Raw genomic sequence first — 57,671 nt, 5'->3', positions numbered from 1 at the left:
GCAACTGAAGATTCGCGTGCTCAATATCTCCAAGACTGACCTGCACAAGACCCTGAAGAAATTCAAGGGCACCGCGTGGGACCAGAGCCCGATCTTCAAGAAGATGTACGAGGAAGAATACGGCCAGTTCGGCGGCGAACCTTACGGTTGCCTCGTGGGCGATTACTACTTCGACCAGTCGCCGCCGGATGTCGAGTTGCTGGGCGAGCTGTCGAAAGTCTGCGCCGCCATGCACTCGCCGTTCATCGCAGCCGCATCGCCGACCGTGATGGGCATGGGCTCGTGGCAGGAACTGTCGAACCCGCGCGATCTGACCAAAATCTTCACCACCCCGGAATACGCGGGCTGGCGCTCGCTGCGCGAATCGGAAGACTCGCGCTACATCGGCCTGACCATGCCGCGCTTCCTCGCCCGTCTGCCGTATGGCGCCAAGACCGATCCGGTGGAGGCCTTCGCCTTCGAAGAAAGCACCGACGGTGCCGACAGCTCCAAGTACACATGGGCCAACGCCGCTTATGCAATGGCGGTGAACATCAACCGCTCGTTCAAACACTTCGGCTGGTGCTCGCGCATTCGTGGCGTGGAGTCTGGCGGTGAAGTGGAAAACCTGCCGGCGCACACCTTTCCGACCGACGATGGTGGCGTGGACATGAAGTGCCCGACCGAAATCGCCATTTCGGACCGCCGTGAAGCGGAACTGGCGAAGAACGGTTTCATGCCGCTGTTGCACAAGAAAAACACCGACTTCGCCGCGTTCATCGGCGCCCAGTCGCTGCAGAAACCGGCCGAGTACGACGACCCGGACGCCACCGCCAACGCCAACCTGGCTGCGCGCCTGCCGTACCTGTTCGCCACCTGCCGTTTCGCCCATTACTTGAAGTGCATCGTGCGCGACAAGATCGGCTCCTTCAAAGAGAAGGACGAAATGCAGCGTTGGTTGCAGGACTGGATCCTCAACTACGTCGACGGTGACCCGGCGCACTCCACCGAAACCACCAAGGCCCAGCACCCATTGGCTGCGGCCGAAGTGATCGTCGAGGACGTGGAAGGCAACCCGGGGTACTACAACTCCAGGTTCTACCTGCGCCCGCACTATCAGCTCGAAGGTCTGACCGTGTCGCTGCGCCTGGTATCCAAGCTGCCTTCGGCCAAGGGCGCGTAAAAACCTGCAGAGGCACGCTTGTGTGGGAGCCGGGCTTGCCCGCGATGGCATCAATGCGGTCCGGCTGAAAACCGCAGTGCCTGCATCGCGGGCAAGCCCGGCTCCCACAGGTTCTGTGCCTTGACTGGCATTTGGGACAGGCCCGAGAAGCGTGATTCTGCAGGAGCTTTGAACAGATTTCGCAAGGTCGGCGTTAACCAAACAATGTGGTAGAGACCACACAGGGAGAGAACATGGCTGTTGATATTTTCATCAAGATCGGCGACATCAAGGGCGAGTCCATGGACAAGGCCCACAAGGACGAAATCGACGTCTTGAACTGGAGCTGGGGCATGTCTCAGTCCGGCAATATGCACGTGGGCAGCGGCGGCGGCGCCGGCAAGGTGAACATCCAGGACCTGTCGCTGACCAAGTACGTCGACAAAGCCTCACCGAACCTGATGATGCACTGCGCCAGCGGCAAGCACATCGACAAGGTCAAGCTGACCGTGCGCAAGGCCGGCGGCGAAAGCCAGGTCGAGTACATGATCATCAATCTGGAAGAAGTGCTGGTCACGTCCCTGAGCAGCGGCGGCTCGGGTAGCGATGATCGCCTGACCGAAAACCTGACCCTGAACTTCGCCAAGGTGCTGGTGGACTACCAGCCGCAAAAAGCCGATGGCACCAAGGAAGGCGGGCCGGTCAAATTCGGCTGGAACATCCGCCAGAACGTCAAGGTGTAACGAACATGCCCCCGCCGTTATACGTCGGGGGCATTTTGGTGCTTGCTCGAATCCAATCCTTTCCCATCCGGTGTCTGAGTCATGGCCAAACCTTCGTTTATTAATTTGTGGAAAGCGTATTCCGATCTCCTGATTAAGTACCCTGACGCAAAGCCCTGTGAAGGGCCTTGGGCAAACCAGTGTGCTATTCGCATGAGCATGACGCTCAACGCAGAGCTGACAATCAAGGTCAACAAATCCACCTATACCGAACCCAAATGTGCACATGAGCACGCCAGGGGTGCCGAGTCGCTGGCGAACTGGTTGTGGAAACATCCTCTGGGACGACCACTGATTCTCGGTGGAAGTGCCGACGAACGCCGCAAGCTTCAAGACAAGACCGGACTCATCTTCTTCAAGGATTGTTTCCAGCAGACAGGAGAGTCATCGGACAATCGCACCGGCGATCATATCGACCTGTGGAATCGCGGCCTGACCATCGGCCGGTACAGCGACCCTGCATACCGCTCCAAAGCCATCTGGTTCTGGGAGCTGACATGATCAGATCCAGCCGAAACCTGGCGGCCCTGTGCTGCGTATTATCGAGCCTGTGGGCGTGCGCCGGCCAACAGGCTACCCCTGCTTCCGAGGATCAGGTCGTCACTCTGGGCGAACAACGACTGACGCTGGGGAACGATCAGCAGCAATGCGTGTTGCGTAAACCGGATCAGAGCGTGCTACCCCTCGAGATGCCATGGCCTTGCCAATTTGCTGTCGACCGACAGGGAAAACCTCACGTCGAATCCTTCAATAACGTACCAATCGTGATCGTGCTGCATGTGAGCGTTGATCCTGCGAACAGTCGTGAATGCCGGTCCGAGTACCGCGCCGTACGCCAAGTCAAAGGCCAGCTCGAACCTTCGGTGGTCGCGCGCAGTGCCAGTTGCCTGCGCGGTGCAGGGGATCAGAAAGATTACACGGGTCTTTTCATTTGGTAGCCGACCTCACATGCGATCGTCCACGACTCTGCGCATCGCTCAAGAAAGATTGGGCTTTGAAGGTTGAAATGATTAAAAGAACCCTGTTGATACTACTCTCGGGCGGCCTGCTGAGCCTCAATGCCTGGGCCGAACAGCAACCATCCGCTGCACCCGGCAATCAGGTAATTGTCGCCGGACAAACACTGACCCTGGAAAGACACGATCAGCAATGCGCCTTGCGCAAACAGGACCAAAGCCTCTTGAAACTGGACATGCCGTGGCCTTGTTTTCTGAGTGTCGATCGAAAAGGTCAGCCACGGGTCGAAACCTTCAAAAACGCCCAAATCATTATCGTGGAGCACTCCACACCCGAGCCGCCTCCAAGTCGTGATTGTGACGCTCGGTATCAGGCCATCCGCCAAATCAAAGGCCAGCCAATGGAAGTGTCGAAAGTCGCCCATAGTGCTGGCTGTATGACCGGCGTCATGGACCAGAAAAATTTTGTGGCGCATTTCTCGTGGTAACCGAAATCGCCACCCGCGATCGCCTGCAACCGTCCCTGCTGGACCGGTTGACCGACGACGACCCGAGCAACCTCAAGGAAAGCGCCGACAAGCGCGTGCTCTCCCTGACCCAACTGAAAGCCTCGGTGCTGCGTGACTTGGCGTGGCTGCTCAACACCACTTCGTTGCTCAGCGCCGATGCGACGTTGCACACCCCGGCCGGCACGTCAGTGGTCAACTTCGGGCTGCCAGCCTTGGCCGGCAACAGTGCGTCGAACGTCGATATCGCGGCGCTTGAAGCGCTGATCCACCAGGCCATCGCCACGTTCGAACCGCGGATTCTGCGTAATACTTTGCGCGTGCGGGCCCGGGCATCCGCCGAGATGAACCACAACGCCCTGAGTTTCGAGATCGAAGGCGATCTTTGGGCGCAGCCAGTGCCGCTGCGCCTGATGCTGCAAACCGATCTGGACCTGGAATCCGGCCATGTGCGAGTGGTCAACGCCGAACAGCGGAGACGCCCATGAATCCGCGCCTGCTGGAACTGTACAACCAGGAGTTGCATCACGTGCGCGAAAGCGCGGCGGAGTTCGCTCAGGAATACCCGAAAATCGCCAGTCGGCTGACGTTGTCCGGCATGGACTGCGCCGACCCGTACGTCGAGCGCTTGCTGGAAGGGTTTGCTTATCTGACGGCGCGAGTACAGCTCAAGCTCGATGCCGAATACCCGACCTTCACCCACAACCTGTTGGAAATCGCTTACCCCCATTACCTGGCGCCGACACCGTCGATGACCGTGGTGCAATTGCAGGCCGACCCCGATGAAGGCTCGCTGAGCAGCGGCTTCCCGCTTCCCCGGGACACGGTCCTGCGCACCGCCCTGGGCCGCGAAACCCAAACCTGCTGCGAGTACCGCACCGCCCACGCGGTGACGTTGTGGCCGTTGCAGGTCAGCCAGGCCGAGTACTTCGGCAACCCGTCCGCCATGCTCGGGCGCTTGGCCGCCAGCGAACCCAAGGCCAAGGCCGGTCTGCGCCTGACCCTGCGCACCGGCGCCGAACTACCGTTCAACAGTCTGGCCCTGGACAACCTGCCGCTGTACCTCAACGGCGCAGACGAGCAGCCCTTCCGCCTCTACGAACAGCTACTGGGCAACGTCTGCGCCGTGTTCGCCCGTCAGCCTGGCGGTGATTGGGTGGAACGCCTGCCGCAGGATGCACTGCGCTCCCAGGGATTCGACGATACCGACGCCGCGCTGCCAGTGGTCTCGCGGGCCTTCCAGGGCTATCGCCTGTTGCAGGAATATTTCGCCCTGCCCCAGCGCTTTCTGTTTGTCGACTTCACCCAGTTGAGCCGGGCGGTCAAACGCTGCGACGGCCAGGAACTGGAGTTGATCGTGCTGTTCGACCGTCACGATCCAAGCCTGGAAGGCAGCGTCGGAGCCGCGCAGTTCCTGCCGTTCTGCACCCCGGCAATCAACTTGTTTCCCAAACGCCTGGATCGCATTCACTTGTCGGAACGGGTCAATGAACACCATGTGATCGCCGACCGCACCCGGCCGATGGATTTCGAGATTCATTCCCTGACTACCCTCACCGGCCACGGCACCGGGTCGGAGCAGCCTTTTTTGCCGTTCTATGCGGTACGCGATCCGTCTCGTTACGGCCGCGATCAGGCCTGGTACACGGTGCGACGCGAACCCCGCGTGCTGTCCAGCGGCCAGCGGCGCAACGGCCCGCGCTCGACTTACATCGGCAGCGAAACCTTCGTCAGCCTGGTGGACAGCCAGCAGGCGCCTTATCGCCACGACCTGCGCCAACTGGGCGTAACAGCGTTGTGCACCAACCGCGACCTGCCGCTGTTCATGAGCGTGGGCAACAGCAAGACCGACTTCACCCTGGCCGACAGCGCACCGGTAGCGGCGGTGCGCTGCGTAGCAGGCCCGAGTCGCCCACGCGCCAGCCATGCCCATGACGCCAAGGCGTGGCGGTTGATCAGCCAGCTTTCGCTGAATTACTTGTCCCTCAGCGAACAAGGCCAAGGCGCCGCTGCCCTGCGCGAACTGCTGCGCCTGTACGGCGACAGCAACGATGCGGCGTTGCAATTGCAGATCGAAGGCCTGCGCGAAGTCAGCAGCAAGGCCTGCACCCGACGCTTGCCAATGCCCGGTCCGATCGTGTTTGGTCGTGGCCTGGAGATCACCCTGGAATTCGATGAAAACGCGTTTCGCGGCACTGGAGTCTTCTTGCTCGGTGCAGTGTTCGAGCGCTTCCTGGCACGCTACGTGTCGATCAACAGTTTTACCGAGACGGTGATCCGTACCACCGAACGCGGCGAGATCATGCGATGGAAAGCCAAGCCCGGACGCCGTCCGACCCTGTGAGTACCCTGGACGCGATGCACCAGGAGCCCTGGGAATACGACTTCTTCCAGGCGTTGCGGCGCATCGAGTGCGAATCGCCTGACCTGCCGCGCCTGGGCCATTCGTTGCGCCTGGCCGATGATCCGCTGCGCCTTGGGCAACAGGCCGATTGCACCTTCGCCCCGGCGACCCTGGCGTCAGTACAGCCGGGCGTCGACGGTGCGCCGGCGCGCCTGGAGCAGTTCTTTTTCGGCCTCGGCGGCCCCAACGGCCCATTGCCGCTGCACATCACCGAATATGTGCGCGAACGCCAGCGCAACAACGCCGACAGCACCAGTAAACGCTTCCTGGATGTGTTCCATCACCGTCTGCTGAGCCTGTTTTACCGGGCCTGGGCCGAAGCGCGGCCGACGGTCAGCCATGACCGCCCGGACGATGACTACTGGTCGGCACGCTTGGCGGCACTGAGCGGCCGGGGCATGCCGAGCCTGCTCAAACAAGGGCTGATCCCCGACACGGCGAAGTTGCATTACAGCGGTCATCTGTCGGCACAAACCCGCTACCCGGATGGTTTGAAGGCCATTCTCAGCGAGTACTTCGGCCTGCCGGTGGAGATCGAAGAGTACGTCGGCCAATGGCTGGAGCTGCCGGAACGCAGCCGCGTGGGCGCCAGCGCCCATCAATTGGGCGTGGATTTTTGCCTGGGCCGTTACGTCTGGGATCGCCAGCACAAATTCCGCATTCGCCTGGGGCCACTAAAGCTGGATGACTACATGAGCATGCTGCCCGGTAGCCAACCCTTCAATGAGCTGGTGGCCTGGGTGGCCGAATATTTGGGCCATGAACTGGACTGGGATCTGAACCTGATTCTGAAACAGCCCGAAGTACCGGCGTTGCAACTCAATCGCCAGTTCCGCCTGGGTTTCAATACCTGGCTGGGCCAACCCGAAAAAGATGCCAAGGATTTAATACTGGCCCGGCACTACGCCGAGCAGGCCAACACCTCACAGATCTCAAGGAGCCATGAGCATGGGTGAAATCAGTCGCGCCGCGTTATTCGGCAAACTCAACAGCGTGGCCTACAAAGCCATCGAAGCCGCCACCGTGTTCTGCAAGTTGCGCGGTAACCCTTATGTGGAGCTGGCCCACTGGTTTCATCAGTTGCTGCAACTGCAGGACTCAGACCTGCACCGCATCATCCGTCAGTTCAATATCGAACCGGCGCGCCTGGCCCGTGACTTGACCGAAGCCCTGGACCGTTTGCCACGTGGCTCGACTTCAATTACTGACTTGTCCTCCCATGTGGAAGAAGCCGTGGAGCGTGGCTGGGTCTACGGCAGCCTGATGTTCGGCGAAAGCCAGGTGCGTACCGGTTACCTGGTGCTGGGCATCCTCAAGACGCCGAGCCTGCGCCATGGACTACTGGGGCTGTCGGCAGAGTTTGACAAGATCAAGGTCGAGGCCCTGAGCGAGCGTTTTGACGAATACGTCGGTGACTCGCCGGAAAATGCGCTCAGCGCCAGCGACGGTTTCAACGCCGGCAGCGTGCCCGGTGAAGCCAGCGGCGCCATGGCCCCAAGCGCCATGGGCAAGCAGGAAGCGCTCAAGCGTTTTACCGTCGACCTCACCGAGCAGGCCCGCAGCGGCAAGCTTGATCCGATTGTCGGGCGTGACGAAGAAATCCGCCAACTGGTGGACATCCTCATGCGCCGTCGGCAGAACAATCCAATTCTGACCGGTGAAGCCGGTGTCGGTAAAACCGCCGTGGTCGAAGGTTTTGCCCTGCGCATCGTCGCCGGTGACGTGCCGCCAGCGCTCAAGGACGTGGAATTGCGCAGCCTCGACGTCGGCCTGTTGCAGGCCGGCGCGAGCATGAAAGGTGAATTCGAACAGCGCCTGCGCCAGGTCATCGAAGACGTCCAGGCCTCGCCAAAACCGATCATTCTGTTTATCGACGAAGCCCACACGCTGGTAGGTGCCGGTGGCGCCGCCGGCACCGGGGACGCGGCCAACCTGCTCAAACCGGCCCTGGCCCGGGGCACCCTGCGCACCGTGGCCGCCACGACCTGGGCCGAGTACAAGAAGCATATCGAGAAAGACCCGGCCCTGACCCGCCGCTTCCAGGTGGTGCAAGTCGCCGAGCCGTCCGAAGACAAGGCGCTGTTGATGATGCGCGGCGTGGCCTCGACCATGGAAAAACACCATAAGGTGCAGATCCTTGACGAAGCCCTGGAAGCCTCGGTCAAGCTGTCCCATCGCTACATCCCTGCGCGCCAATTGCCGGACAAATCCGTGAGCCTGCTGGACACCGCTTGCGCCCGGGTCGCCATCAGCCTGCACGCCGTGCCGGCCGAAGTGGACGACAGCCGTCGTCGCATCGAGGCGCTGGAAACCGAACTGCAAATCATCGCCCGCGAGCACGCCATCGGCATCGTCATCGGCGCCCGCCAGAGCAACAGCGAAAACCTGCTGGCCGCCGAGCGCGAACGCCTGACCGAACTCGAAAGCCGCTGGGCCGAAGAGAAAACCCTGGTGGACGAACTGCTCGCCACCCGCGCCACCCTGCGCGAAAGCGTCGGTGTGGTCGACCGCGACGTTGGCAGTGACGAAAGCCACGCCCTGTGCGAGAAACTGGTGGACCTGCAACAGCGTCTCAGTGCTCTGCAAGGGGAAACCCCGCTGATTCTGCCGACGGTCGATTACCAGGCCGTGGCCTCGGTGGTCGCCGACTGGACGGGTATTCCGGTGGGCCGCATGGCCCGTAACGAACTGGAAACCGTGCTCAACCTCGACCAGCACCTGAAGAAACGCATCATCGGCCAGGACCACGCCTTGCAGATGATCGCCAAGCGCATCCAGACCTCCCGCGCCGGCCTCGACAACCCGAGCAAGCCGATTGGCGTGTTCATGCTCGCGGGCACCTCCGGCGTGGGCAAGACCGAAACGGCCCTGGCCCTGGCCGAAGCCATGTACGGCGGTGAGCAGAACGTCATCACCATCAACATGAGCGAATTCCAGGAAGCTCACACCGTATCCACCCTCAAGGGCGCGCCACCGGGCTATATCGGCTATGGCGAAGGCGGCGTGCTGACCGAAGCCGTGCGGCGCAAACCCTACAGCGTGGTGCTGCTGGACGAGGTGGAAAAAGCCCACCCGGACGTGCATGAGATCTTCTTCCAGGTCTTTGATAAAGGCGTGATGGAGGACGGCGAAGGCAGGGTGATCGACTTCAAGAACACCTTGATTCTGCTGACCACCAACGCTGGCACCGAGTTGATTGCCCGGGTCTGCAAAGACCCACAAAACGTGCCCGAGCCCGAAGAGATCGCCAAGGCCTTGCGCCAGCCGCTGCTGGAGATTTTCCCGCCGGCATTGCTGGGCCGCCTGGTGACCATTCCGTACTACCCGCTCAGCGACGAGATGCTCAAGGCCATTACCCGCCTGCAGCTCAACCGTATCAAAAAGCGCGTGGAGAACACCCATAAAGTGGCCTTCGATTACGACGACGCGGTGATCGACCTGATCGTCTCCCGCTGCACCGAAACCGAAAGCGGTGGGCGAATGATCGACACCATTCTGACCAACAGCCTGCTGCCGGACATGAGCCGTGAATTCCTCACCCGCATGCTCGAAGGCAAAGCGCTGGCAGGCGTGCGGATCAGCGCCCGGGATAACGAATTGCACTACGACTTCAGCGACGCGGCCTAAGGCTAAACCGCCTTTGTAGGAGCTGCCGAAGGCTGCGATCTTTTGATCTGGCTCTTCGGCTTGAGACTCAAGTGGTATCGAGAAAAGATCGCAGCCTCGCTCCGCTCGGCAGCTCCTACGGGAAATGAGGCGGCAACAAGGGATAACTGATGCTATTCAAGCAACTCTCACGCCTGGCAAAAATCACCAGCCCCCTTGGGCCGGATGTGCTGTTGCTCAAGGACATGGGCGGCGGCGAAGAGCTGGGGCGGCTATTCAACTATGAGCTGCAATTGCACTCGCTGGACAAGCTCCCTCGCCACGGGCTCATCATTTTTCTTAAGTGAACAGCATTGCAGCCTCACCTGCCCTTTCGACGATCAGATGGCGGTGCCGCGGTTCGTTCCCGGCTGGACAATCAACAACTCATCCAGCTCGCGCTTTCTGCAATGTGCCACGAACGGCAGCGCGGCATCCGGGTCACGCCTGAACAGCTCAAAGGTCGCACGGTCGATTTCATAGTATTCCTCGTAGTCGACCATGCCGTTGCTGACCGGTATAGATACGTAAAATCGGCCCGAGTCTTGCTCGAAGCCCACGGAGAACATGTGTTCGCGACTTACCAAAACATCTTGAAATTTCACAGTCATCTCTAAAACGCTAATACCGTTCAACCGAAGTCGTTTAGTGAAATGCTTCCGACATCGATTACCGCCAGCGATCCATAACTCATCAGATATTGGCAGGCACGTAGTCCGGTCCTCCAAGCTTGTCCCTGACGTTCAGGGCGGTACGCATCAACGGCTCCCATAAACCGTTCTCGCTGTTCCAACTGCCACCAGCCCAACGTGTATCCAGGATAAGCGCTGCCTTATTGATCTCAAGCTGCCTTCGAAGGGCCAAGGCCACGGACCCCATGTCGATTTCGAACAGCTCGGCATAGAGCCCCTCGGGCTCCTCGCGCTTTTGGCTCAGGCAAAAAAGGTAATACCAAACCCAGCCCGCTGCGGCATAGATCGCCCGATTACGATCGGGGTAGGTCGCGAGAATCTTGAGAAAAGCCGCCACGAAGCGTGCGGGGAAGTTGGCGTCGCGGGTCTGCTGCCAGTAACGCAACACCAGCAAATCGAAGGCCACGAAGATATTTTGCGGTTCCTCGTAGTCGTTTTTGGCTTCTTGAAAGTAGAACGGCTCGCCTACGAGGAATTTATCCAATTCGTCATAGGCCAGGGCAAGCAGCAATACATTGTCTAGATTGGTACTCATTGAAAACTCTCCCCTTGTTGCCATGACTCAGGCGTCCGTAAGAAGGTATTGGCCGGGCTGCGTCCACGAGACTCTCAAATACTTACCGCTCAGCAAACCCATGTCCCGAAAGTATTCAAAGACTTCAGACGGACACCATTCCTTACCCGCCGAAAAGGCCACTCTCAGTAAACGTAGAGCATCCAATACCTTGGCCTTCTGCGTGCCGTCCGGGACATCCAAAAAATAAACATCATTCTCTGCCGTCTTCGAAAACCCGATAGCATGCAAAGCGGCGTCCAGCGTGCGATCAATAATTCGAACGCGAATTGAGTCAGCGTCTGCTTTTTCCACGTACGCCCTTAGCGCTTCACCAGGCTCAAAAATATTGATGCTCTGGTCCTGCCATGTATCGGGGACTTCAAGATCAGCTTCTTGAATGCGGTAAGAGGTCACAGTAATCGCCTTCCATGGACGTGAGGTGACGCGCGGAGGAGCAGATATTCAGGTAATGCTTGGTAACAATCAAGAACCTGGTTCCTCTCCCTCAACTAACGAACTACATTATGGCTTCAGCGCCACCGCCCCTGGCGGTCGCGCGCCTCTGTACGAGCTGCCGAAGGCTGCGATCTCTTGATATTTAAAGTCAAAAGGCTGCAATCTTCGGCAGCGTCAAAAGGATTGCGGCAGCGATAAGGACGACCATGTTATTCAACCAAGCCTCACGCCTGGCAAAGATCACCAGCCCTCTGGGACCTGAAGTGCTGTTGCTCAAGGACATGGGCGGCGGCGAAGAGTTGGGGCGGCTGTTCAACTATGAGTTGCAGCTGCACTCGCTGGACAATGCCATCGACCTCAACCAGTTGCTCGGCAAACCCATGTGCCTGAGCCTGCAACTGGACGACGGTGGTGAGCGCTATTTCCATGGCATCGTTGCCCGTTGCAGCCAGAACGTCGACCAGGGCCAGTTCGCCAGCTACCAGGCCACGCTACGTCCCTGGCTATGGCTGCTGACCCGCACCTCCGATTGCCGGATTTTCCAGAACCTGACCATCCCGCAAATCATCAAACAGGTGTTTCGCGACCTGGGTTTTTCCGACTTCGAAGATGCCCTGAGCCGGCCCTATCGCGAGTGGGAATACTGCGTGCAGTATCGCGAAACCAGCTTCGATTTCGTCAGCCGCCTGATGGAACAGGAAGGGATCTACTACTTCTTCCGCCATGAACAGGGTCGTCACGTGCTGGTGTTGGCCGATGCCTACGGCGCCCACACTAGCGTGGCCGGCTACGCGTCGGTGCCCTACTACCCCAAGAATGAACAGCAGCGCGAACGCGATCACATCCACGATTGGCACCTGGCCCAGGAAGTCCAGCCGGGTTCGCTGGAACTCAACGACTATGACTTCCAGCGCCCCAGCGCGCGAATTGACGTGCGCTCGGCCATGCCTCGTCCGCACACCGCCGGCGATTATCCGCTGTACGACTATCCCGGCACCTATGTGCAAAGCGCAGACGGCGAACATTACGCCCGCACCCGCATCGAAGCCTTGCAGACCCTGCACGAACAGGTCGAGTTCGCCGGCAACGCCCGGGGCTTGGGGTCAGGACATTTGTTCAGCCTCACGGGCTTCAGCCGCCAGGACCAGAACCGCGAATACCTGATCGCCGGCGCCCGTTACTACGTCTCCCAGGAAAGCGGGGAAACCGGCGGCGCTGGCGCTTCGGCGCAGTTCGAAAGCAGCCTGACCTGCATCGACGCGCAACAAAGCTACCGCCCGCTGCCCAACACCCATCGGCCTATCGTCAAAGGCCCGCAGACCGCACTGGTGGTTGGCCCCAAGGGCGAGGAAATCTGGACCGACCAGTTTGGCCGGGTGAAGGTGCATTTCTATTGGGACCGCCACGACCAGTCCAACGAAAACAGTTCGTGCTGGATTCGCGTGTCGCAATCCTGGGCCGGTAAAAACTGGGGCTCGATGCAGATCCCACGAATCGGCCAGGAAGTGATCGTCAGTTTCCTCGAAGGCGACCCGGACCGGCCGATCATCACCGGCCGCGTCTACAACGCGGAACAAACCGTGCCCTACGACTTGCCGGAAAACGCCACCCAGAGCGGCATGAAAAGCCGTTCAAGCAAGGGCGGCTCACCGGCGAATTTCAACGAAATCCGCATGGAAGACAAAAAAGGCGCCGAGCAGCTGTACATCCATGCCGAGCGCAATCAGGACATCGTGGTCGAGGTGGATGAAAGCCACTCGGTGGGCCACGACCGCAACAAGAGCATCGGGCATAACGAGACGGTGACCATCGGTCATACGCGTCTGCGTGCGGTCAAGGATGAAGACATCCTGCTGGTTGGCCGCAAGAAAACGGACAGCATCGGCACCAGTTACGTTATAGAAGTGGGAGAGAACCTGCGCCTGGTATGCGGCAAAAGTATTCTGGAGCTCAACGCCAGCGGTCAAATCAACCTCAGCGGTGTACAAATCGATTTTTATGCCAAGGGTGACGCCCAGTTCAATACAGGCGGGGTACTGCACCTTAATAATGGCGGCGAAGCTGGCGCTACACCTGATGGCCAAGGCATCAAAGCCAATATCAAGGCTGGCGTGGACGCGATGTTTCCCCAGCCCAAAGGCAATTCATAAAGAGATCTCGGCTCCATGACCTATCGCATCAACGAACTCCAATTCAACCTGCCTACAGGTGAACTGCAAGACGCGACAATCAACATCTTGAAGTTTCCCGAACTAGGAACTTCATTAATCGTCAGTCGCAGCCTTCTCGCTGATGGCGAGACCTTGCAAAGCAATCTCGACAGCCAGCTCAAGCGACTCGAACAACAGGTTCAGGAGCTGCGCTATCAACCTGGTCAGCCAGTGCGTTTGGGGGCAGCTCAAGAAATCGAAGGCATCGAGCTGCGCAGCCAGTTTCACAAAGGCAACGAAAAGGTATTCCAGTACCAATTGGCGCTTGTGCTGCCCGGCACTCGCAAGTTACTTGCCCTCAGTTACGTAAAGGCCCAAAAGCTGGGAGATGCCGAAGCTGCACACTGGGCGACTATCAAGAACTCGTTACAGTTCGATGTCGTCACGTAGATGAGTACTTGTTATGTCTGATGCACTCTGGGCTGCTCGCCTTGGCGATGCGCTGACGCATACGTCGATGATGGCCGACATCCTCGGCGGAGTACTCGAAGTAGCAGCAAACGTAGCAATCACCGCACTGGCGACGGCTGCGGTGGCCGCAGCAGCAGGTATTACCCTCGCCACCGCCGGTATCGGTGGCTGCATCCTCTGTGCGGTGGTCGGGCTAGTTGTCGGCATGGCGATGAGCAAGACCGGGGCAGACAAAGGGCTGAGCAAAATGTGCGAAGACCTTGCCAATGCAATTTTCCCACCGACGATCCAGGCCAACATCGCTGTCGGCTCACCCAACACTTTAATCAATTCGATCCCCGCAGCACGAGCAGCCGGCATAGCACCAGCCAAACTCGAAGCCTCAGGCACGCTAGAACTTGAGCCCCCTCCAGAAGATGCTAGCGCGCCAGAACCAGGATTTCTGGATATAGCCGAGGGGTTCTTTTCACAGCTGTGGCGACCGACCGTCGCTAGCCCCGCACCGGGCGTCGTGCCGCGCATGACGGACTTTATTGCTTGCACCCGTCACCCTCCGATGCCGCCCCAACTACTGGCCGAAGGTTCGGAAAAAGTAACCATCAACGGTCAGCCTGCGGTACGCAGTGGTGACCGTAGTATGTGTGACGCAACAGTGGTTTCTTCCGGACTGATTTCACCCAACGTGACCATCGGAGGTGGCACGGTAGTTGTTCAGGAAATTCGAAGTGGCAAGACACCAGGGGTTGGCCTGGCAATCGAAGCATTGATGTTGCTCAAGGGTGCCAAGGGCAAGACATTGAGCAATCTGCCGTGCCTGCTGCTTGGTGCCGTAGGTTCTTATGCTGTAAGCCAGGCTATGGGAGCGGCCGCCAATGCTGCTGTCGGTTCACCCAACCCTGTTCATGCAGCTTTGGGTGCCAAGGTCCTAGGCGCAGATAATGAGCTGGACTTCGTGTTGCCAGGGCATCTGCCTATCGGTTGGCAACGCTTCTACAACAGCCGCGACGACCGCCGAGATGGGCTGTTCGGTGCGGGCTGGAGTGTCCCGTATGAAATCAGCGTGCAAGTACAGCCCCACCCCGATGGGGGTGAACAGCTGATTTACACCGATGAGCAAGGACGACGCATAGAAATCGGTTCATTGCCGCCGGGTAGCGCAATGTTTAGCTCCGGTGAGGGGCTGGGCTTTCGTCGTCATCGCAACGGCCAATTGTTGATCGACAGCGAGGACGGACTGTATCGGCTGTTTGATCCCACACCAGGGACACCTTCGCTGTTGCGCCTGAGCCAATTGGGCGACCGCAATGACAATCGCATCTATCTTGACTATGACGAAACCGGGCGCATCAGCCGACTGCGTGACACCTTCGATCTGGTTCGGGTCGAACTGATCTACGACAAGCAATGGCCCCGACGGGTCCGCCAGATCGAAAGGCTATACGCAGATCAACGAAGGGAAGTGCTGACGAGCTACACCTATGATCCACAGGGTGATCTGGCAGAAGCCCAGGATGCAGGCGGCCAAGTCCAGAGACGCTTTGTCTATGACGAAAACCGTCGGATGGTGGAGCACCAGTTGCCTACTGGACTACGTTGTTTTTACCAATGGGCTTTGCTGGAGGATACCGAGTGGCGGGTCGTCAGGCACTGGACCGACGAGGGTGACGAATACCAATTCCACTACGATCTTCAGGCTGGTATCACAACGATCACCGACAGCCTGCAAAGAACCAGCACGCGTAAATGGAACCGGCAGCACCAGATCACTGAATACACCGATAACCTGGGTCTGACCTGGCAATTCGAGTGGAATGACGAGCGTCAGTTACTCAACGCGACCGACCCTGCAGGCGGCCGGTATGAGTACAGTTACGATGAATCTGGCAATCTCACCGAGACCCTCGACCCTGCAGGTCGCCGGGAATCGATAGCGTGGCTGGAACATTGGGCGCTCCCGCTGACGCAAGTCGACAAGGGTGGCAACTGCTGGCAATTCCTTTATGACTCGCGTGGCAATTGCATCAAGGAAACTGACCCGCTGGGACATGCCACCCAATATCGCTATGACGCCCATGGTCAGGCCGTGGAAATCATTGACGCTATCGGAAAGTCCAAGAAGCTACGCTGGAACACCTTGGGCCAACTCGTAGAACATATTGATTGCTCCAACCAGCCAACCCGTTTCAGCTACGACAATCGCGGATACCTGCAAACCACCACGAATGCACTGGGCGAGCATACTCACTATCGGTATGACATCCGTGGGCGCTTGATCGAGCGACAGCTGCCGGACGGTCGCACAGAACATTTCCAGCGTGATGCCATTGGTCAACTGATCGGTTACAAGGATCCCGCAGGACACCTGATCAGCTATCAACATAATCGTCGGGGACAAGTCAGCCAACGCCGCGACGCGCATGGCCGTGCTGTGCAATTCAGTTATGACCGTTTCGGACGCCTGCAGGCGCTAATCAACGAGAACAACGAACGCTATCGGTTCGAGTGGGATGCGGGCAACCGCTTGAGCGCACAGTACAACCTCGACGGAAGTGCGCACCGCTATATCTATGATTCACTCAGTCAGGTTGCTCTCGCCGAGACAACTCCAGCACCTTCGAACGACCCACTGTCCCAAGAGTCTGTGGGCTCCATCGTGCATCGCATGGAACGAGACCCCGTCGGGCGCTTGCTGAGAAAGATAACGGAGGATGGAAGAACCGAATACGCCTACGATGCGGCGGGAAAAATAGCCGGGATCGTTTTCATCGACCATCAGGGAAATGAACAAAAACTCGCCTTTGCCTACGATGCTATGGGGCATTTAATCGAAGAGCATTGTTCTGGCGCGAGCCTGCATCACCGCTACGATGAACTTGGCAATCTGATTCAAACGTTGCTACCTGATGGTCGATGGGTCAATCGGCTGTATTACGGTAGCGGCCACCTGCACCAGCTCAATTTGGATGGGCAGGTGATCAGCGATTTCGAGCGAGATCGCCTGCACCGAGAAGTACTGCGTACACAAGGTCAAATCACGACTCGCAGCGAATATGGTCAAAACGGCCGCTTGCGCACACGCACCCACAGGCCGACAGGCCAGCCATCACAACTGCCTGCTTCTGCTCAACAGCACTTCGATTACGATGCCAGTGACAACCTGATCGAGCGTATTGAACAGCAGCCAGCTGGCCAGTTGCGCCAATTACTGCATTACGACGCCAGCGGCCGAATTGTAGCGAGCCAGAACGGTACGCAGGGCCAGAGCGAAACATTCGCCTATGACGCCGCTGCAAACCTGCTCGACGGTCCACCGTCGGGTTCGGGCTTGGTAAAGCACAACAAACTACTGACTTACCAGGACAAACGTTATCGATACGACGCCTTTGGACGTTTGATCGAGAAACGCAGTGTCAGCCGGGGAACCCAACACTTCAGATACGACGCAGAAAGTCGGTTGATTGAGGTACGCAATCGCCAAGGCACCGCTGAAACAGTAGTGACAATGGCCTACGATCCGCTCGGGCGTCGCGTAGAAAAGACCGAATGCAGTGGCGATGGGCATCTGCTGGGAAAAACCCGGTTCAGTTGGGATGCCCTGCAGTTATTGCAAGAGCACCGAAACGAACTGACCAGCCTGTACTTGTACGTCGACAACAGCTACGAACCGTTGGCCAGAGTTGATGGTACCGGCCCCCAACAAAAATTTCGCTATTACCACAACGACCTTAATGGCCTGCCCGAACGGCTTGTGGAAGCAGACGGCCAGCCGATCTGGCAGGCACGTTATCGGACATGGGGCGACACGTTCGAAGAAATACGCGAAGCGCATTACATCGAAGAACAGAATCTGCGTTACCAAGGGCAATATCTGGATCGCGAAACAGGACTGCATTACAACACATTCCGTTTTTACGATCCGCAAATCGGACGGTTCATCACGCCAGACCCCTTGGGTTTAGTAGGAGGAATCAACCTCTATTGCTATGCTCCCAACCCGTTCACCTGGATGGACCCCCTGGGTCTGGCCACTGATGCTGGAACGACCACCTTTTACCATGCCGGTGATATTCAAGGTCCTATTGACCCCTCAAAGGGTAGAGGAGGCCTGGACTTTGACCCGGCAGGTAAAGGAGGTTTCTATGTAACGACTGACAAGGCACAGGCTGTGGAGTGGGCAGCGATGAGGGACCATCCGACTATTACACAATTCGATGTTCCCAACTCGGAACTGGCCAAATTGAACATCAAGACATTCGACTCCCCCAATGGCGAATGGGGAGAGTTCGTTACCAAGGGACGTCAAGGCACACTCGATCACAGCCATGATGCGGTCAGTGGCCCCATGCTCAGGAACTCAACACCGGTTAAATTCAAGGGAGCGACGCCCAAACCGAAGGGGAGTCAGTTTGCCATTTATTCGAAAAAAGCAGCCGCACTCTTCGACCGATTCAAAATTAAAGGTTGTTCATGATGCACAGAGATAATTTTGTCGATGGGATGGTTTTCCAAGATGATGATGACCCGGCTGAAACGGTTATTTTCAACATGCGTAGTTGGGTCGAAGTCATCCGAGGAATTATTGTCCACTATGCCAACAGGACCGAAGCGGAAGCCGATTCGCAGATGGCTGCTGCGCCTGTAATAAACACGCCTGTCACTAACTACATGGCTGTCATTTCAAGGAGCCACGAACTGGAGTACCACTGGGCCATGTTGATAGCCTATGGAGAACAATATTGGTCCACCCAAGGAATCAGCCCAGAACCTCCCGAAGACTATCTTGAGTGGGAAACCAATTACCGGACCAAACATAAGCTGGCACAAGAAAGCTTTGTATTCAGTGAGTAGTGAGCGCACGGGCCTTGAAGGTGGAACAACTGGAAGACGATTACCCTGGCGATGCCGAATGGCAAGTGCTTGTGCGGTTATACGAAGAGGACTATCTCAACGACAACGCCCGCACCCTGGCGAAACGACTGGATGGCAACCTCGATATGGCGGTCATTCTCTACGGTAAAAGAGGGCTCAAGGAAGGGTTGTGGTGGGTAGAACAGCAGGTGCCAGCCTTGGATAACATACGGCCAGCCGATTGCCTCAAGGATCCGAAGCTGATCAAACGCCTGAGGACTGCGCTAATGCGCATGCCGTAACGACAAGGATAGAAGTGCAATGGAAGGCATCGAATTGCGTCACAAGCGCAACGATTACACAGCCGTCAGACGCTTATGCCGGATGAACATCCCGCATGTCTGACGCGCTCTGGGCCGCCCGGTTGGGCGATGCACTCAACCACACCTCGATGATGGCTGACATCCTCGGCGGCGTGCTCGAGGTGGCAGCCAACATCGCGATTACCGCGCTGGCCACCGCCGCCGTGGTGGCAGCCACGGGCATTACCGTCGTCACCGGCGGGTTGGGTTGCATCGTGCTCGGCTTGGTGGTGGGCACGATCGTCGGCCTCGCCATGAGCAAGACCGGGGCCGACAAGGGCTTAAGCAACTGGTGCGAGAAGATCAGCAACGCGCTGTTTCCGCCCACGGTGCAGGCCAACATCCTCACCGGCTCCACCAACACCCTCACCAACAACATCCCTGCTGCCCGAGCCGCCGGGGCGATCCCGTCCCATGTCGCGCCGGCCGGTACCGAGCTGGAAATACCCGAGCCGGAAGCCGAGCCCAGCTATCTGGACATGGCCGAAAGCTTCTTCTCGCAGATGTGGCGCCCCACCGTTGCCACCCCGGCACCCGGCGCGGTGCCCAAGCCGCTGGACCTGCTCGTCTGCATGAAGCATCCGCCGATGCCGCCGCAGTTCATGGCCGAGGGCTCGGACAAGGTCACCATCAACGGCCAGCCCGCCGTGCGCAGCGGCGATCGCAGCACCTGCGATGCCAAGGTCGTATCGTCCGGGCTGATTTCCTCCAACGTGACCATTGGCGGCGGCTCGGTGGTGGTGCGCGAAATCCGTAGCGGCAAGACTCCGGGCGTGGGGCTGGCGGTCACGGCGCTGCTGATGCTCAAGGGCGGCAAGGGGAAATTCTTCAGCAAATTGCCGTGCATGCTGGTCGGTGGCGCGACGTCGATGGCCGTCAGCAGCGCGATGGGGGCGATGGCCAACGCCGCCATGGGCTCGTCGAACCCGGTGCATGCCGCCACCGGGGCCAAGGTGCTGGGGGGCGATGAAGAGCTGGATTTCGTGTTGCCGGGCATCTTGCCGATCGATTGGCAGCGCGTCTACAACAGCCGCGACGAGCGTCGCGACGGGCTGTTCGGGGCGGGTTGGAGTGTGTCCTACGAGGTGCGGGTTGAAATCCTGCCTCACCCCGAGGGCGGTAAAACGCTGGTCTACACCGATGAACAGGGTCGGCGCATCGACATGGGTTCGATCCCCTTGGGCGGTGCGGTGTTCAGTGCAGGTGAAGGGCTGAGTGTTCGGCGGCATGTTAATGGGCAGTTGTTGATTGAAAGCGATGACGGGCTGTACCGGCTGTTTGACGTCACACCCGGCAACCCGTCTTTGTTGCGTCTGAATCAGCTCGGTGATCGCAATGACAACCGCATCTATCTCGACTATGACGACGTCGGACGCCTTGTAAAACTGCGCGACACCTTTGACTTGGTTCAGGTGGAATTGACCTACCTTCAGACACGGGTCAGTCAGGTGGAACGGGTCTACCCGGACCAACACCGCGAAGTGCTCGTCAGCTATGGCTATGACACGGTGGGCAACCTGACAGAAGTGCGCGATACAGCAGGTCAGGTACAGCGACGTTTCGTTTACGACAGTGAGCGGCGGATGACTGAGCACCAGTTGCCCACAGGCCTTCGCTGTTTTTATCAGTGGGCTTGCATCGACGAAAAGGAATGGCGCGTGGTCCGGCACTGGACCGATGAGGGCGACGCCTACCAGTTCGACTATGACCTCGACGCCGGTGTCACGCGCATCACCGATGGCTTGCAGCGCGTCAGCACACGGCGCTGGAACAGCCAGCACCAGATCACCGAATACACCGACAACCTCGGCCACACCTGGCAGTTCGAGTGGAACGACGAGCGCCAGTTGCTCAGCGCCACCGACCCGCAGGGCGGGCACTACGCCTACAGCTACGACGACGCCGGCAACCTGATCGGCGAAACCGACCCGCTGGGCCGCAGTGACTCAACCTTGTGGCTGGAGCTCTGGGCTTTGCCGCTGGTGGACACCGACGCCGCCGGCAACAGCTGGCGGTACCGCTACGATCAGCACGGCAATTGCATCGCCGAGACCGATCCGCTGGGCCACGTTACCCGATACCGCTACGACACCCACGGCCAGGTCGTCGAGATCATCGACGCCACCGGCAAAAGCAAAAAGCTGCGCTGGAACCCGTTCGGCCAATTGATGGAACACATTGATTGCTCGGGTTATCCGGCGCGCTTCAACTACGACAACCGCGGCTACCTGCAAACCATCACCGACGCCCTCGGCGAGCGCACCCAATTCAGCTACGACGCCCAAGGGCGGTTGCTCAGCAGCCAATTGCCGGACGGCCGTACCGAGCACTATCAGCGCGACGTCAGCGGCCAGTTGACCGGTTATACCGACCCGGCCGGGCACACCACGCTCTACCAACACAACCGTCGCGGCCAGGTGCGTCAGCGTACCGACGCCCATGGCCGGCAGGTGCAGTTCGGGTACGACAGTTATGGGCGGCTGAAAACTCTGACCAATGAGAATGGCGAAAGTTATCGGTTTGCCTGGGATGCCGGCGATCGGCTGACCGAACAACAAGACCTCGACGGCAGCGCCAAGCGCTACGCCTATGACCTGCTGGATAACGTCGCGGCGGTAACGGCTGTTCCGGCGCCTTACGGCAACGGCTTGGCCATCGTGCCCGAGACACCCCTGGCCCCCATCGTTCATCGACTGGAACGCGACGCTGTCGGCCGGCTGATCGCCAAAGTCACCGACGATGGCCGCACCGAATACAGCTACGACCCGCTAGACCAACTCACCGCCGTCACCTTCACCGACCTGCAGGGCAACGCCCAGGCCCTGAGCTTCGCCTACGATGCCACCGGCCAGTTGCTCGCCGAAAACAGCGCCGCCGGCAGCCTGCACCATCACTACGACGAACTCGGCAACCTGATCCAGACCCAACTGCCCGACGGCCGCTGGCTCAATCGCCTGTACTACGGCAGCGGCCACCTGCACCAGATCAACCTCGACGGCCAAGTCATCAGCGACTTCGAACGCGACCGCCTGCACCGCGAAGTGCTGCGCACCCAAGGCCAGATCAGCACCCGCAGCGAATACGACCGCAGCGGCCGCCTGCGCGCACGGCAACGCCGTCACAGTAGCCAACCCTCGCTGTTGCCGGCGGCGGTGCAAAAACACTTCGAGTACGACCCCGCCGACAACCTGATCGGCAAACTCGACCAGCAACCCGCCGCACAACAGCGCCAGCTACTGCACTACGACGCCACCGGCCGCATCATCGCCAGCCAGGACAGCCTGCACGGCCAGCGCGAGACCTTCACCTACGACTCCGCCGCCAACCTGCTGGACGGCCCAGCCCCCGGCGCCGGATTGGTGGTGCACAACAAGCTGCTGACCTACCAGGACAAGCGCTACCGCTACGACGCCTTCGGCCGGATGATCGAAAAACGCAGCGCCAAGCGCGGCGTGCAACACTTCGCCTACGACGCCGAAAGCCGCTTGATCGAGGTGCGCAACGACAACGGCAGCGTGGTCAACATGGCCTACGACCCGCTGGGCCGGCGCATCGAAAAAACCGAACACGATACCAACGGCTATCCGCTCGGTGAAACCCGCTTCACCTGGGACGGCCTGCGTCTGTTGCAGGAGCATCGCCATCAACAGACCAGCCTTTACCTCTACGAAGACGAAAGTTACGAACCCCTGGCCCGCGTCGACGGTACCGGCCCGCTGCAAAAAATCCGCTATTACCACAACGACCTCAACGGCCTGCCGGAACAGCTCACCGAAGCGGACGGCCACAACGTCTGGCAGGCGACTTATCGGGTGTGGGGCAACACGTTAGAAGAGGTGCGCGAGCCGTACTACATTGAAGAGCAGAACCTGCGGTTTCAGGGGCAGTACCTGGACCGGGAGACGGGGCTGCATTTCAATACGTTCAGGTTTTATGATCCGGATGTGGGGCGGTTTACGACGCCGGATCCTATTGGGTTGGCGGGAGGGATCAATCTCTACGCCTATGCGCCGAATCCCGCAGGCTATGCCGACCCTTTAGGCCTAAGCTGTACTTCGCCAAAAGGCTTTGCCAGAAAAAATACAATAACCAGAAGATGGATTGGAAAATTATCAGGAAAAAAACCTGCTGACGTCGACGGGTATCTAGCAGCCCGAGGCTGGACAAAATCCTATCCTCAAGCTGGCAGACCTGATGCAATTCAACATGTTCAGTATGTGCGCACCACAAAATCCGGAGCCACCTATAAACTTGACTACCATCCAGGGGGCAGTTCCACCCAGAAGAACATTCACGGAAACGATTATTGGAAAGTGTACAAGGCCAATAAATCTGGAGAAGATGTTGTATTCGGCAGAATTGGACATGGCGACTTCAAAAATTACGACCTAATAAAAGACTCTCCAGTTTATGTTAATGGCACGCTCATGAATGGTGGAACTTAAATATGATTGATTTTACAGCAGACATCAAATCCAAGCACTCCGTAGCAAACATTCTATTAGGGGACAACATCTCCAGCTATATCGATGAATTATATAAGAATCATAGCATCAAGATAAAAAACTATACCTTGCCAGACAGCGAAACGAGAGTGGCCTATATAGTAAATGACACCATCACTATAGCAACCCTTTCTGACGGAACAATATTCTCAATTGGCTGCAATGTACATTACCAAGGACTTTACAGAGGAGTACTTTCTACAGGAATGTCTTTTGGCCAAATAAAAAAACTTACCAAACGTCAACGCATTTTTAATGGCTCAATAATTCTCGATGATGACTTCGGGTTTTCCTATGTGTTACCAGCTCCTTATGACGAGATAGCCGACAGCATTGAAGACATACCTCTAGATTTAATTCTAAGTGAAATATATATTTCTGACTTCTCCTCTTGGCTTAGTAGTCCGAGCTAACCGAGCCAACATGAAAAATAACTATCAACTGGAAAAACTTAAAAAATTTGAATTAGGCCCGTATGAAAGCAGAGAAACCATCTATTCACTGATGTTACAGTCAACACTTTCAGGCGGTTTCATTCAGGTACTCGACTCACTTAGAGATCTGGAGCCTCACATGACTTCAGATTACTATTATGTGGCACACAAACTGGTTGCTTACAAAGGCAAAAAAATAATTTTCAAGGGAGAACTGTGTAAAGCAGAAAGAAACGATCTCTTGAGTTTTCTTGACGATGCCGTGACTTCAGGCGATCTGCGCGAGTTATTAATCACTCCAGTTCAGGCACACCCAAACAGAAAAATAATATACATTTCAGAAGATGCGATTTATTTGTATGCGGCAGGATAATGCTAAGTGCCAGAATAAAAGTTTTCAGGCATTGCCGGAGCATGGACTTTCCCGAAAAGCCACATTGCACAAGGGTTTCAGCCTGACGGAGCCCAAAAGATGGGCTATGCCGAAGCCGCGCACTGCGCAATTATCAAGGCGGTAAAGGGGGTCTGGTTCCGAATACAAAAGGTGAGAAAGCGGTCTGGGTAAATCATGACAGCATGTGGAAAACCTTAAAAAATGGACATATTCAATCTACTTTCATACAAGCTTGAAAATTTCCTGAACATCCGGCCGTGCCCAACGAAGCTGGGCGCTGTTTTTTACGAAGAAGACGAGCCCTCGCTGCTGTCTGTCGTCGCCAGAAAACGCAACGGTTCGACCTTCTACGTGAGCCGCTGGCACGATTTGTTTTCCATAAGCGCCTTCGAAAAATCCATGTCAACAAATGGTTTCACGGAGTCGGACTGCTATGCCCTTCTCTTGGTCCTGTCCCGCTTTGGCTATCTGCTTGAAATCGACAACCGTCAACGTTCAAACAAAGACTATTTTATTTTCTTCTACCTGATTCAACTGATCAGCTTGAAGAACAGTCCTATCGACGCGGATACACAGCTCAGGAACTACATGCTCAGGTTCCTGCTTTTCGAATTGAGTATTGACGACGAAGCGTATCGACGGTTCAGCATCAAGGATAATCAGCTGATAATGGCTACTGACTCTCTGGGGCCTGTAGCTTTTCTGGATGTTATCGACTTGGTTTACAAAGCGATCAAATTTGATAGCAGGAAAGAACATGAATTGCTAAGCACGTTGAAAAACTATCAAACAAGCATAGTCACATTATTGACCGAACCCGACGACAAAAATTACCGTTTCAGGCTTAATGATCGTCACAGCGAACTCATGTATCCCGATGTATTTTTGCACGCCTACGTAAAAAACAAGAAGCAGATATTTAATGCTTTGATTGATACGGTCAACCCTCTTCAATCAACGGAAAATCTGTTTGTCTCCAATATTATCTTGATGAATTACTCCTTTCATATTCTGAAAGGTAAGCCTCGCGAAATTCTAAAACTGAAAAAGTACGTAAGTGATGAGACGCTGTTCAGCAAGCTGCTAGAAGCGATAATCACTCGTCGAATGGCAATCAATAAATCATTATTCGACAAGATATCCATAGGCCAGGATCTATCCTTGATAAAAGACAATCCAGCCTCGTTCTACAATATCTTGTACAGCTTATAGAAGCCCTCACAGACGGCACCCTAAAACGTGCAGTAAAGCTCATTTGCAGCGAATGAATACGAGCAATAAGAACCTTGCCGAGCCCAAATAGCTGGATTTTTTGAAGATGGAACAACTGGAAGACGATTACCCCGGCGATGCCGATTGGCAGGATTTCGTGGATTTATATAACAAAGTCTATCTCGACGACGACGCCCGCACTTTGGCGAAACGACTGGATGGCAACCTCGATATGGCGGTCATTCTCTATGGTAAAAGAGGGCTCAAGGAAGGATTGTGGTGGATCGAACAGCAAGTGCCCGCCCTGGATAACATACGGCCAGCCGATTGCCTCAAAGATCCGAAGCTGATCAAACGACTGAGGACTGCGCTGATGCGCATGCCGTAACCGACTCTATCAACACCAGGTACGCCAGCGCACCGACGCCCATGGCCGGAGTTCGGGTATGACAGCTACGGGCTGCTGCAAGCGCTGATCAACGAAAACGGCGAAAGTTATCGGTTTGCCTGGGATGCGGGCGATCGACTGACCGAACAACAGGATCTGGGTGGCAGCGCCAAGCGCTACACCTATGACCTGCTGGATAACGTCGCGGCGGTAACGGCTGTTCCGGCGCCTTATGGCAACGGCTTGGCCATCGTCCCCGAGACGCCCCTGGCCCCCATCGTTCATCGACTGGAACGCGACGCTGTCGGCCGGCTGATCGCCAGAATCACCGACGATGGCCGCACCAACTACACCCATGACCCACTGGACCAGCTCACCGCCGTCACCTTCAGCGACCTGCAGGGCAACACACAAACCCTGAGCTTTGCCTACGACGCCCTCGGCCAGTTGCTCGAAGAACAAAGCGCAGCCGGCAGCCTGCACCACCACTACGACGAACTCGGCAACCTGATCCAGACCCAACTGCCCGACGGCCGCTGGATCAATCGTCTGTACTACGGCAGCGGCCACCTGCACCAGATCAACCTCAACGGCCAGGTCATCAGCGACTTCGAACGTGATCGCCTGCACCGCGAAGTGCTGCGCACCCAAGGCCAGATCAGCACCCGCAGCGAATACGATCGCAGCGGACGTTTACGTTCACGCCAACGCCGACACAGCAGCCAGCCATCACTGATGCCGGCCGCCGTGCAGAAACATTTCGAGTACGACCCCGCCGACAACCTGATCGGCAAACTCGACCAGCAACCCGCCGCGCAACACCGCCAACTGCTGCACTACGACGCCACTGGCCGCATCATCGCCAGCCAGGACAACCTGCACGGCCAGCGCGAAATCTTCGCCTACGACGCCGCCGCCAACCTGCTGGACGGCCCGCAACCCGGCGCCGGGCTGGTGGTGCACAACAAACTGCTGACCTACCAGGACAAGCGTTACCGCTATGACGCGTTTGGCCGGATGATCGAAAAACGCAGCGCTAAACGGGGACTGCAGCGCTTCGGTTATGACGCCGAGAGCCGGTTGATTGAAGTGCGCAACGAAAACGGCAGCGTGCTCAGGATGACCTACGACCCGCTGGGCCGGCGCATCGAAAAAACCGAGCACGACACCAACGGCTACCCACTCGGCGAAACCCGCTTCACCTGGGACGGCCTGCGCCTGTTGCAGGAGCATCGCCATCAACAGACCAGCCTCTACCTCTACGAAGACGAAGGTTATGAACCCCTGGCCCGCGTCGACGGCACCGGCCCGCTGCAAAAAATCCGCTACTACCACAACGACCTCAATGGCCTGCCGGAACAACTCACCGAGGCGGACGGCCACAACGTCTGGCAGGCGACTTATCGGGTGTGGGGCAACACGTTAGAAGAGGTGCGCGAGCCGTATTACATCGAAGAGCAGAACCTGCGGTTTCAGGGGCAGTACCTGGACCGGGAGACGGGGCTGCATTTCAATACGTTCAGGTTTTATGATCCGGATGTGGGGCGGTTTACGACGCCGGATCCGATTGGATTGGCGGGGGGATTGAATTTTTATCAATATGGACCGAATCCTTCATCTTGGATTGACCCTGCTGGTCTGAGCACTTGCAGTAGCGGAAAAGGCTATAAATTCTCATTTGGATCCCTCCGACACATACTAAGAAGGCACTCGCCACACGTTGGGCCGCCTAAGCAACTCCCTTACTCTGCGATGAAACCAAGCAGACAAAAGGGTTCTTTGTTTCCAGCAGGATGGAGTAATAGAGATATTGCCAAGGCTACCAAAGAAGTTGCCAACAACCCATCAAACCAAGTAATTTCCAATAGAGAAGGGTTCTCAGGAAAAGTATTTGAGGGTACGTCAACACAAAGTGGAGCAACTCAAAAAATCCGCGTAATTACTGACCATGCAGACCCACACATAGGCGGAACAGGACCAGGGGTCATAACATCCAGCATCCCTATCAAATAGTTGAGGCCATTATGAAATACAAAACATGCGAAAATTGCTATGCAAATTACGACCCTCAACTTAATAGATGCCCTGATTGCAACACCTCACAAGGACGGCTCGACGACGGAATAATTGTTTTTAACGAAGCCACCCGAAAAGAAATATCAAACCTCGGCGGAATAACCTGGGACATAATATCTATCGACTCTAAACAGCATATTTTGCCCTGCGAGTGGGGGGTAATTTACTTTCACAGTGAAACTGGTAGACACTGGAGTTACCTATGCGGAATTGTTGACAAAGTTACTGTCAGCCAAAACATAGAAGTAGTCCATGGAAATATTAAAGATTATCTGGAACTCACTAGCGGAAAACTTATAAAAAGAGAGTCAGGCTCATAAACATGATGCCCCCCACGAATCCGATGATGCCAATGGCCGCATCATCGCCAGCCAGGACAGCCTGCACGGCCAGCGCGAAACCTTCGCCTACGACGCCGCCGCCAACCTGCTGGACGGCCCGCAACCGGCGCCGGACTGGTGGTGCACAACAAACTGCTGACCTATCAGGACAAGCGTTATCGCTATGACGCGTTTGGCCGGATGATCGAAAAACGCAGCGCTAAACGGGGCCTGCAACGTTTAGCCTACGATGCCGAAAGCCGGTTGATTGAAGTGCGCAATGAAAACGGCAGCGTGCTCAGGATGACCTACGACCCGTTGGGCCGGCGCATCGAAAAAACCGAGCACGACACCAACGGCTACCCACTCGGCAGGTTGAAAAACCCATTGTATTTATAACGTAAAACTTATTACCAAGGCACAGGCACAGCAACAGATTTCATCACTACAAAGCAGCCTTCGCAAGAAGACTGTTTCAGGAAGAATTCGAACCAAATCCAGTACCGGTCGACTTTGCTGACAAGAGGCTTTCATGTTCTATACCCTTCCATTCAATAAAGACAAAAACTGCCCCACCTTCATTGATGGCGTCATTCATGAGTCGTTCAGCCCTGGCGCCTATGACGATGCGATGGATGCCGACTGGCACGACGCGGGCCCCGACGAAGCTCTCGCTCCCCTCCCGAAAAAACTGGTGCTGATTACCAAGGACAAGCGCTATGACTTTGACTTTTGCACAGCCTTTGAGGGGCATATTGTCAGTGAGCGCTTCCTGAAAGCCTTCCAGACCCTCAAGACTTCCCGATGGGAGATCGCAGAACTGGAGATCGTCAACCCGAAGGGCGTGTCGGTCGCACAGCGCCAGTATTTTTTCATGCGCCAGCAACGAATAGACAAGGAACCTGTGGACGTGATCGATCAGGCACAGTCGAAGATTAATTTTCGAAAGAGCGGCGAGATCAAAAATATTATCAGCCTGACAATCAAAGAAAATATCAGCACAGATTTTTTTAGTATCGATGAAGTTACTTTACTTGGATTCGTATTTCTTTCGCCTCACGCCGCCACTGCACTTCAAGAACTAAATCTGGTAGGTGCAGAAGTGGTCGATACGGAGAAGGTCGGCTCAATTGATAGAGCCTAGGTCCCACTCAGCATGCAGGTGATTACCCTTTTCCGATTTCTGGCCGGTAATGAAGGCTTGTCGCCAGGCCGTGATTTGCTCGGGGTAAAGGCCTTTGTGGCGGCAATACTCGCCCAGGTCGATCTCGGACAAGCCGCTCGCTTCAAGAACGACAGCAAACTTGGTTTCGGATGACCCGTTCTTGGTCAGCGGCTTGTTTTCGGACACTGCACTTCCTTCAGAACTGAGCTGCTTGCGCCAGTTGGACAAAGACATTTCGCTGACCCCTTCGCGCCGGGAAACCTCGGCCATCGACAGGTTCAGCGGGGGAAGCAGCATCTTGAGTAATGCGGCTCTGCGTTCAGGTGAATAATACGGCACGATCAGTCTCTTTCCGCCCCCGATGTGCTTTTTTAGGAATATTCGGAGAGGCGACAACTATCCTGACACCGGGGGACCGGTTTACTCATTCTGGCGGCGTCAAAAACCTCAAATCCTGCCTTTAACAAGGAGCGCAACCATGCCTTTTTTATATAAACCCGGCCTGTCAGATGCGGACATACAGGGGCTTGAGCAGCGTTTGCAAAAAAAACTGCCTTCGGATTACAAGGATTTCCTGAAAAAAAGAAACGGCTTTTATGCGACAGCTCCCGATTATGTAAGTCTGCCACTCGATAAGGTCGATGAAGGCAGCATCGCCTTCGACCGCCTTTTCGGCCTGATACCCGACGAAGAAAGCAATGATCTGCTGGCGTTCAACGAAGAGTTTATCGACGAGCTTTCCTTCCTGGACAACAGCATCGCTATCGGTGAAGACGGTGGCGGAAATCCATTTGTATGGATCGCAGAAGCTGGCAAGAAAGGCCTGTACTACTGGGACAGGACTCACTTGCACGAAAGTGACGACAAAAATGATTTTGATATCGCTGAACGCGACGGCTGTGGAAATCTGTTTTTCCTGGCGCCTGATTTCACGTCGTTCCTTGACCTGATCCTCTCTACGTTTATCAGCCCGCCCGACTTCGTCGAGGAGTGATTCAGGCTCGCGCTACCGGAAAAGAGACAAAATGGATTTTTAAATGAACAACCCAGAAGAAATCCACTACTTGGGAAAGAAAACTTCGAACGGTTTTTTAATTATTTTTATGGTTGATCCTTAGGTCATGGATCTGACCTAGCCTATACGCACAAATAAGCATTCCGTAAGCAACAAGGAGAAAGATGCAATGGAAGGCATCGAATTGCGCCACAAGCGCAACCATCATGCGACGACCAGCCCCATCCATGTCTGACGCACTCTGGGCCGCCCGGCTGGGTGATGCACTCAACCACACCTAGATGATGGCCGACATCCTCGGCGGTGTGCTCGAGGTGGCAGCCAACATCGCGATTACCGCGCTGGCCACTGCTGCCGTGGTGGCGGCCACGGGCATCACGGTCGTCACCGGGGGGTTGGGTTGCATCGTGCTCGGCTTGGTGGTGGGCACGATCGTCGGCCTCGCCATGAGCAAGACCGGGGCCGACAAGGGCCTGAGCAACTGGTGCGAGAAGATCAGCAACGCGCTGTTTCCGCCCACGGTGCAGGCGAACATTCTTACCGGCTCCACCAACACCCTCACCAACAACATTCCCGCCGCCCGGGCCGCCGGGGCGATCCCGTCCCATGTCGCGCCGGCCGGCACCGAACTGGAAATACCCGAGCCGGAAGCCGAAGCCAGTTACCTCGACATGGCCGAGAGTTTCTTCTCGCAGATGTGGCGCCCCACCGTTGCCACCCCGGCACCCGGCGCGGTGCCCAAGCCGCTGGACCTGCTCGTCTGCATGAAGCATCCGCCGATGCCGCCGCAGTTCATGGCCGAGGGCTCGGACAAAGTCACCATCAACGGCCAGCCTGCCGTGCGCAGTGGCGACCGCAGCACCTGCGATGCCAAGGTCGTATCGTCCGGGCTGATTTCCTCCAACGTGACCATTGGCGGCGGTTCGGTGGTGGTGCGCGAGATCCGCAGCGGCAAGACGCCGGGCGTGGGGCTGGCGGTCACCGCGCTGCTGATGCTCAAGGGTGGCAAGGGCAAATTTTTCAGCAAATTGCCCTGCATGCTGGTCGGTGGCGCGACGTCGATGGCCGTCAGCAGCGCGATGGGGGCCATGGCCAACGCCGCCATGGGCTCGTCGAACCCGGTGCACGCCGCCACCGGGGCCAAGGTGTTGGGCGGTGACGAAGAGCTGGATTTCGTGTTGCCGGGGGTGCTGCCGATAGATTGGCAGCGCTTCTACAACAGCCGTGACGAGCGGCGCGACGGGTTGTTCGGCGCCGGCTGGAGCGTGTCCTACGAGGTGTGCGTTGAAATTCTGTCTCACCCCGAGGGCGGGGAAACGCTGGTCTACACCGATGAACAGGGTCGGCGCATCGACATGGGGTCGATCCCCTTGGGCGGTGCGGTGTTCAGCGCGGGTGAAGGGCTCAGTGTTCGACGGCACGTTAATGGACAACTGTTGATTGAAAGCGATGACGGGCTATACCGGCTGTTTGACGTCACACCCGGTAACCCGTCTTTGTTGCGCCTGAATCAGCTCGGTGATCGCAACGACAACCGCATTTACCTCGACTACGACGACGCCGGAGGGTTGGCGCGCCTGCGCGACACCTTTGATCTGGTGCAGGTCGAGCTGATTCGCGAACGCGACCGCGTGACCCACATCGAACGCCTGTACCCCGATCAACGTCGCGAAGCCCTCGTCAGTTATGGCTACGACGCAGCCGGCAACCTGGCCGAAGTACGCGACGCCACCGGCCAAGTGCAACGGCGCTTCGCCTACGACGCCGGGCGGCGGATGGTCGAGCACCAGCTGCCCACAGGGCTGCGTTGTTTCTATGAATGGGCGTTGATTGAAGACCTTGAATGGCGCGTGGTCCGGCACTGGACCGACGAAGGCGACGCTTACCAGTTCGACTATGACCTCGGTGCCGGTGTCACGCGCATTACCGATGGTTTGCAGCGCGTCAGTACGCGGCGCTGGAACAGCCAGCACCAGATCACCGAATACACCGACAACCTCGGCCAGACTTGGCAGTTCGAGTGGAACGACGAGCGCCAGTTGCTCAGCGCCACCGACCCGCAGGGCGGGCGCTACGAATATAGCTACGACGACGCCGGCAACCTGATCGGCGAAACCGACCCGCTGGGCCGCAGTGACTCGACCTTGTGGCTGGAGCTCTGGGCCTTGCCGCTGGTAGACACCGACGCTGCCGGCAACAGTTGGCAATACCGCTACGATCAGCGCGGCAACTGCATCGTCGAAACCGATCCGCTGGGCCACATCGTTCATCGACTGGAACGCGACGCCGTCGGCCGGCTGATCGCCAAACTCACCGACGATGGCCGTACCGACTACACCTACGACCCACTGGACCAGCTCACCGCCGTCACCTTCACCGACCACCACGGCAACGCCCAAACCCTGAGCTTCGCCTACGACGCCCTCGGCCAGTTGCTCGAAGAGCAAAGCGCGGCTGGCAGCCTGCACTATCACTATGACGAACTCGGCAACCTGATCCAGACCCAACTGCCCGACGGCCGCTGGCTCAATCGTCTGTACTACGGCAGCGGCCACCTGCATCAGATCAACCTCGACGGCCAGGTCATCAGCGACTTCGAACGCGACCGCCTGCACCGCGAAGTGCTGCGCACCCAAGGCCAGATCAGCACCCGCAGCGAATACGACCGCAGCGGACGCTTGCGCTCACGCCAACGCCGACACAGCAGCCAGCCCTCGCTGATGCCGGCAGCCGTGCAGAAACATTTCGAGTACGACCCCGCCGACAACCTGATCGGCAAACTCGACCAGCAACCCGCCGCGCAACATCGCCAACTGCTGCACTACGACGCCACCGGCCGCATCATCGCCAGCCAGGACAGCCTGCACGGCCAGCGCGAAACCTTCGCCTACGACGCCGCCGCCAACCTGCTCGACGGTCCGCAACCCGGCGCCGGGCTGGTGGTGCACAACAAACTGCTGACCTACCAGGACAAGCGTTACCGCTACGACGCGTTTGGCCGGATGATCGAAAAACGCAGCGCTAAGCGGGGCCTGCAACGTTTTGCCTACGATGCCGAAAGCCGGTTGATTGAAGTGCGCAATGAAAACGGCAGCGTGCTCAGGATGACCTACGACCCGCTGGGCCGGCGCATTAAAAAAACCGAGCACGACACCAACGGCTACCCGCTCGGTGAAACCCGCTTCACCTGGGACGGCCTGCGCCTGTTGCAGGAGCATCGCCACCAACAGACCAGCCTTTACCTCTACGAAGACGAAGGCTACGAACCCCTGGCCCGCGTCGACGGCACCGGCCCGCTGCAAAAAATCCGCTACTACCACAACGACCTCAACGGCCTGCCGGAACAGCTCACCGAGACGGACGGCCATAACGTCTGGCAGGCGACTTATCGGGTGTGGGGAAACACGTTAGAGGAGGTGCGCGAGCCGTACTACATTGAAGAGCAGAACCTGAGGTTTCAGGGGCAGTACCTGGACCGGGAGACGGGGCTGCATTTCAATACGTTCAGGTTTTATGATCCGGATGTAGGGCGGTTTACGACGCCGGATCCGATTGGATTGGCGGGGGGATTCAATCTTTACGCATTCGTTCTGAATCCGTTCACTTGGTTGGACCCTCTAGGCCTTGCCGGCTGTACGCTGACCAAGGCACGGTCGAAACAGTACGACTACAAACTGCGATTGAAACGTTCAGAGTATCCGCAGACGTTCGGTCATATCGACGGTGCAATCAAGAAAGGTCACCCCTACATTGTGACCATTCAACGTGACACCGCTAAGCTCAATCGCAAACTCAGCTTGAAAGACATCAAGACTAAAACAGGCAAGGATCGGGACGAATGGCCGATGGCAATGTTCAAGGAAGGTGGTAACGGCGCCAGCGTCAAATACATCGATCCTAGTGATAATCGGGGTGCTGGCTCGAGTATCGGCAACGCCCTGTCCGACCTCCCCAACGGGACCAGAGTTAAAATCGAGGTTTACTGATGAAAAATAATGCTCAATCTGTGGATCTACTGATATCCCACAGCCAAATTCAATTCCGCTCACGGCCCTTCGACGAAACCTCAAGCCAATGGGGCAAAATTAACTTGGAGCAGGGTGCGGTCCTCCATAGCGACTATGTTGTGTTTGACCCTCTACCCGAAGATGCTTTCGGGGCAAACGTGCACCTGAAACTGGAAGACAGTTTCAACCTCGACCTCTCCACCCAGCGCTGCATCGTCGTGCCATTTCATGTCACGGATCCCGGTCATGTGGAAATTGCATCCGCTGCTGAAAAATTCAAGGTCGAGCTTGATCTAGAGAAACGCGACTATGCGTTGTACTTCGAGGTTTGTGAGGGTGAAGAAATCTTTTACAAAATCACTCTAGTCCCATCAGACAGCAAAGCTCCAGCTAGGTACCTGCTGGACGATCCTTGGGGCGGCGAGAAAGACAAGGTACTGGTAGAGGGACTTCGTTAGAAGTTCATCTCTGCGTCCAACAAAAATGGGCACCTGATCCAGTCCGTGTGCCTGTTTTTGCCGGCCGCCGAGCAGAAACATTTCGAGTACGACCCCGCCGACAACCTGATCGGCAAACTCGACCAACAACCCGCCGCGCAACACCGCCAACTGCTGCACTACGACGCCACTGGCCGCATCATCGCCAGCCAGGACAGCCTGCACGGCCAGCGCGAAACCTTCGCCTACGACGCCGCCGCCAACCTGCTGGACAGCCCGCAACCCGGCGCCGGACTGGTGGTGCACAACAAACTGCTGACCTATCAGGACAAGCGTTACCGCTACGACGCGTTTGGCCGGATGATCGAAAAACGCAGCGCTAAACGGGGACTGCAGCGCTTCGGTTATGACGCCGAAAGCCGATTGATTGAAGTGCGCAATGAAAACGGCAGCGTGCTCAGGATGACCTACGACCCATTGGGCCGGCGCATCGAAAAAACCGAGCACGACACCAACGGCTATCCGCTCGGTGAAACCCGCTTCACCTGGGACGGCCTACGTCTGTTGCAAGAGCATCGCCATCAACAGACCAGCCTCTACCTCTACGAAGACGAAGGTTACGAACCCCTGGCCCGCGTCGACGGCACCGGCCCGCTGCAAAAAATCCGCTATTACCACAACGACCTCAACGGCCTGCCGGAACAGCTCACCGAGGCGGACGGCCATAACGTCTGGCAGGCGACTTATCGGGTATGGGGTAACACGTTAGAAGAGGTGCGCGAGCCGTACTACATTGAGGAGCAGAACCTGCGGTTTCAGGGGCAATACCTGGACCGGGAGACGGGGCTGCATTTCAATACGTTCAGGTTTTATGATCCGGATGTGGGGCGGTTGACGACGCCGGATCCGATTGGGTTGGCGGGGGGACTCAATCTTTATCAGTACTCACCTAACCCATTCACTTGGATAGACGCTCTGGGCCTGAGTTGCTCGAGCGATGCTAAAGTTCTTGGAAGCCGTTTGGGTAAAGCGCCAAACTCAAACTATCGAGCCCACCATATAGTAATGTCTAATTCGAAGGATGTGCGTATGCGCTGGTTGAGAAGACGTATGGACAGACTTGGTATTGACATAAATCAGAAAGAAAATGGTATATGGCTACCTGTAAACCCACAGTCCCGCTTACCAAATACAACAGCAACCGCTCATGCCGGGGAAGGCGTACATGGCAATGCGTATAAACAACACGTATGGGAAACCCTGAAAGGGGCGAACACAAAATCTGGATTCGAGTCGGGTTTAAATAAACTCAACTTGGAGCTCAACGGTGGAAAGGTTTTTCCATTAGCAAAGTAGGAGATTCCCCCATGAAGGACTTTTTATGCGCACGACTCAACGAATATAAGGATAAATACTCAGAGCTTATATCGTCTATGGAGAAAAACTACAAAACGACAATCTGGGGCATGGGGATCATGCCTTCCTATTCGCCGGCCCCCTATATGTCGGAGCTCCAGGGATGTAAGCCTGGACGCTTTCTAAAAAAAGATTCCGAGCCAGACAAAAACAGGCAATGTTACTTCTTAAATAAAGATAACAACATAATAGGTGAGTTGAAATTTGCGAAATACGTAACAATTAAAAAGCAATGGATTGTTTATAGAAGATTTTTTTTGCATGAGGCCGATCAAATCCTTGAGCTTACATTCGGCAGTGAGCTAAACGGCAACCTAGAGGCCAACCTTGACTCGGTTTCCCTTATTAAGTTTCTGAATGACAAAGCTACAGGGCATTACTGCTTGAACAACACGGGAGAATACTTCGAAACCCTTTATAAATATAACGCCGATAAAATCACTTCGATTACTGAAAAAATATGGCGAAGCACCTTCACGGAAAGATTTTATGAGATCAATCACGCAGGTGATTCCCTAACCATTTTTGAAGTACTTACGGACAATAGCAAACTGAAAATTTATCCTGAGGAATGATTGACGAGATCAAACTCTTGACGAGCAAGTATTTACCCACACTTGAAGACTCAGAGCATTCGAGAGGCGGCCGTACTCTAGGGTTATTTATTACCATCCAAGATGGCGGCTCCACCCAGCCCAACATTCACGGAAACGATGCTTCACCTGGGACGGCCTGCGTCTGTTGCAGGAGCATCGCCATCAACAGACCAGCCTCTACCTCTACGAAGACGAAGGTTACGAACCGCTGGCCCGTGTCGACGGCACCGGCCCGCTGCAAAAAATCCGTTATTACCACAACGACCTGAACGGCCTGCCGGAACAGCTCACCGAGGCGGACGGCCACAACGTCTGGCAGGCGAGTTATCGGGTGTGGGGCAACACGTTAGAAGAGGTGCGCGAGCCGTATTACATCGAAGAGCAGAACCTGCGGTTTCAGGGGCAGTACCTGGACCGGGAGACGGGGCTGCATTTCAATACGTTCAGGTTTTATGATCCGGATGTGGGGCGGTTTACGACGCCGGATCCGATTGGGTTGGTGGGGGGATTCAACCTCTATCAATACGCACCGAATCCGATTGGGTGGGTGGATCCGTGGGGGTGGGAAGTTTGTCGACTCAGCGCCTCACAGAAGAGAGCGATGGGGCCTGCACCTAAGGGTATGGTAAAGCCGCATTACCATCATATCGTCCGCGAAAAAGCTCCAAAAAGCTGGAAAGCTCAAAATCAAAAGTACATTACCGACTCGCAAAAAATTCTGGCCAAACACAAAATTGGTCTAAACAACGACCCGCGCAACTTCACCTGGGCCCAAAATGGTGGAGGGAATCACTCGATAGCCAGCGCCAAAAAAGTCTATGAAATACTACAGAAAGCGGACGTCGGCGGGCTGGCCAGTGTCCAAAACGCATTGAAAAATATGGGTGCTCAAATGTCAAAAGGTATTTTTTAAATGAACAACCCAGAAGAAACTTATGAAAAGAACATCAAGACTTTATTAGCCATTCACGCAGACATCGCGTCGGGTAGTGCAGCCTCACTAAAAAAGCACCTAGAGAAAAATTCCGTTCTATTGCACCTGCCCATGTATGGCCTTGATGGGCATGAGACCCTGCTGCACATGGCTGCCGAACAGGGTCAAACCGAAATTTGCCGCTTATTGGTGTCTTTAGGTATTGCGCTGGACCAGCCTGCCGTCAGTTCCGGCAATAGCACGCCACTTGCCGCAGCCGCTGGCAATGGACATCTACAAACATGCCAATGGTTTCTTGAGGCCGGTGCTTTGGTGGATGGGTGGCCTAACAGCATAACCACCCCCCTGATTGACGCGATTACCTTTGGGCATCAGGACGTCGTTAATCTTCTTATAGAACACCATGCCAACATCAATCGACTGCACACCAGGCTGAATACCGCACCATTGGACATCGCCAATACCTGGGGATTTACAGAGATTGCGTCCACCTTAAGAAAATCGGGGGCGGTCAGTATCATGGACATTGTTGAAAGCCGGCCCGAGGAATTTGGTGGTTCTATAGTCACTTTCGTGCACAACACCGCTGGCTGGGTTTTACCCGCACAACTGAGCCCCTTCACTAATGAAGAGGGTCTGGAGCTGCGTATCAGCTGTATTGATGGCAAAAACAAGTTCAAGTTACTCTTCACCATCGGACTTTTTGCCAAAAGTCCTCATACCGAATTATTCGTATGCTTGCCTGGCGACTGGCCTCTTACGCAGCAAGGTTTTACCCCCCACAGTCCTTGGGTTTTTCCGGTTGAGTTGCTGTCTCTGCTCGCTCGCCACACGTTCGATGATGGCCCCTTGTCGGAAGGCTTCTTGATTCGTCGTTCCGATGCCATGTATGCCAACCTGGCCTGGCCAGACGAAGTGGATGCTTTCGTGGCCGTGGATAAAGCCTGGGATACGAAAACTGAAAAAGAGACGATCCCCGACGATGAAAAGGTGATGCTCTATGTTTTGGCACCTGTCAAATTCACGAAAAAAGGCGAACCTGACGCAGAAGCATTGCGTGCTCTGATACAACGCAAACGTACAGCCAGTTGGGCGAGTGTGGTCATTCCCGCTCCGGATCCAGGGATACCACAGTAGAAATGCTTGAAAACACATTCTCAAATGACGAAGCGGCCATCACGCCAGCGGATCTGGATCATCTGGAATCCGTCATTGGTAAGAAGCTACCGACGCCCTTTAGAAACCATTACCTCAAGTACAGCGGCGGCGTACCGGAGCGGACCTATTGGGTCAGCGAAGATTTTGACGAGCCACTGGAAGTGGTTGCGTTCAAGCCGATTACCGGTGACGACTCCACACTGCTGTCCACCTACCAGTTGATGCTAAAAAAACAGGTACTTCCTGCACACCTCCTGCCTTTCGCGAACGACTGGGGTGGCAACTTCTTTTGCTTGAATCTTGATACGGAGGCCGTTAGTTATTTTACGACTGATAGCTTTGATAGCGACCTAAGCCCTGAAGAGAATCAGGCTCAATCCGAAAAACTGGTCTGCTCGAATTTCCTCCGGTTTGTTCAAGGGTTGATCGGTGAGGAAGATTTGGACGAGGAGTGAATGGGTCAACGCCGCTGTTTAAAAGCCTTGTAGGTAACGTCGTGAAAGCTACAACATCTTGCGTCGTTGCCTACGGCTACGCCAGAATCCGCCGGCTTGTGCGCTTTGGGGCCGGTCGGTAACTTCATTCGTGTCACTGATCGTCAGTGGTCGGGTTTAGTCGCCCGCTGGTAATTGAAGTTGTACAAGCGTCCGTCAGACAGGTATTTCCTACCTGCTTTTGATGGTAGCTGTGCGTAGGGCACCTTTGGGTGCGCCGGCTTCTTCAATTCCCCGGTCCGACTAACCTGCGTACAGCTGCCACCCCTTCGTTTAGTCGGCGAAGTGGTGTCAGCATCACTCAAGGAATTGAAGATCATGTTCAAGGTCACACCTAACCCACCGGACACCGATTCGGTCTCCCCATACGAAAGCCCTGATTCAAAAAAACTCAACGACGCCGCCGAGCGCGCCCTCGACCATCACTTCCCGCCAGCCGAACCAAAACCATCGAAACGCAACGGCCAACTCTTCAGCGTCTGCCCGGGCATCAACACTGAAGCCCTCCTCGCCAACGCCTCGGAAGACCTCTTGTCCATCAGCGCCATCGCCGCCGACCTCGCCGACGATGTGGACGGTTCACGCCGCTCCATAGTCTTGGCGCTCAGCCGCATGGCCGACGGGGTGCATTTGTTGGTGGAGCGAGCGCTGGATCACCTGAATGAGCCGGAAATAGCAGCGATTCTCGCCAGGAAACAAAGCCGAGTCGGCTGATCCGCCAGACAGAAAAAATGGGCACCCAACCTCGTTGGCGTGCCCATTTTTTATCCCGCTAACCCGCTATGCGGGAAGTCGGTGCGTGTTACGGATTAACGCTGTCCTTCAACGATTTGCCCGGCTTGAACGCAACAGTGTTGCTGGCCTTGATTTTGACTGGCTCACCGGTCTGCGGGTTTTTGCCGGTACGGGCACCGCGATGGCGTTGCAGGAATGTCCCGAAGCCCACCAGCGTGACGCTGTCTTTGCGGTGCAGAGCGCCGGTGATTTCTTCGAGAACGGCGTTGAGAACGCGGTTGGCCTGTTCTTTGGTGAGGTCTGCTTTTTCCGCAATTGCAGCGGCGAGTTCTGGTTTACGCATTAGTGAAGCCCCTTTGACGGTTTTTTGTTGTTATGTCCGTGCTGTTCTCGTTGGAACAGCGCCTAAGGCGCCGCAGGTGCTCTACTCTGCGGCAGACGGGAGTGAGAATGGCACGCGCTTCAGAGCGGCGCCAGTCTCCCCGCGACCTTTGTGGGAGCAAAAGCGGGGTGATTCCGACAGAACGACCGCTATTTACGCCAGCAAGGCCGGAAGCTCTTTGTTCAGGGCGAGTTTTTCCATCACCGCTGCGCCTGTCAGGGCATAGCCCAGCAATTTGCCGGCGCTGTCACGGCACAACACTTTGATGTCCGCGCCCTGCCCTTCGACCGTCCAGACGCCCTCCGCGCCCCGCGGCGGCGGCGAAACCACCAATGGGCAGACCGGGGTTTTCACGGTGATTGGCATCGGGCCATAACTCACTGCTGTAGGGTTGCCGGCGAGGGTTTGGGCCAGCGCTCTCGCACAGCTCATGAGGGGCATGACGTACAACAGATTCAGCCCATCGACCTCGGCGCAGTCGCCCAAGGCATAAATGTTGGCGTGAGAAGTTTTCAGATGACGGTCGACCACTACGCCACGGTTGACCTGCAGCCCGGCAGCGGCCGCCAGGTCGATGCGCGGACGCAGACCGATGGCCGACACCACCACATCGCAGGAGATCACCTGGCCATCGGACAGATGCGCTTCCAGGCCATCAGCCACTCTTTGCAGGCGATTGAGCACCGGCCCGAGGTGGAAGCGCGCGCCCAGGCTTTCCAGGCCGGCCTGGACCGCAGCGGCAGCGGCCGGGTGCAGCAAGGTCGGCATGACCTGTTCGCACGGTGCAACCAGTTGCACCTCGTAACCACCGAGGATGAGGTCGTTGGCGAATTCGCAGCCGATCAAACCGGCACCCAGCAGCAATACCCGATGCTTGCCGGCCGCGGCCGCGCGAAAGCGTGCATAGTCTTCAAGATCATTGATCGGGAAAACGGCATCCGCCGCGTCGCCTTCGATCGGCACCCGCACGGTTTCCGCGCCCCACGCCAGGATCAGGTCACGGTAGATCACCGCTTCCTCACCAATCCACAGGCGTTTATGGCCTGGATCGATACCGCTGATACGCGTGTGGGTGCGCACTTCGGCTTTCAATTGCTCGGCCATGGCGCCCGGTTCGGCCATGCTCAGGCCGTCGGCGTCTTTATTCTTGCCGAAGCCGGTGGAGAGCATCGGCTTGGAGTAGGAGCGTCCGTCATCTGCGGTAATCAGCAGCAGCGGAGTTTCGCCATCGAGTTTGCGAAACTCCCGGGCCAGGTTGTAGCCAGCCAGCCCAGTGCCGACGATCACGACAGGTGCGTTCATTCCCTTACTCCTTGGATTCTTAGTTGATTTCGATCATTTCGAAATCCATCTTGCCCACGCCGCAGTCCGGGCACAGCCAATCTTCCGGCACGTCCTGCCACAGCGTGCCCGCCGCAATACCGTCGTCCGGCCAGCCCTCGGCCTCGTTATAAATCAGGCCGCAGACCACACATTGCCACTTTTTCATTCAGTTACTTCCTCAGGATTCAGGCTTTTGCCGGCGCGAACGGTCGATCGGTGAAGCGTTGCCGTCCGGCTCAGGGCGTTTTGTACTGATCGGACCCGGCAGATGCAAGCCTGTTCGGCGTAACGGCAGGCCGGTCAATCAAAATCGGCGCCTGACATGGTAAGCTCGCCGCCTCATTTGCTGCCAATAATGACTCACTGTGCCGCACTCAAAATCCCCCTCCGCGACACCGGTCTGGCTTCCCCGAAGCCAACTGACGCCCCTCCCCGATACGTCTACGCTCGATTGGCTGTTCGATGAAGGGTCGCTGACCCGACGCTTGATCCGCCTGTCGAATGATGGCTTCAGCGTCACGCCGCTGTTCGAAGGCTGGCAATCGTTGCGCGCCGACGAATGTGCTGCGCTGGAGCTGGCCGAAGGCAGTGAAGGCTGGGTGCGCGAGGTGTATTTGCGCGGCCACGGAGAAGCCTGGGTGTTTGCCCGCAGCGTGGCGGCGCGTAGCGCGTTGCAGGGTGATGGATTGCATATGGATGAATTGGGCAGCCGCTCTCTGGGTGAATTGCTGTTTTGCGATCAGGCATTCCAGCGCCGGGCCATCGAGGTTTGTCACTATCCTCAAGCATGGTTGCCGGTGGATGCTCAGGCGCCTGAACTGTGGGGCCGGCGCTCGCGTTTCGACCGCGGCGCCTTGAGCGTGCTGGTGGCCGAGATTTTCCTGCCGACCTTGTGGAGCGCCACCCGCGCCCATCCGGAGAATTGCTGATGTACCAGAGCCTGCTCAAGTCCCTGAACCGCGTGAATCCTCGGGCCTGGGATTTTATTCAGCTGACCCGCATGGACAAGCCGATCGGCATTTATTTGCTGCTGTGGCCGACGCTGTGGGCACTCTGGATTGCCGGTGAAGGTTCGCCTTCATTGGTCAATATCGTGATTTTCGTGCTCGGCGTGGTGCTGACCCGTGCCGGCGGCTGCGTGATCAACGATTGGGCGGACCGCAAGGTCGATGGCCACGTGAAACGCACCGAACAGCGGCCGCTGGTGAGCGGCAAGATCAGCTCGAAAGAAGCCCTGGTGTTCTTCGCCGTGCTGATGGGCGTGAGCTTCTTGCTGGTGCTGTGTACCAACGCAGCGACGGTCTGGCTGTCACTGGGCGGCTTGGCCCTGGCGTTCACTTACCCATTCATGAAGCGCTACACCTATTACCCGCAAGTGGTACTGGGCGCGGCGTTCTCCTGGGGCATGCCGATGGCATTCACCGCCGAAACCGGTGAGTTGCCGGCGGCGGCCTGGTTGTTATGGATCGCCAACCTGTTGTGGACCGTGGGCTACGACACCTATTACGCCATGACCGACCGCGACGACGACTTGAAGATCGGGGTGAAATCCACGGCGATTCTGTTTGGCGACGCCGACAGGGCGATCATTCTGACCCTGCAAGGATTGGCATTGGGGTGCCTGCTGCTGGCGGGCTCGAAATTCCAGCTCGGCGGCTGGTTCCACCTCGGGTTACTGGCGGCGGCGGGTTGTTTTGCGTGGGAGTTCTGGTACACCCGCAGCAAGGACCGGATGCGCTGCTTTCAGGCGTTTTTGCATAACCATTGGGCGGGGTTGGCGATTTTTGTCGGGATTGTGCTGGATTACGCGTTGCGCTGAAGCGACTGAGCCTTCGCGGGCAAAAGCCTCGCTCCTACTGGAACGAGGCTGTGGTTCCTGAACTCGCTTACTTCTTCGGTCCGGTATTGGTGATGACGTGCCAGACATCTTTCATGCCGTCACCCTTCATCTCTCCAGGTTTTTCGTCCTTCATAAACGTATATAGCGGCTTACCGTCATAAGCCCATTGCATCGTGCCATCATCCCGTTTAATTGGCGTAAATTTGCCTTCGGCCTTGGCGCCTGCCGGGGCCATCATCGGTGGCCAGTTCTTGGCACAATCATCGTTACACATCGACTTGCCGCCGGTGTCCTTGTCGAACGTGTAAACGGTCATACCCTTGTGGTCGACCATCATGTCGCCTTTCATCATCGCCGGTTCGGCGGCGAAAGCCATCGTCGGAAAAATCAAGGCAGTGGCCAACATCAGGGTTTTGAAGGAAAACGAGTGCGATGTCATGGAAACCTTCCTCTTGTGGTTGTCAGGATTCGGACTTAAAGCTTAGTTCAGGATCCCGCCAATCACAGGACAGCTAAAATACTGTCACACGACTGCAATAATTCCGTTATCTAATGCGGCGCAAGACAGTTAAATGACAAGAGGATTAACGCATGGTTGGCAGGAGCATTCTGATCGTTGACGACGAAGCGCCCATTCGCGAAATGATCGCCGTTGCGTTGGAAATGGCCGGCTATGACTGCCTGGAGGCGGAGAACTCGCAGCAGGCCCATGCCATTATCGTCGACCGTAAACCGGACCTGATTTTGCTCGACTGGATGCTGCCCGGCACTTCCGGCATCGAGCTGGCCCGCCGCCTCAAACGCGATGAGCTGACTGGGGATATCCCGATCATCATGCTCACCGCCAAGGGCGAAGAGGACAACAAGATCCAGGGCCTGGAAGTCGGCGCTGATGACTACATCACCAAACCATTTTCCCCGCGAGAGCTGGTGGCGCGCCTGAAAGCCGTTCTGCGCCGCGCCGGCCCGACTGATGGCGAGTCGCCAATCGAAGTCGGCGGCCTGCTGCTGGACCCGATCAGCCACCGCGTGACCATCGACGGCAAACCCGCCGAGATGGGCCCGACCGAATACCGCCTGCTGCAGTTTTTCATGACCCACCAGGAACGTGCCTATACCCGCGGCCAGTTGCTGGATCAGGTCTGGGGCGGCAATGTCTATGTCGAAGAACGCACCGTCGATGTACACATCCGGCGCCTGCGCAAAGCCCTCGGCGATGCCTATGAAAATCTGGTACAAACCGTGCGCGGCACCGGCTACCGGTTTTCCACCAAGGCCTGAGCCGACCGCCAGACTCGCTGACAAGGACGCATTTTTTCGTGAACCAAAACTGGCATGGCACCCTGATTCGCCACATGCTGTTGCTGGTCACCGCCTGCCTGGTGATCGGCCTGATTTCCGGCTACTACGGCTGGAGCCTCGCCGTGGGCCTGGGCCTTTATCTGGCCTGGACCCTCAAGCAACTGCTGCGCCTGCACGAATGGCTGCGCCTGCACAAACCCGATGAAGCACCACCCGATGGCTATGGCCTGTGGGGCGAAGTGTTCGACAGCATCTACCACTTGCAACGCCGCGACCAACGGGTGCGCGGGCGCCTGCAAGCGGTGATCGACCGGGTCCAGGAATCCACCGCGGCACTGAAAGACGCGGTGATCATGCTCGACAGCGATGGCAACCTGGAATGGTGGAACCGTGCCGCCGAAACCCTGCTTGGTCTCAAGACCCCTCAGGACAGCGGCCAGCCCGTGACCAACCTGGTGCGCCATCCGCGCTTCAAGGAATACTTCGAACAGGACAGCTACGCCGAGCCGTTGGAAATTCCTTCACCAATCAATGATCGCCTGCGCATTCAGCTGTACATCACCCGCTATGGCAACAACGAACACTTGATGCTGGTGCGCGACGTGACGCGTATCCATCAGCTGGAACAGATGCGCAAAGACTTCATCGCCAATGTGTCCCACGAACTGCGCACGCCGCTGACGGTGATCTGCGGCTACCTGGAGACCCTGCTCGACAACGTCGAGGAAGTGAACCCGCGCTGGACCCGTGCGCTGCAGCAGATGCAGCAGCAAGGCGGGCGCATGCAGACCTTGCTTAACGATTTGCTGCTGCTGGCCAAACTGGAAGCCACCGATTACCCGTCGGACAATCAACCGGTGTCCATTGACAGCCTGCTGCAATCGATCAAGGGCGACGCTCAGCAACTGTCGGGCCAAAAAAACCAGCACATCAGCCTGGAAGCCGATCCGACGATCCTGCTCAAGGGCAGCGAAGCCGAATTGCGTAGCGCGTTCTCCAACCTGGTGTTCAACGCAGTGAAATACACCCCGGCAGAAGGCAATATCCGAATTCGCTGGTGGGGTGACGATCAAGGCGCGCATTTGAGCGTGCAGGATTCGGGTATCGGCATCGACAGCAAACACTTGCCGCGCCTGACTGAACGCTTCTACCGCGTCGACTCCAGCCGCAACTCCAATACCGGCGGCACCGGGCTGGGACTGGCCATCGTCAAGCATGTGTTGCTGCGCCACCGGGCACGTATGGAAATCAGCAGTGTGCCGGGGCACGGCAGCACGTTTACCTGCCATTTTGCGCCAGCCCAGGTGACCAAATCCCGGGTTATCAGCACCGCCGATTGATACCGGCCAGCACTCGCCACTAGGCAAGCCAAGAGTCAGCCGCTACATTGGCTGACTTGTGCCTGCCTTTCAGGCGCACTTTTTTCTTTCCTTTCGAATACACGGAACCCGCAAAACCCCATCATGGACCCTTCCCCTGGCTTGACCCTCGCGACACTCTTCGCCGATTTCGGCATGATTCTTTTTGCTCTGATCCTGGTTTTGCTCAACGGCTTTTTCGTTGCGGCGGAATTTGCCATGGTCAAACTACGCTCGACCCGGGTCGAAGCCATCGCTGAACAACACGGCTGGCGCGGACATATCCTGCGCACCGTGCACAGTCAGCTCGATGCTTACCTCTCGGCCTGCCAATTGGGCATTACCCTCGCCTCCCTCGGCCTGGGCTGGGTCGGTGAGCCGGCGTTCGCCCATATTCTCGAGCCGGTACTGAGCGCTGTTGGCGTAGAGTCCGCCGAAGTGGTCAAAGGCGTGTCGTTCTTTACGGCGTTCTTCATCATTTCGTACCTGCACATCGTGGTCGGTGAACTGGCCCCGAAATCCTGGGCTATCCGCAAACCCGAGCTGCTGTCGCTCTGGACAGCCGTGCCGCTGTACCTGTTCTACTGGGCCATGTACCCGGCCATCTACCTGCTCAACGCCAGCGCCAACCAGATCCTGCGGATCGCCGGCCAGGGTGAACCCGGCCCGCATCACGAGCACCATTACAGCCGTGAAGAACTGAAACTGATCCTGCACTCCAGCCGTGGCCAGGACCCGAGCGACCAAGGCATGCGCGTTTTGGCCTCGGCGGTGGAGATGGGCGAGCTGGAAGTGGTCGACTGGGCCAACTCCCGGGAAGACCTGGTGACGCTGGAGTTCAACGCGCCACTCAAGGAAATTCTGGCGATGTTCCGTCGCCACAAGTTTAGCCGCTACCCGGTGTATGACAGCGAGCGTCAGGAGTTCGTCGGCCTGCTGCACATCAAGGATTTGCTGCTGGAACTGGCCGCACTGGATCACATTCCCGAGTCGTTCAACCTCGCCGAACTGACCCGCCCGCTGGAGCGCGTGTCTCGCCACATGCCGCTGTCGCAGTTGCTGGAACAGTTCCGCAAGGGCGGTTCGCATTTCGCCGTGGTCGAGGAAGCCGACGGCAACATCATCGGCTACCTGACCATGGAAGACGTGCTGGAAGTGCTGGTGGGCGACATTCAGGACGAACACCGCAAGGCCGAACGCGGGATCCTCGCGTATCAGCCGGGCAAACTGCTGGTGCGGGGCGATACACCGCTGTTCAAGGTCGAACGCCTGCTGGGCATCGATCTGGACCACATCGAAGCCGAAACCCTCGCCGGTCTGGTCTATGAAACCTTGAAACGGGTGCCGGAAGAGGAAGAAGTGCTGGAAGTAGAAGGTTTGCGGATCATCATCAAGAAGATGAAAGGGCCGAAGATCATTTTGGCCAAGGTGTTGATGCTCGATTAATGCGCTGATCCAGATCCGCGTCGACCCCTTCGCGGGCAAGCCCGCTCCCACAAGGACTTGCGCAGGACCTGTGGGAGTGGGCTTGCCCGCGATGGCGTTGGGTCAGGCACCCATTACTTCTTGCCCAACGCAAAGTTGGGCAACGCGCCTACCGGTTGATTGAACTGGTACGGAATCGATACCAACCCCAACCCGGTATTGCGCTGCACCACGAAGTGCAAGTGCGGGCCGCTGCTGTTGCCGGTATTGCCCGACAGCGCCAGCGCACTGCCCACCACCACTCGCTGACCTTCCCGTACGCTGACTGAGCCTTTCTTGAGGTGCAGGTACACGCCCATCGTTCCGTCATCGTGCAATACCCGCACGAAATTGCCTGACGGATCGTTGCCGCGCCCGGTCTGGCCATTCTCGGTTTTCACCACCATTCCGCCGCGCGCCGCGATGATCGGCGTGCCTTCGGGCATGGCGATGTCCATCGCATAACGGTTCTTCGGCCCGTAGTGGCTGTATTGGCCATTGGCGCCTTGGCTCAGCCGAAACGGCCCGCCACGCCAGGGCAACGGATATCGATACGCCATGGCGGCCCCTGCGGGGTCGCCCAGGGAATATTCGAACCTTGGAGTATAGACCAGCGGCCTTCCGGCCTTCGTCGCCTTGAGCAGCGCCAGGCGAAGGTTACTGCGCGCTGGCATAACCCGACGGATCGGTCGGCTCGGCGCGCCGCTGACGTTATTCAGCCCGGCAAAACTCAGCTCGATCTCGACCGGCGCATACAGGTCGTTGCGCACGAACACGCTGTCCATGCCCCTCTGTTTCTTGATATCGAGGTACACCTGCCGTTCAAGCCGCTCGACCATCCGGTCCCGAAAAACGAACACCTTCGCGCCTTTGGTGGGGCGGTCGCTGTAAGAGACCACGCCACTGGCGTCGGTGGACCGGTAAATCGTCATGGCCACAGCCGAGGTGGAGGCCATGAACAGACCACAGAAAAACAGCAGGCGCGCGAGCATGGGCAAGATTCTGTCGAGTAAGGCCTGGAAAGGAGCCTAGCAGCTGAAATGGACCAGCGTAGTCGACAGATGTTTCAAATGATCATTCCCACGCTCTGCGTGGGAATGCAGCAAGGGACGCTCTGCGTCCCATCCGAAGCGGACACGGAGCATCCGGGGAGGCATTCCCACGCAGAGCGTGGGAACGATCAGCGGTACACGTTACGCGCCCGGTACGAAATGCTTCTGTGCGGTGCCACGGGCGATCAGGCGGGAGATGTAGTCGAGCTTCTGCGCATCCTGGTCGACAAAGCGGAAAGTCAGTTGCAGCCAGTCGCTGTCAGGTTTCGGCTCGTAGGCAACGATGGCGTGCAGGTAGCCGTTGAGGCGGGCGATTTCAGCGTTCTCGCCCTGCTCCAGGTCGAGCACGGCGCTGTCGAGGACTTGCGGCAGAGTGTCAGTGCGCTTCACCACCAGCAGTGCTTCCTTGATGCTCAAGGCCTTGATCACGCATTGCTGGGTGCCACTCGGCAGGCGCAGTTGGCCTTGACCGCGCCCGCTGGCAGGCGCGGAAGCAGCGACCGGTGCCTTGACCGGCGGAGTGTTGAGCAAGCCGCGAGACGGTGCGGCAGCCGGGGCTGGTGCGACGACAGCAGCCTTGCCACCGGTCAACGCGCTCAGGGAATCGTTGCCGAATGCCGAGTTCATTTTGGTCGGCGCACCGCTCATCAGGGCGTCAAGTTTGCCGACCTTGTTCAGCGCCTGTTTGACCTTGGTCAGCAGTTGCTCGTTGGTGAACGGCTTGCTGACGTAGCCGGAAACTCCGGCCTGAATCGCCTGGACGACGTTCTCTTTGTCGCCACGGCTGGTGACCATCACGAACGGCATGGTCTTGAGGTTGTCCTGCTCGCGGCACCAGGTCAGCAGTTCCAGACCGGACATCTCCGGCATTTCCCAGTCGCACAGAACCAGGTCGAACGCTTCTTTGGCCAGCATGGCCTGGGCCTTTTTGCCGTTGACTGCATCTTCGGTCCGGATCCCGGGGAAGTAGTTACGCAGGCACTTCTTTACCAGGTCACGAATGAACGCCGCATCGTCCACGACCAACACACTAATCTTGCTCATCCAACACCCCTTTAAAAATCCCGGCAAGCATAACGCTGGCTGATGGCACTTTGCCAAAACTCTTCAGTCACGCCGGGACTTTTCGTTCGCGGGTGCTGCTTTTCAATTCTTCAATTCGAAGCCACGCAAACAAAAACGCCCGGCCAAAGGGCCGGGCGCTTTCCTAGGGGCAGTCTTACTTATCGTCAGCTTTGCCCGGAACATTAGCGGTTTCGGCACTTGTGCCTTCAACTTCTTCCTTCATGCGCTTGAGGCCCAAGTGACGCACGTCGGTGCCGCGCACCAGGTAAATCACCAGTTCCGAGATATTGCGCGCGTGGTCGCCGATCCGCTCCAGGGAACGCAGCACCCAGATAATGCTCAAGACCCGCGAAATAGAGCGTGGGTCTTCCATCATGTAGGTGGCGAGTTCACGCAGTGCAGTCTTGTATTCGCGATCGATGATCTTGTCGTACTGCGCCACCGACAACGCCAGGTCGGCGTCGAAGCGGGCAAACGCGTCCAAAGCATCGCGAACCATGTTGCGCACCTGGTCACCAATGTGGCGAACTTCCACGTAACCGCGTGGGGCTTCGCCTTCTTCGCACAACTGAATGGCACGACGGGCGATTTTGGTGGCTTCGTCGCCGATACGCTCCAGGTCGATCACCGACTTGGATATGCTGATGATCAAACGCAAGTCCGACGCTGCCGGCTGACGACGGGCCAGAATGCGCAGGCATTCTTCGTCGATGTTGCGTTCCATCTGGTTGATCTGGTCGTCGATCTCGCGAACCTGCTGGGCCAGGCCGGAGTCGGCCTCGATCAGCGCGGTGACCGCGTCGTTGACCTGCTTTTCCACCAGCCCGCCCATGGCCAGGAGGTGGCTGCGCACTTCCTCGAGCTCAGCGTTGAACTGCGCGGAGATGTGATGGGTAAGGCCTTCTTTACTAATCATGTTGGCGTCCTTGGAGCGTCCGGTAAGGTGCGGTGGACCGCAGCGTCAGTTCAGTGAGCAACAACAGCTTCCTAGCCGTAGCGACCAGTGATGTAGTCTTCGGTCTGCTTCTTCGCCGGATTGGTGAACAGGGTATCGGTGTCGCCGAATTCCACCAGTTTGCCCATGTACATGAACGCCGTGTAGTCGGAAACCCGCGCGGCCTGTTGCATGTTGTGGGTCACGATAACAATGGTGAACTTGGATTTCAGTTCGTAGATCAGCTCTTCGACTTTCAGCGTCGAGATCGGGTCGAGCGCCGAGCATGGCTCATCGAGCAGCAGGACTTCCGGCTCCACGGCGATGGTGCGGGCAATCACCAGACGTTGCTGCTGACCACCGGACAGGCCGAGCGCCGACTCGTGCAAACGGTCTTTGACTTCCTCCCACAGGGCCGCGCCTTTCAATGCCCACTCGACCGCTTCGTCCAACACACGCTTCTTGTTGATGCCCTGAATGCGCAGGCCGTAGACCACGTTCTCGTAGATGGTTTTCGGGAACGGGTTGGGCTTCTGGAACACCATCCCGACGCGACGACGCAGCTCAGCCACGTCCTCGCCCTTACGGTAGATGTTGTTGCCGTAGAGGTTGATCGCGCCGTCGACGCGGCAACCGTCCACCAAGTCGTTCATGCGGTTGAAGGTGCGCAGCAGCGTGGACTTGCCGCAGCCGGACGGGCCGATGAAGGCGGTCACGCGCTGTTTCGGGATGTTCATGCTGACGTCGAACAGCGCTTGTTTGTCGCCGTAGAACAGGCTCAGGCCCGGCACTTCGATGGCCACGGTTTCTTGCTCGAGGCTCAGGCTCTGTTTGTCGCGGCCCAGGGCCGACATGTTGATACCGTGAGTGTGTGCTTCGTGCTGCATGGGAGGCTCCCTGTGCTAACAAATTCGGTTCAGTGAGCCGCTGGCCTCACAAGATTGGGCCAGCGGTGTCGCCGTTCTGTAGGAGCGAGGCTTGCCCGCGAAGGCGTCCTTGAAATCGCCTTCGCCGGCAAGCCTGGCTCCTACAGGGAGCGGCAGTAATCAGCTATCCAATGCTTTGTATTTTTCGCGCAGATGGTTACGGATATAAACGGCCGACAAGTTGAGCGTGGCAATCACCAGCACCAGCAGCAATGCAGTGGCGTATACCAGCGGCCGCGCGGCTTCGACGTTCGGGCTCTGGAAGCCGACGTCATAAATGTGGAAGCCCAAGTGCATGATCTTTTGGTCCAGGTGCAAGTACGGGTAGTTGCCATCCAGCGGCAACGACGGCGCCAGTTTCACCACGCCCACCAGCATCAGCGGCGCCACTTCACCGGCGGCACGGGCCACGGCGAGGATCATCCCGGTCATCATCGCCGGGCTGGCCATCGGCAGCACGATCTTCCACAAGGTTTCTGCCTTGGTTGCGCCGAGGGCCAACGAGCCTTCACGCACGGTGCGAGGAATCCGCGCCAGGCCTTCTTCAGTGGCCACGATTACCACCGGCACCGCCAGCAGCGCCAGGGTCAGCGAGGCCCAAAGCAGGCCCGGCGTACCGAAGGTCGGCGCTGGCAGTGCTTCAGGGAAGAACAACCGGTCGACCGAACCGCCGAGCACGTAGACGAAGAAGCCCAGACCAAACACGCCGTAAACGATGGCCGGAACACCCGCCAGGTTGTTCACCGCGATGCGGATCAGCCGGGTCATCGGCCCCTGACGTGCATATTCACGCAGGTAGACCGCCGCCAGCACGCCGAATGGCGTCACGATCATCGCCATGATCAACGTCATCATCACGGTGCCGAAAATCGCCGGGAAAATCCCGCCTTCGGTGTTGGCTTCACGCGGGTCATCACTGAGGAATTCCCAGACCTTGCTGAAGTAGAAGCCGATCTTGGTGAAGGTGCCCATGGCGTTCGGCTGGTAGGCGTGAACCACTTTACCGATGCCGATTTCGACTTCTTTGCCGTTCGCGTCGCGAGCGGTCAGGCTGTCGCGGTTGAACTGCGCGTGCAGATCATTCAGACGCGCTTCGATTTCCTGATAACGGGCATTCAACTCGGCGCGTTCGGACTCCAGGTCCGCTTGTGCGGCAGCGTCGAGACGGCCGGCCAGTTCCAGTTTGCGACCGTGCAGACGCACACGTTCCAGACCTGCGTTGATCGCGCCGATGTCGACCTTTTCCAGGGTCTTGAGCTGCGCGGCGAGCTGGTTGACGCGATCGACACGCGCCTGCAACTCAGGCCATGCGGCCTCGCCTTCAGCAATGACCTTGCCATCCTGTTTGACGTTGACCAGGTAGCCGTAGAAGTTGCCCCACTCACGACGCTCGATAGCCATCAGCTCGGGTGGAGTCGTTTGGTTAGTTAGCCACTCGCCGACAATCCACGTGAAGTCAGTGCCGTTCAGATCACGGTTGCCGACCTTGATCAACTCGCGGGTCATGAACTCCGGGCCCTGATCGGGCACCGGCAGGCCAGCGCTTTTCAGGCGCTCGCGTGGCACTTCTTCCTTCTGCACCACTTCGCCGACAACGAGGTGGTTGGCCTGGCCCGGCACGTCGTAACTGGCGTGCACCAGGTCCGCTGGCCAGAAGTGGCCCAGGCCGCGCACGGCAATCACCGCCAGCAGGCCAATGGTCATGATGACCGCAATGGACACCGCGCCACCGCTGATCCAGACGCCGGGGGCGCCGCTCTTGAACCATCCATTCAGGGAGTTCTGTTTCACAGACTTCTACCTTTCTTAAAGCGACGAGTATTTCTTGCGCAGACGCTGACGAATCAGTTCCGCGAGGGTGTTCATGACGAAGGTGAACAACAGCAGCACCAGCGCCGAGAGGAACAGCACGCGGTAGTGGCTGCCGCCGACTTCCGATTCGGGCATTTCCACTGCGACGTTGGCCGCCAGGGTGCGCAGGCCTTCGAACAGGTTCATTTCCATGACCGGGGTGTTACCGGTGGCCATCAGCACGATCATGGTTTCGCCGACCGCGCGGCCCATGCCGATCATCAGCGCCGAGAAGATGCCCGGGCTGGCGGTGAGGATCACCACGCGCGTCATGGTCTGCCACGGTGTGGCACCGAGGGCCAGGGAGCCCAGAGTCAGGCCGCGAGGCACGCTGAACACGGCGTCTTCGGCGATCGAGTAGATGTTCGGAATGACCGCGAAGCCCATGGCCAGACCGACTACCAGAGCGTTGCGCTGGTCGTAGGTAATCCCTAAGTCGTGGGAGATCCACATGCGCATGTCGCCGCCGAAGAACCAGGTTTCCATGTACGGGCTCATGTACAGCGACAGCCAGCCCACAAACAGAATCACCGGGATCAGGATCGCGCTTTCCCAGCCGTCCGGCACCCGCAGGCGCAGCGATTCAGGCAGGCGACTGAAGGTGAAACCGGCGACCAGGATGCCAATTGGCATCAACAGCAGCAGACTGAAAATCCCCGGCAAATGCCCTTCCACGTACGGCGCAAGGAACAGGCCGGCGAAGAAGCCGAGGATCACCGTCGGCATCGCTTCCATCAGCTCGATCACCGGTTTGACCTTGCGACGCATGCCTGGAGCCATGAAGTACGCGGTGTAGATCGCCGCGGCAACGGCCAGTGGCGCAGCCAGCAGCATCGCGTAGAACGCGGCTTTCAGGGTACCGAAGGTCAGCGGCGAGAGGCTCAGCTTGGGTTCGAAGTCGGTGTTGGCGGCGGTCGATTGCCAGACGTATTTAGGCTCGTCGTAGTTCTCGTACCAGACCTTGCTCCACAACGCGCTCCACGAGACTTCCGGGTGCGGGTTGTCGAGCAGCAACGGTTGCAGCTTGCCACCCTGCTCCACGATCACGCGGTTGGCCCGTGGCGACAGGCCGAAAAGGCCTTGGCCGTCGACCACCTGGTCCACCAGCAAAGTGCGGTGAGCGGTGCTGTGGAACACGCCGAGTTTGCCGGAAGCGTCGAGGGCAACGAAGCCTTTGCGACGTTCTTCGGCGGTGATCTCCACGATCGGCGTAGTGCCCATCTGGAAGGTACGGATCTGCTTGAAGCGTTGTTCGCCATCCGGGTCGCGAGCCATGAACCACTGGGCGAGGCCGCCCTTGGAGTCACCGACGATCAGCGAGATGCCGCCCAGCAATTGAGTGCTGGCGGTCACTTCGGCATCGCCATTTTCAAGCAATTTATAGCGACCGTTGAGGCTCTTGTCGCGCAGGCTGAAAACGTCGGCCTGAGCACGACCGTTGACCACGTACAGCCACTGCTGACGCGGGTCGACGAAGATGTTTTTCACCGGCTCGGTCATTTGCGGCAGGTCAATGCGCTTCTGCTCATTGGTGACTTCGCCGGTCATCATGTTTTCTTCGCTGGTCAGCGACACGACATGCAGCTGCGCACCGGTGGAACCGGCCAGCAGCAGGGTCGAATCAGTGGCGTTGAGGCTGACGTGCTCTAGAGCACCGCCCGCCTCGTTCAGCGCGATGGGTGTTTCGCCGTAGGGGTATTCAACGGCCGGCGAGATGGTTTTCTTGCCATCCGGGTAGCTGACTTTATACGTGTGACGGAACACCAGCGCCTGACCGTTGGACAAACCCACCGCCACCAATGGCTGGCCAGGTTGATCTTCACCGATGGAGGTCACGCTGGTGCCGGCTGGAATCGGCAGGTCGACGCGGCGCAGCTCGGCGCCAGTGTCGATATCAAAGAACAGTGCCTGGCCCTTGTCGGAAACCCGCATGGCGACCTGGTTCTGCTCTTCGAGGGAGATCATCAGCGGCTTGCCGGCGTCTTGCATCCAGGCAGGCATGATGGCGTCTTTGGCGGTCAGGTCGGCACCCTGGAACAGCGGCGCGACGACGTAACCGAGGAAGAAAAAGATCAGGGTGATCGCGCCAAGAACGGCGAGGCCGCCGACGAGGACATACCAGCGGGTCAGCCGATCTTTCAGCGCACGAATACGGCGCTTGCGGTGCAGCTCAGGCGTATTGAAGTCAATTCGCTTGGGGGGATTTGTAGTCATGGTGGAGTTGGCCAGATCATTCATTCGCACACCCTAGCGATCCTGTATGACAGAAAGATGACAATGCAGTGACGCAACAAATCCGCCGCCGGTGGGAACTGGCAGTGGATCGGAAATTTGGGGGCCGGTATTTACCGGCATTGTAGGAGCGAGGCTTGCCCGCGAAGGGGTCGTTACATTCAACATCAATGTTGACTGACCCACCGCTTTCGCGGGCAAGCCTCGCTCCTACACAGGTCCGGGGTTTAGCCCGGACCTAGGGTTTTACTTTTTTACTACGTTGTTGCCTTCTTGCAGACCCAGGTCAGCCAGTGCTTTTGCAGCAACCTTGGCTGGCAGCGGGATGTAGCCGTCTTTCACAACCACTTCCTGACCCTGTTTGGACAGAATCAGCTTCACGAACTCGGCTTCCAGCGGGGCCAGAGGCTTGTTCGGGGCCTTGTTGACGTATACGTAGAGGAAACGCGACAGCGGATACTTGCCGTTCAGGGCGTTTTCTTCGGTGTCTTCAACGAACTCGGTGCTGCCTTTCTTGGCCAGGGCTACGGTTTTCACGCTGGCGGTCTTGTAGCCGATGCCCGAGTAACCAACGCCGTTCAGCGAGGAGCTGATCGATTGCACAACCGAAGCCGAACCTGGTTGTTCGTTGACGTTTGGCTTGAAGTCGCCTTTGCACAGGGCTTCTTCTTTGAAGTAGCCGTAAGTGCCAGATACCGAGTTACGACCGAACAGCTGAACCGGCTTGTTTGCCAGGTCGCCGGTCACACCCAGGTCGCCCCAGGTTTTCACGTCGGTTTTAGCGCCGCACAGACGCGTCGAGGAGAAGATCGCGTCGACCTGTTCCATGGTCAGGTGCTTGATCGGGTTGTCTTTGTGTACGAAGACAGCCAGGGCGTCCACGGCAACCGGAATAGCGGTTGGCTTGTAGCCGTATTTGGTTTCGAAGGCTTGCAGCTCGTTGTCCTTCATCTTGCGGCTCATCGGGCCCAGGTTAGCGGTGCCTTCAGTCAGCGCAGGTGGCGCGGTGGAAGAACCGGCAGCCTGAATCTGGATGTTTACGTTCGGGTATTCTTTTTTGTAGTTCTCAGCCCACAGGGTCATGAGGTTAGCCAGGGTATCGGAGCCGACGCTGGACAGGTTGCCCGACACACCAGTGGTCTTGGTGTAGCTCGGGATCGACGGGTCAACAGCGGCAACCGCGTTGGCAGTCGCAACGCCAGCAGCGACAAAAGTCATTGCCGCCATCAAACGCTTCAGTTTCATGCCTTACTCCTAGCAGATAGGTGTGTTAAGTCGGGGCCAAGTATCAGCAGGCCGTGTGAACACTCTATGGCTGAAATATGACAATTGGATGAAAGGCCAGCATCTAGCGATAGATCGTTCCCACGCTCTGCGTGGGAATGCATCTCGGGACGCTCTGCGTCCCATTCAAAAGCGGACGCAGAGCGTCCATGGCGGCATTCCCACGCAGAGCGTGGGAACGATCGGTTACAAGGTTAGCGCCCCTTCTTCCAGAGATACCCACCCACCAGAATCCCGACACCACAAATGATCGCCACATAATAGGCCGGCCCCATCGGGCTTTCCTTCAAGAGCAACGTCACGACCATCGGCGTCAGGCCACCGAAAATCGCGTAAGCCAGGTTGTAGGAAAACGACAACCCGCTGAACCGCACCACCGCCGGGAAGGCTTTGACCATCACAT

Annotated in this window: 46 protein-coding genes and 7 pseudogenes (1 of these 53 running past the window's edge); 37 read left to right on the top strand and 16 right to left on the bottom strand. The window is 57.4% G+C overall.

What is annotated here, in order from left to right; all coding sequences use genetic code 11:
- From tssC to F6R97_RS15095, 10 genes and pseudogenes are all read left to right on the top strand, one after another.
- Positions 1 to 1,162, top strand: the 3' portion of a protein-coding gene (gene tssC / locus F6R97_RS15140; protein ID WP_038980628.1) for a type VI secretion system contractile sheath large subunit. It extends 332 nt beyond the left edge of the window; the window shows 1,162 of its 1,494 coding nt (coding positions 333-1,494); its start codon lies beyond the left edge, outside the window; its stop codon occupies positions 1,160 to 1,162.
- 233 nt (positions 1,163 to 1,395) lie between these two features.
- On the top strand, positions 1,396 to 1,884 hold the full coding sequence (locus tag F6R97_RS15135; RefSeq protein ID WP_038980626.1) for an Hcp family type VI secretion system effector: 489 nt from the start codon (positions 1,396 to 1,398) through the stop codon (positions 1,882 to 1,884).
- Between the two features lie 81 nt (positions 1,885 to 1,965).
- Positions 1,966 to 2,424 carry a type VI secretion system amidase effector protein Tae4 gene (locus tag F6R97_RS15130; protein WP_315866758.1) on the top strand — a complete coding sequence of 153 codons (459 nt, stop codon included), beginning with the start codon at positions 1,966 to 1,968 and terminating at the stop codon, positions 2,422 to 2,424.
- Entirely contained in the window at positions 2,421 to 2,861 is a 441-nt protein-coding gene (locus F6R97_RS15125; RefSeq protein WP_050681685.1) for a hypothetical protein, read from the top strand. The genes F6R97_RS15130 and F6R97_RS15125 overlap by 4 nt, the downstream gene beginning before the upstream one ends.
- A gap of 56 nt (positions 2,862 to 2,917) precedes the next feature.
- Positions 2,918 to 3,367, top strand: a complete 450-nt coding sequence (locus F6R97_RS15120) for a hypothetical protein (protein ID WP_231669695.1) — start codon at positions 2,918 to 2,920, stop codon at positions 3,365 to 3,367.
- Positions 3,361 to 3,873: a type VI secretion system baseplate subunit TssE gene (tssE, locus tag F6R97_RS15115; protein ID WP_038980622.1), complete on the top strand. Its 513-nt coding sequence runs from the start codon at positions 3,361 to 3,363 to the stop codon at positions 3,871 to 3,873. Before F6R97_RS15120 ends, tssE begins: the two co-directional genes overlap by 7 nt.
- Positions 3,870 to 5,729, top strand: coding sequence for a type VI secretion system baseplate subunit TssF (gene tssF / locus F6R97_RS15110; RefSeq protein ID WP_048396229.1), 1,860 nt, complete (start codon positions 3,870 to 3,872; stop codon positions 5,727 to 5,729). Before tssE ends, tssF begins: the two co-directional genes overlap by 4 nt.
- Positions 5,693 to 6,745 (top strand): type VI secretion system baseplate subunit TssG, encoded by a 1,053-nt coding sequence (gene tssG, locus F6R97_RS15105; RefSeq protein ID WP_038980620.1) that lies wholly within the window; start codon positions 5,693 to 5,695, stop codon positions 6,743 to 6,745. The genes tssF and tssG overlap by 37 nt, the downstream gene beginning before the upstream one ends.
- Positions 6,738 to 9,416 (top strand): type VI secretion system ATPase TssH, encoded by a 2,679-nt coding sequence (gene tssH / locus F6R97_RS15100; RefSeq protein WP_048396227.1) that lies wholly within the window; start codon positions 6,738 to 6,740, stop codon positions 9,414 to 9,416. The genes tssG and tssH overlap by 8 nt, the downstream gene beginning before the upstream one ends.
- Positions 9,417 to 9,565: 149 nt before the next feature.
- Positions 9,566 to 9,703: pseudogene (locus F6R97_RS15095) on the top strand (hypothetical protein); the annotation flags it as partial.
- A 72-nt stretch (positions 9,704 to 9,775) separates the two neighbouring features.
- Here F6R97_RS15095 and F6R97_RS15090 read toward each other — a convergent pair.
- The 3 genes from F6R97_RS15090 to F6R97_RS15080 form a co-directional block, all read right to left on the bottom strand.
- A complete protein-coding gene (locus F6R97_RS15090) occupies positions 9,776 to 10,039 on the bottom strand; it encodes a hypothetical protein (RefSeq protein WP_315866756.1) in 264 nt (87 codons plus the stop codon).
- Positions 10,040 to 10,127: 88 nt separating this feature from the next.
- Positions 10,128 to 10,661, bottom strand: coding sequence for a hypothetical protein (locus F6R97_RS15085; protein WP_038980618.1), 534 nt, complete (start codon positions 10,659 to 10,661; stop codon positions 10,128 to 10,130).
- Between the two features lie 27 nt (positions 10,662 to 10,688).
- Entirely contained in the window at positions 10,689 to 11,096 is a 408-nt protein-coding gene (locus F6R97_RS15080) for a hypothetical protein (protein ID WP_217450427.1), read from the bottom strand.
- A gap of 248 nt (positions 11,097 to 11,344) precedes the next feature.
- Here F6R97_RS15080 and tssI point away from each other — a divergent pair, with 248 nt between their 5' ends.
- The 13 genes and pseudogenes from tssI to F6R97_RS15010 all read left to right on the top strand — a co-directional run bounded on the left by tssI (position 11,345) and on the right by F6R97_RS15010 (position 29,442).
- Positions 11,345 to 13,288, top strand: a complete 1,944-nt coding sequence (gene tssI / locus F6R97_RS15070; RefSeq protein ID WP_315866755.1) for a type VI secretion system Vgr family protein — start codon at positions 11,345 to 11,347, stop codon at positions 13,286 to 13,288.
- 15 nt (positions 13,289 to 13,303) lie between these two features.
- Positions 13,304 to 13,738: a DcrB-related protein gene (locus tag F6R97_RS15065; protein WP_038980616.1), complete on the top strand. Its 435-nt coding sequence runs from the start codon at positions 13,304 to 13,306 to the stop codon at positions 13,736 to 13,738.
- A 13-nt stretch (positions 13,739 to 13,751) separates the two neighbouring features.
- Complete coding sequence (locus tag F6R97_RS15060) at positions 13,752 to 18,230, top strand: RHS repeat-associated core domain-containing protein (RefSeq protein ID WP_080772076.1); 4,479 nt, start codon at positions 13,752 to 13,754, stop codon at positions 18,228 to 18,230.
- A complete protein-coding gene (locus F6R97_RS15055; RefSeq protein ID WP_038980615.1) occupies positions 18,227 to 18,607 on the top strand; it encodes a hypothetical protein in 381 nt (126 codons plus the stop codon). The genes F6R97_RS15060 and F6R97_RS15055 overlap by 4 nt, the downstream gene beginning before the upstream one ends.
- Before the next feature lie 20 nt (positions 18,608 to 18,627).
- On the top strand, positions 18,628 to 18,909 hold the full coding sequence (locus F6R97_RS15050; protein WP_038983572.1) for a hypothetical protein: 282 nt from the start codon (positions 18,628 to 18,630) through the stop codon (positions 18,907 to 18,909).
- Positions 18,910 to 19,004: 95 nt separating this feature from the next.
- Positions 19,005 to 23,414, top strand: a complete 4,410-nt coding sequence (locus F6R97_RS15045) for an RHS repeat-associated core domain-containing protein (RefSeq protein ID WP_315866754.1) — start codon at positions 19,005 to 19,007, stop codon at positions 23,412 to 23,414.
- 2 nt (positions 23,415 to 23,416) lie between these two features.
- On the top strand, positions 23,417 to 23,887 hold the full coding sequence (locus tag F6R97_RS15040; RefSeq protein ID WP_048396226.1) for a hypothetical protein: 471 nt from the start codon (positions 23,417 to 23,419) through the stop codon (positions 23,885 to 23,887).
- Between the two features lie 10 nt (positions 23,888 to 23,897).
- A complete protein-coding gene (locus F6R97_RS15035) occupies positions 23,898 to 24,281 on the top strand; it encodes a hypothetical protein (protein ID WP_315866753.1) in 384 nt (127 codons plus the stop codon).
- Positions 24,282 to 24,503: 222 nt separating this feature from the next.
- A complete protein-coding gene (locus F6R97_RS15030; protein ID WP_315866752.1) occupies positions 24,504 to 25,514 on the top strand; it encodes a hypothetical protein in 1,011 nt (336 codons plus the stop codon).
- 106 nt (positions 25,515 to 25,620) lie between these two features.
- Complete coding sequence (locus F6R97_RS15025) at positions 25,621 to 25,902, top strand: hypothetical protein (RefSeq protein WP_048396223.1); 282 nt, start codon at positions 25,621 to 25,623, stop codon at positions 25,900 to 25,902.
- A 4-nt stretch (positions 25,903 to 25,906) separates the two neighbouring features.
- Positions 25,907 to 27,546: pseudogene (locus tag F6R97_RS15020) on the top strand (RHS repeat-associated core domain-containing protein); the annotation flags it as partial.
- 777 nt (positions 27,547 to 28,323) lie between these two features.
- Positions 28,324 to 28,679, top strand: a pseudogene (locus F6R97_RS15015) (RHS repeat domain-containing protein); the annotation flags it as partial.
- Between the two features lie 151 nt (positions 28,680 to 28,830).
- The gene (locus F6R97_RS15010) at positions 28,831 to 29,442 is read left to right on the top strand and encodes an Imm43 family immunity protein (protein WP_315866750.1); all 612 of its coding nucleotides are present in this window, start codon (positions 28,831 to 28,833) and stop codon (positions 29,440 to 29,442) included.
- Between the two features lie 27 nt (positions 29,443 to 29,469).
- On the opposite strand, the pseudogene F6R97_RS15005 reads toward F6R97_RS15010, so the two are convergent.
- Positions 29,470 to 29,802 (bottom strand): annotated as a pseudogene (locus tag F6R97_RS15005) (transposase); the annotation flags it as partial.
- Positions 29,803 to 29,941: 139 nt separating this feature from the next.
- On the opposite strand from F6R97_RS15005, the gene F6R97_RS15000 reads away from it, so the two are divergent.
- From F6R97_RS15000 to F6R97_RS14960, 9 genes and pseudogenes are all read left to right on the top strand, one after another.
- On the top strand, positions 29,942 to 30,457 hold the full coding sequence (locus tag F6R97_RS15000) for an SMI1/KNR4 family protein (RefSeq protein WP_315866749.1): 516 nt from the start codon (positions 29,942 to 29,944) through the stop codon (positions 30,455 to 30,457).
- A 302-nt stretch (positions 30,458 to 30,759) separates the two neighbouring features.
- Entirely contained in the window at positions 30,760 to 34,464 is a 3,705-nt protein-coding gene (locus F6R97_RS14995) for an RHS repeat-associated core domain-containing protein (protein WP_315866748.1), read from the top strand.
- On the top strand, positions 34,464 to 34,943 hold the full coding sequence (comJ, locus tag F6R97_RS14990) for a competence protein ComJ (RefSeq protein WP_315866747.1): 480 nt from the start codon (positions 34,464 to 34,466) through the stop codon (positions 34,941 to 34,943). The genes F6R97_RS14995 and comJ overlap by 1 nt, the downstream gene beginning before the upstream one ends.
- A gap of 57 nt (positions 34,944 to 35,000) precedes the next feature.
- Positions 35,001 to 36,278 (top strand): annotated as a pseudogene (locus F6R97_RS14985) (RHS repeat-associated core domain-containing protein); the annotation flags it as partial.
- 11 nt (positions 36,279 to 36,289) lie between these two features.
- Positions 36,290 to 36,913, top strand: a complete 624-nt coding sequence (locus tag F6R97_RS14980; protein WP_048397914.1) for a hypothetical protein — start codon at positions 36,290 to 36,292, stop codon at positions 36,911 to 36,913.
- A 142-nt stretch (positions 36,914 to 37,055) separates the two neighbouring features.
- Positions 37,056 to 37,847 (top strand): annotated as a pseudogene (locus F6R97_RS14975) (RHS repeat domain-containing protein); the annotation flags it as partial.
- Positions 37,848 to 39,005, top strand: a complete 1,158-nt coding sequence (locus F6R97_RS14970) for an ankyrin repeat domain-containing protein (protein ID WP_083377332.1) — start codon at positions 37,848 to 37,850, stop codon at positions 39,003 to 39,005.
- Between the two features lie 2 nt (positions 39,006 to 39,007).
- A complete protein-coding gene (locus F6R97_RS14965) occupies positions 39,008 to 39,481 on the top strand; it encodes an SMI1/KNR4 family protein (protein ID WP_315866746.1) in 474 nt (157 codons plus the stop codon).
- 357 nt (positions 39,482 to 39,838) lie between these two features.
- Positions 39,839 to 40,234, top strand: a complete 396-nt coding sequence (locus F6R97_RS14960; RefSeq protein ID WP_048397463.1) for a DUF6124 family protein — start codon at positions 39,839 to 39,841, stop codon at positions 40,232 to 40,234.
- Between the two features lie 88 nt (positions 40,235 to 40,322).
- Here F6R97_RS14960 and F6R97_RS14955 read toward each other — a convergent pair whose 3' ends face one another.
- From F6R97_RS14955 to F6R97_RS14945, 3 genes are all read right to left on the bottom strand, one after another.
- Entirely contained in the window at positions 40,323 to 40,598 is a 276-nt protein-coding gene (locus F6R97_RS14955) for an HU family DNA-binding protein (protein WP_003213368.1), read from the bottom strand.
- A gap of 192 nt (positions 40,599 to 40,790) precedes the next feature.
- Positions 40,791 to 41,939 carry an NAD(P)/FAD-dependent oxidoreductase gene (locus tag F6R97_RS14950; protein WP_315866745.1) on the bottom strand — a complete coding sequence of 383 codons (1,149 nt, stop codon included), beginning with the start codon at positions 41,937 to 41,939 and terminating at the stop codon, positions 40,791 to 40,793.
- Positions 41,940 to 41,958: 19 nt separating this feature from the next.
- On the bottom strand, positions 41,959 to 42,126 hold the full coding sequence (locus F6R97_RS14945) for a rubredoxin (RefSeq protein ID WP_010465298.1): 168 nt from the start codon (positions 42,124 to 42,126) through the stop codon (positions 41,959 to 41,961).
- Positions 42,127 to 42,325: 199 nt separating this feature from the next.
- On the opposite strand from F6R97_RS14945, the gene F6R97_RS14940 reads away from it, so the two are divergent.
- Both F6R97_RS14940 and ubiA read left to right on the top strand, forming a co-directional pair.
- Positions 42,326 to 42,889, top strand: a complete 564-nt coding sequence (locus F6R97_RS14940) for a chorismate--pyruvate lyase family protein (protein WP_315866744.1) — start codon at positions 42,326 to 42,328, stop codon at positions 42,887 to 42,889.
- On the top strand, positions 42,889 to 43,779 hold the full coding sequence (gene ubiA / locus F6R97_RS14935) for a 4-hydroxybenzoate octaprenyltransferase (protein WP_315866743.1): 891 nt from the start codon (positions 42,889 to 42,891) through the stop codon (positions 43,777 to 43,779). Before F6R97_RS14940 ends, ubiA begins: the two co-directional genes overlap by 1 nt.
- Before the next feature lie 67 nt (positions 43,780 to 43,846).
- Here ubiA and F6R97_RS14930 read toward each other — a convergent pair whose 3' ends face one another.
- Positions 43,847 to 44,239, bottom strand: a complete 393-nt coding sequence (locus tag F6R97_RS14930; RefSeq protein WP_038980597.1) for a hypothetical protein — start codon at positions 44,237 to 44,239, stop codon at positions 43,847 to 43,849.
- A 152-nt stretch (positions 44,240 to 44,391) separates the two neighbouring features.
- On the opposite strand from F6R97_RS14930, the gene phoB reads away from it, so the two are divergent.
- The 3 genes from phoB (at position 44,392) to F6R97_RS14915 (ending at position 47,906) form a co-directional block, all read left to right on the top strand.
- Positions 44,392 to 45,081 carry a phosphate regulon transcriptional regulator PhoB gene (gene phoB, locus F6R97_RS14925; RefSeq protein WP_008007735.1) on the top strand — a complete coding sequence of 230 codons (690 nt, stop codon included), beginning with the start codon at positions 44,392 to 44,394 and terminating at the stop codon, positions 45,079 to 45,081.
- 74 nt (positions 45,082 to 45,155) lie between these two features.
- The gene (phoR, locus tag F6R97_RS14920; protein ID WP_217450417.1) at positions 45,156 to 46,442 is read left to right on the top strand and encodes a phosphate regulon sensor histidine kinase PhoR; all 1,287 of its coding nucleotides are present in this window, start codon (positions 45,156 to 45,158) and stop codon (positions 46,440 to 46,442) included.
- Between the two features lie 123 nt (positions 46,443 to 46,565).
- Complete coding sequence (locus tag F6R97_RS14915; protein ID WP_038980592.1) at positions 46,566 to 47,906, top strand: hemolysin family protein; 1,341 nt, start codon at positions 46,566 to 46,568, stop codon at positions 47,904 to 47,906.
- Positions 47,907 to 48,019: 113 nt separating this feature from the next.
- On the opposite strand, the gene F6R97_RS14910 is transcribed toward F6R97_RS14915, so the two are convergent.
- The 8 genes and pseudogenes from F6R97_RS14910 to F6R97_RS14875 all read right to left on the bottom strand — a co-directional run.
- Positions 48,020 to 48,916, bottom strand: coding sequence for a peptidoglycan DD-metalloendopeptidase family protein (locus F6R97_RS14910; RefSeq protein ID WP_038980590.1), 897 nt, complete (start codon positions 48,914 to 48,916; stop codon positions 48,020 to 48,022).
- A gap of 201 nt (positions 48,917 to 49,117) precedes the next feature.
- Positions 49,118 to 50,020, bottom strand: a complete 903-nt coding sequence (locus F6R97_RS14905) for a response regulator (protein WP_038980587.1) — start codon at positions 50,018 to 50,020, stop codon at positions 49,118 to 49,120.
- Between the two features lie 175 nt (positions 50,021 to 50,195).
- Positions 50,196 to 50,957 carry a phosphate signaling complex protein PhoU gene (phoU, locus tag F6R97_RS14900; protein WP_007896483.1) on the bottom strand — a complete coding sequence of 254 codons (762 nt, stop codon included), beginning with the start codon at positions 50,955 to 50,957 and terminating at the stop codon, positions 50,196 to 50,198.
- A 71-nt stretch (positions 50,958 to 51,028) separates the two neighbouring features.
- The gene (gene pstB / locus F6R97_RS14895; protein ID WP_038980585.1) at positions 51,029 to 51,862 is read right to left on the bottom strand and encodes a phosphate ABC transporter ATP-binding protein PstB; all 834 of its coding nucleotides are present in this window, start codon (positions 51,860 to 51,862) and stop codon (positions 51,029 to 51,031) included.
- Between the two features lie 159 nt (positions 51,863 to 52,021).
- Entirely contained in the window at positions 52,022 to 53,692 is a 1,671-nt protein-coding gene (gene pstA, locus F6R97_RS14890) for a phosphate ABC transporter permease PstA (RefSeq protein WP_038980583.1), read from the bottom strand.
- A gap of 15 nt (positions 53,693 to 53,707) precedes the next feature.
- Positions 53,708 to 55,741: an ABC transporter permease subunit gene (locus F6R97_RS14885; RefSeq protein ID WP_173667535.1), complete on the bottom strand. Its 2,034-nt coding sequence runs from the start codon at positions 55,739 to 55,741 to the stop codon at positions 53,708 to 53,710.
- A gap of 489 nt (positions 55,742 to 56,230) precedes the next feature.
- A complete protein-coding gene (locus F6R97_RS14880) occupies positions 56,231 to 57,229 on the bottom strand; it encodes a phosphate ABC transporter substrate-binding protein PstS (RefSeq protein WP_038980578.1) in 999 nt (332 codons plus the stop codon).
- A gap of 233 nt (positions 57,230 to 57,462) precedes the next feature.
- Positions 57,463 to 57,671: pseudogene (locus F6R97_RS14875) on the bottom strand (MFS transporter); the annotation flags it as partial.

Origin of the sequence: Pseudomonas sp. JV414, assembly GCF_032424305.1 — a bacterium.
GTDB classification, from domain to species: Bacteria; Pseudomonadota; Gammaproteobacteria; order Pseudomonadales; family Pseudomonadaceae; genus Aquipseudomonas; species Aquipseudomonas lini.
This window is presented reverse-complemented; position numbering and strand designations above follow the sequence as displayed.

Bases quoted from the DNA above. Each gene is read 5' to 3' on its own strand.
- F6R97_RS14960 (WP_048397463.1), top strand. From the start codon at position 39,839: ATGTTCAAGGTCACACCTAACCCACCGGACACCGATTCGGTCTCCCCA.
- pstB (WP_038980585.1), bottom strand. From the start codon at position 51,862: ATGCAGCACGAAGCACACACTCACGGTATCAACATGTCGGCCCTGGGC.
- F6R97_RS14915 (WP_038980592.1), top strand. From the start codon at position 46,566: ATGGACCCTTCCCCTGGCTTGACCCTCGCGACACTCTTCGCCGATTTC.
- F6R97_RS15040 (WP_048396226.1), top strand. From the start codon at position 23,417: ATGATTGATTTTACAGCAGACATCAAATCCAAGCACTCCGTAGCAAAC.
- phoU (WP_007896483.1), bottom strand. From the start codon at position 50,957: ATGATTAGTAAAGAAGGCCTTACCCATCACATCTCCGCGCAGTTCAAC.
- F6R97_RS15055 (WP_038980615.1), top strand. From the start codon at position 18,227: ATGATGCACAGAGATAATTTTGTCGATGGGATGGTTTTCCAAGATGAT.
- F6R97_RS14930 (WP_038980597.1), bottom strand. From the start codon at position 44,239: ATGACATCGCACTCGTTTTCCTTCAAAACCCTGATGTTGGCCACTGCC.
- F6R97_RS15130 (WP_315866758.1), top strand. From the start codon at position 1,966: ATGGCCAAACCTTCGTTTATTAATTTGTGGAAAGCGTATTCCGATCTC.
- comJ (WP_315866747.1), top strand. From the start codon at position 34,464: ATGAAAAATAATGCTCAATCTGTGGATCTACTGATATCCCACAGCCAA.
- F6R97_RS14945 (WP_010465298.1), bottom strand. From the start codon at position 42,126: ATGAAAAAGTGGCAATGTGTGGTCTGCGGCCTGATTTATAACGAGGCC.
- F6R97_RS15135 (WP_038980626.1), top strand. From the start codon at position 1,396: ATGGCTGTTGATATTTTCATCAAGATCGGCGACATCAAGGGCGAGTCC.
- F6R97_RS14995 (WP_315866748.1), top strand. From the start codon at position 30,760: ATGATGGCCGACATCCTCGGCGGTGTGCTCGAGGTGGCAGCCAACATC.
- F6R97_RS14970 (WP_083377332.1), top strand. From the start codon at position 37,848: ATGAACAACCCAGAAGAAACTTATGAAAAGAACATCAAGACTTTATTA.
- F6R97_RS14885 (WP_173667535.1), bottom strand. From the start codon at position 55,741: ATGCAAGACGCCGGCAAGCCGCTGATGATCTCCCTCGAAGAGCAGAAC.
- F6R97_RS14880 (WP_038980578.1), bottom strand. From the start codon at position 57,229: ATGAAACTGAAGCGTTTGATGGCGGCAATGACTTTTGTCGCTGCTGGC.
- F6R97_RS15025 (WP_048396223.1), top strand. From the start codon at position 25,621: ATGGAACAACTGGAAGACGATTACCCCGGCGATGCCGATTGGCAGGAT.
- F6R97_RS15010 (WP_315866750.1), top strand. From the start codon at position 28,831: ATGTTCTATACCCTTCCATTCAATAAAGACAAAAACTGCCCCACCTTC.
- phoB (WP_008007735.1), top strand. From the start codon at position 44,392: ATGGTTGGCAGGAGCATTCTGATCGTTGACGACGAAGCGCCCATTCGC.
- F6R97_RS15125 (WP_050681685.1), top strand. From the start codon at position 2,421: ATGATCAGATCCAGCCGAAACCTGGCGGCCCTGTGCTGCGTATTATCG.
- ubiA (WP_315866743.1), top strand. From the start codon at position 42,889: ATGTACCAGAGCCTGCTCAAGTCCCTGAACCGCGTGAATCCTCGGGCC.
- F6R97_RS14950 (WP_315866745.1), bottom strand. From the start codon at position 41,939: ATGAACGCACCTGTCGTGATCGTCGGCACTGGGCTGGCTGGCTACAAC.
- F6R97_RS14965 (WP_315866746.1), top strand. From the start codon at position 39,008: ATGCTTGAAAACACATTCTCAAATGACGAAGCGGCCATCACGCCAGCG.
- tssI (WP_315866755.1), top strand. From the start codon at position 11,345: ATGTTATTCAACCAAGCCTCACGCCTGGCAAAGATCACCAGCCCTCTG.
- F6R97_RS14910 (WP_038980590.1), bottom strand. From the start codon at position 48,916: ATGCTCGCGCGCCTGCTGTTTTTCTGTGGTCTGTTCATGGCCTCCACC.
- F6R97_RS15065 (WP_038980616.1), top strand. From the start codon at position 13,304: ATGACCTATCGCATCAACGAACTCCAATTCAACCTGCCTACAGGTGAA.
- F6R97_RS15030 (WP_315866752.1), top strand. From the start codon at position 24,504: ATGGACATATTCAATCTACTTTCATACAAGCTTGAAAATTTCCTGAAC.
- phoR (WP_217450417.1), top strand. From the start codon at position 45,156: ATGCTGTTGCTGGTCACCGCCTGCCTGGTGATCGGCCTGATTTCCGGC.
- F6R97_RS14955 (WP_003213368.1), bottom strand. From the start codon at position 40,598: ATGCGTAAACCAGAACTCGCCGCTGCAATTGCGGAAAAAGCAGACCTC.
- tssH (WP_048396227.1), top strand. From the start codon at position 6,738: ATGGGTGAAATCAGTCGCGCCGCGTTATTCGGCAAACTCAACAGCGTG.
- tssG (WP_038980620.1), top strand. From the start codon at position 5,693: ATGGAAAGCCAAGCCCGGACGCCGTCCGACCCTGTGAGTACCCTGGAC.
- tssF (WP_048396229.1), top strand. From the start codon at position 3,870: ATGAATCCGCGCCTGCTGGAACTGTACAACCAGGAGTTGCATCACGTG.
- F6R97_RS15000 (WP_315866749.1), top strand. From the start codon at position 29,942: ATGCCTTTTTTATATAAACCCGGCCTGTCAGATGCGGACATACAGGGG.
- F6R97_RS15060 (WP_080772076.1), top strand. From the start codon at position 13,752: ATGTCTGATGCACTCTGGGCTGCTCGCCTTGGCGATGCGCTGACGCAT.
- F6R97_RS14905 (WP_038980587.1), bottom strand. From the start codon at position 50,020: ATGAGCAAGATTAGTGTGTTGGTCGTGGACGATGCGGCGTTCATTCGT.
- F6R97_RS14980 (WP_048397914.1), top strand. From the start codon at position 36,290: ATGAAGGACTTTTTATGCGCACGACTCAACGAATATAAGGATAAATAC.
- F6R97_RS15035 (WP_315866753.1), top strand. From the start codon at position 23,898: ATGAAAAATAACTATCAACTGGAAAAACTTAAAAAATTTGAATTAGGC.
- F6R97_RS15045 (WP_315866754.1), top strand. From the start codon at position 19,005: ATGTCTGACGCGCTCTGGGCCGCCCGGTTGGGCGATGCACTCAACCAC.
- F6R97_RS15085 (WP_038980618.1), bottom strand. From the start codon at position 10,661: ATGAGTACCAATCTAGACAATGTATTGCTGCTTGCCCTGGCCTATGAC.